The following is a 51968-nucleotide window of genomic DNA, read 5'->3' on the forward strand; positions in this document are numbered from 1 at the left end:
AAGGAACCGTGCAAATATACTGAAAATAAAGGGTTCCGCAGCATAAATAGGTATGTTTGTCAGCAGGAATGATTTTTGAAGAATAATCGGAGAATGACTTGCAAAACGCCCTCGGCAGGCAGTAATTTTGGCGAAGAGGCGAGAGGAAAGAAAGGATGATGCCCTTCCCCGGAACCTTCAAACAATCATTTTAATAAAAATACTTATGAAGAAAAAACTGATGACTTTACAGCAACACCGACTCTTGAAGGAAGCGGGACAACTGATAGCCTTTTCCGAAAGGCTGAAACACGTACAAAAAGAAACGACCGACCGAAACCGGGAGGAGCGGGAAGAAAAGTGCCGCCGGAGCGCGAAAGCCGCAAGCACCGTGACTGCACTGAGCGGTGACATCGAGGAGTTCTTCACTTCGCGCTACGACTTTCGCTATAATCTGCTGACGGATGAAACCGAGTTCCGCCCCGCCGGACAACGCTCTGCCGCCTTCACCCCCGTGGGCAAGCGCGAGTTGAACACTTTCTGCATCGAAGCCCATGCCGAAGGTATTCCTTGCTGGGACAAGGACTTGAACCGATATGTCTATTCCACTTACATCCCTGCCTACCATCCCTTCCTGCTCTACATGGACGAACTGCCCGATTGGGACGGCAAGGACCGGCTGACTGCGCTTGCCTGCCGCGTCTCTTCTCGGCCTCACTGGGTGCGGGGATTCCATACCTGGATGCTGGGACTTGCCTCGCAATGGATGGGCGTGTCTGGACTGCATGCCAACAGCGTGGCTCCCGTTCTCGTCAGCCGCGAGCAGGGACGACGGAAATCCAGCTTCTGCCGTGCCTTGATGCCCGATGTGCTGGCACGCTACTACACCGACAACCTGAAACTGACCTCGCAGGGACAAGCCGAAAGGATGCTGGCGGAAATGGGGCTGCTCAATATGGACGAGTTCGACAAGTATGCCGACAACAAAATGCCCTTACTGAAAAATTTGATGCAGATGTCGGTGCTCAACATCCGCAAGGCCTATCAGCAGAACTTCAGGCAACTGCCCCGTATCGCCTCGTTCATCGGAACCAGCAACCGGTTCGACCTGCTGACCGACCCTACCGGGAGCCGGCGCTTCCTCTGCATAGAGGTGAAGCACAACATTGACTGCATGGGCATAGAGCACGACCAGATTTTTGCCCAACTGAAAGCGGAACTCATTGCCGGGCGGCGCAGCTGGTTCACCAAGTCGGAGGAGGAGGAATTGCAACGGCACAACGAGGCTTTCTATCGTGTCAGCCTTGCCGAGGAGGCGGTTCGCAGCTTGTTCCGTGCCCCGCTTTCGGCAGAGAAGAGCCTCGACCTGACTGCCGCCGACATCTTTGACGAGTTGCAAAAAACGCATCCCGCCCTGATGCGTGGCAGCAATCCCATGCAGTTCGGTTCGGTGCTGCTGCGGGCGGGACTGAAACGCCGGCATACGAAGTACGGCAATGTGTACGAGGTGGTGAGAAAGAAAAAAGAAGTTTCACCGGAAAGGGTTGAACGATAGGGAAATAATGCGAAAGGTGAAGGGGTGAAGGAAGAGAAAGCCGGTTTATAATCTCATTACGGATTGACATAGATTCCTATTAATTCAGGTTGTAGATGCCGATGGGATAAATATTTTCGCTCATAATGACTGTATATTTTATAGATTTCTACAAAAGTAACTTCTTTATAAGAACAAAACAAGCGAAAGTTGCGATTTTCACTACTCCTTGTCAGATAAAAAACTTATCTTTGCGATTGAAACAATCTCTTGTTAATGATATGAAATACACATCATACTCTTATCCTTCGGGCAGGGCGGAAGTGGCTGCATTTGTTGTAACCGGCGGAGTGACGGAATACCATGTGATGATACATGCCACCGACCCGAAACAGACCTATCGCGAGCAGATGAATGCCGTGCTGGATGCGTATGCCGCTTTACTGAAAAACGAACTGTCTGGAGCCGTGGCGGTTTTTAAAAGATACTTCCTGAGTGATGCCGCCAACCAGGCGGAACTGTTGCTTGCCGCTACGGCGGAAAGCTCCGATTGCGCGCTGTCTGTGGTGGAACAGCCTCCGCTGGATGGTACCAAGATTGCTTTGTGGGCCTATCTGCAGACCGATGTGCAGACACGAGTGCTGCCCAACGGACTGTATGAAGTGAAACACGGTGCTTACCGCCAGCTCTGGATGGGAGGCAGTTTCAACCGTGCCGCCAATTCGGAATACCAGATGCGTCTTTTGCTCAACGACTATGCCATGCAACTGATGGAAGAGGGGTGTACCTTGGCCGACAATTGCCTGCGTACCTGGATATTTGTGCAGAATGTGGATTGCAATTATGCCGGTGTAGTCAAGGCACGTAATGAGATGTTCGTCACCCAGAACCTGACGGAGCATACGCACTACATTGCCAGTACCGGCATCGGCGGGCGTCATGCCGACCCCAAGGCACTGGTGATGCTTGACGCTTTTGCCGTAGCGGGATTAAAGCCCGGACAAATCAAATATCTCTATGCCCGCACACACCTGAACCCCACTTATGAGTATGGAGTCAGTTTCGAACGGGGAACGGCGGTGGATTACGACGACCGCCGGCAAGTACTCATTTCCGGTACGGCGAGTATCAATAACCGGGGGGAAGTGCTGTATGCCGGAGATGTACGTCGTCAGACAGAACGGATGTGGGAGAATGTGGAAGCTCTGCTGAAAGAGGCTGACTGCGGCTTTGGAGATGTGGGGCATATCATTGTCTATCTGCGTGATATGGCGGACTATACCGTAGTAAAGGAAATGTTTGACGAACGCTTTCCCGATACGCCGAGAGTGATTACGCTGGCTCCTGTCTGTCGTCCGGGGTGGCTGGTGGAAATGGAGTGTATGGCGGTAAGGAAACTCTAATCTGTATAAGGATGAAAACACGTATCTTGTTTTTCTGTATCAGTTGCCTTCTTTGGGCAAGTTGCGAAAATTCCGGACAGAATTATGTGATTGAAGGAACGTTGCCGTCGTTGAAATACGACGGGGAATGGATATACCTCGTGCCGATGGAGAATGCGCCGGGGCGGGTGGATTCTGTAAAGATAACCAATGCCTCTTTTTCTTTTTCCGGACAAGGGGAGGAGATGAGGGTGTTGCGTCTGCGCCATCTGCTGCGTATCTACATCCAGGAACTGCTGGTGGTGACGGAGCCGGGAACCATACATGTGAAGGCCGACTCTGTCGGCTCGGTAACGGGCACTCCGCAAAATGATGCCCTTCAGAAATGGAAAGAGGGGAGGGAAAAGAAGCAAGAGGCTTACCATTTCATCCGGACGGGACTGCGGAATGCCACCGGAAAAGATTCACTGCATCTGATACGGATACGTGACAGTCTGAGGATGCAGGAGCAGGAAACAAACTTTCTGTTTTTGAAAGAGCAGGGAAACAATACGTTGGGAATATTCATGCGGAAGATGCTGCGTGGCTCCTTGACGGAAGAACAACAAAAACTGTTGGATGAAAGCTTGCAGAAGGAAATACATTGAATGGGGAGCGGCAGGAATCGGTGCTTTGGCGTTGTTCCTTTTTTTCTTCCGGATATTGCCCTATCATCTGTTCCATCGGGAGCAGACGCAGCTCTTTTTGCTTGCCACCGAACCATTGGCAGGGTATCTGCGGCATCCGGCGGCTCTGGCACGTCTGTCGGGAGATTTCCTCACTCAATTCTTTTATTACGAAGGGGGTGGTCCGGCCATAATGGCTGTCGTGCTGTTGCTTTGGGGAGTGGTGGTGTTTCGTTTGTTGGTTCCGTACATGGGACGTTGGGCGTGGGTTCCTACGGTGTTGGCGGTGGCTTGGGAGGCAGGAAGGCAATGCGGATTGAGTTATCCGCTTTCCGGCACAATCGCTTTAACCGGTATCGGAGGTGTTTTGTTGTTGTGTCGTAGCTGCATGCGACGTTCGTGGAAGTCGGGCTTACCGGTAAGCATATTGGCGGTATTGTCCGGCTATTGGCTGTTTGGCTGTGGCGATTGGTCGTCACGATGGTACAATATGCCCGATTTAGGGCGGGAATATCTTTTGGCCTTGGATTCGGAAATGTATTTCGGCCGTTCGGAAAAAGTACGGCAACTGTTGGCGGAGGGTGAATACCGCTCTCCGTTCACTGCCTATTATTATAATTTGCTGAATGCGCAGCAGAACCGGCTTCCCGACCGGCTGATGGATGGTTATCAACCGGCTTCGCAAGGGCTGTTTCTGCCCGTGGCTCCCCATTCTACCTACCTCACTATTTATGCAGCCAATGAAGTCTGGTTTGCGTTGGGAGATATGACGATGGCTGAACATGCCGCCATGCTGGGAATGATTTTTTCTCCGCATCACACCGGAGCAAGAGCTGTCAAGCGTTTGGCGGAAATCAACCTGGTGAACGGTGATGAGGCGGCGGCCATGAAATATCTTCGTCTCCTGCAAAAGACAATGTGTTACCGTGATTGGGCAGAACGACGTATTCCCGGAAAACAGACGGCCGAAGTCTGCCAATGGCTGGAACGGAAGCGGTTGTTGTTGCCTGCAACGGATACTTTGCGTTCTTCTGCCGACATTCCGCTTTCACTTCGTCATCTGTTGCGTAACAATCCTGATAATACGTTGGTATGCGATTACCTTCTCTGCTTTGATTTGCTGAATAAGGATATTGGGGCTTTCGCCGGAGATTATCGGGAGTTTGCTGCAAAGAAGTTTCCTTCCAGATTGTATGCCGAAGGTTTACTTATCTATCTTGCCGGGAAAAAGGCTTCGTTGGATGAAGTGGAAAAATGGAATATACCGCCTCAAGTATTGGATGAATTTGGCGATTATACCCGACTGTACGAGGCGAATGGTGGTAATGGTGCCCCTTTGCAAGCCAAATACGGAAAAACATATTGGTTTTATTTCCACTATGCTACGATGAAAAAGGGGAAGTGATTTATGATGAACATAGATATGAAATATATACAAGTTGTTGTGGGGCTGTTACTGTGCTGCTGCCTATATGGTTGTAATCCCCGTCCGGAGTCTGTACAGCCTGCAGACCGGCTACTGGTGCTCTATCCGGAATATCAGGATGTAACTATTCCCTACAATGTGGCTCCTCTGAATTTCCTTGTGCGGAATGAAGGGGTGGATGCGGTGTGCGTGAGTGTAAAGGGAGCATCGGACAGCTTGCAGATAAACGCGCGCGGGAACAAGGCGATATTCCCCTTGAAAGCTTGGCGTGCATTGCTTGAAGCGGAGAAGGAACATACTTTGGAAGTAACTGTTACTGCCCGTACCGACGGCCGCTGGCTGCGCTATCCTTCCTTTACGTGGCAGGTGGTGGCGGACAAGCTTGACGCTTATGTCAGTTACCGCCTGATAGAGCCCGGCTATGAGGTATGGAATGCTTTGCAGATACGTGAACGTTGCATCGAGAATTTCGAGGAGCGCATTTTGGCGGATAACAGCCGGACAGAGGGCAAGTGCATGAACTGTCATGTGCACGGAGGAAATAGTGGCAACCTTTCGATGTTCCATCTTCGTGGTGAGGGAGGGGGGACTGTCCTGAACCGTGACGGCAAGCTCCGTAAGCTTGCCTTGAAGAATGAACAGATGGTATCTGCTGCTGTCTACGGGGATTTCCATCCTGACGGGCGGTATGGTGTGTTCTCGTCTAATGTGATTATTCCCATGTTCTATACGGAAAGTAACCGCCGTCTGGAAGTTTACGATACTGTCTCCGATTTGGCTGTCGCCGATTTTGACGGAAACCGGATGATTCTATCTCCGCTTACGGCGGATTCCACCGTATTGGAAACTTTTCCCACATTCTCTGCCGATGGGAAATGGATATATTACTGCTCAGCTCCGACTGTGCCATTGCCGGACAGCGTACAGCAATTACGCTATTCGCTTTGCCGCATTGCGTTCGATGCCGATCACGGCACCTGGGGCGACCGCGTGGATACCCTTTGGAATGCCCGGCTGGAGAAAGGATCCGTGTGTCATCCGAAAGCCTCACCGGACGGACGCTACCTGCTCTATACCGTTGCCGATTATGGAACATTCCCCATTTGGCACCGGGAGACGGAGTTGCAGCTGATGGATTTGCGGACGGGTGCTGTAGACTCCCTGCCAATGGTCAACTCCAACCGTTCGGACACTTATCACAGTTGGTCGTCAGGCAGCCGTTGGTTTGCCTTTGCCAGCAAGCGGGGCGACGGGCAGTACGGGCGGGTTTATTTTGCCTATCTGGATGCCGAGGGGAAGGCGCACAAGCCTTTTGTGCTACCCCAGTCGGACCCGGAAAAAGACGATCTGACATTGAAATCCTACAATATCCCCGATTTGTCGGCCACTCCCGTTCCTTTTGATGCTTCTTCCATCAAGCGGATAAACCGGCAACTGAAGGCAGAGGAATTCAAATGACAAAATATTCAATGTGACAAATGGTAAATTGTAAAATAGTAAATGATTCTATGTATATATTTCTGAAAAAGACTTGGAAGATAGGGGTGTCGATACTTTTCGGTATAGTGGTGCTTCTCTTTTGGGGAAACGTATATCCGGCCCATCTCTCCTATCAGGAACAGTTTCAGCTTTTCTTGTTCGATGCTGATTACTTTTGGGAACGGATGGCTGTTCCGGGCGGACTGGCTGATTATGTAGCCGAATATCTGACACAGTTTTATTATCACGTGTGGGCAGGTGCCTGTATCCTGGCTTTTTTGTACGTGTTGTTGCAACGGTTGGTTTGGAAACTGGCGAAGGAGCAGGGTGCGGCTGATGTGTATTATCCGCTGAGTTTTCTGCCCATCATTGTCTTGTGGCATTTCATGGGTGATGAAAATGCGATGCTGTCATTGGCGGTGGCTCTACTGCTGGTATTGTCAGCATCCTGCTGGTATGCGGATTTGAAGGGGAAGTGGCAGCGTGTCGCGTACATTCTGATTGTCTTTCCGCTGCTTTACTGGACGGCGGGTGCGGCACACTTCATCTTTATGGGCTGGGTGATTGTACGTGAGTTCCGGTTGAATCTTAAAGGTAAGAATTTCTGGGGTGGTGTCGGAGTGTTCTGGGGTGTAGGATTGTGGGGTATCGGCTGTCCGCTATTGGCAAGCATGTGGGTGCAATTCCCCATTTACCGTCTGATGGGCGGTATAGGATATTACCGTTTCCCGGCAGTGATTCCTTGGATAGAGATAGGGCTTGCCGTATTGCTGGTTGTCCTTCCCTTCCTGCTGGCAGCTTTGCCCGTTTTGAAGAAGAAGCCGGTGTTTTATGGAGTTCTGCAAGTGGTGGCGGTAACATTGTTCGGCTATTACTACGTGGCGGCCGGTTGCGATATGGATAAAGAGGAGGTGATGGAGTATGACCGGTTGGTACGTAATAAGCAATGGCAGGAGATTATAGGAAAAGCGGAAAAGAAGTCACCCACGTCACCCTTCAGCGTGACTTGCCTGAATCTTGCTTTGGGAAAGACCGGACAGATGGGCGACCGCATGTTCGAGTTTTATCAGAACGGGACGGAAGGGCTGCTACCGGAATTCCGGCGTGACTTTACTTCGCCGTTGCCCACCAGCGAGGCATATTATCATCTGGGAATGATAAATACGGCACAACGCTTCACTTTCGAAGCGATGGAGTCGATTCCCAACTTCAATAAAAGCAGTCGCTGCTTCAAACGGCTGGCCGAAACCAATTTGATTAACGGGCAATATGAGGTGGCCGCCAAATACCTGCGGGCACTGAGAAAGACCCTTTTCTATAAGGATTGGGCGGAGGAGGCTATGACTTATCTGTATGATGAAGAAAAAATAAATGCCCATAAAGAATGGGGCTGGCTGAGGCAGATACGTTATACGGAGGATTTTTTGTTCAGCGACCGGGAGATGGACATCATGCTGGGGTTACTGTATCAACATGACCACCGGAACCGGATGGCATTCGAGTATATGCTGGCATACGTCTTGCAACAGCGTGATTTGGAACGTTTCATGAAGTATTATCCGCTGGGCAAGCATGCCGGTTACGACCATATTCCCCGCAGCTATCAGGAGGCGTTGGTATATGTATGGACACAGACGCACAAGAACTTCCAGGGTATGCCGTGGAGTATTTCGCCCCAAGTGGTGCGGGAGGTAACGGAATTTGCGCGGATATATACCTCGCAGCAGAATGCCCGACAGGTGTTGCCGGCGCGTTTCGGCAGTACATACTGGAATTATTTGCTACTAAGAAAGTAAGATGAAAAAGATGAAGAATATAGCTGTTTGCATTATGGCTGCATGGTGGTTTGCCGCTTGTAGCAATCCGGTGACTTCTCCGGAGAAGGTGGATGAATGGCCGGATATCTATCCCGACTATATCGGTGTGACCATTCCTGCAACCATTGCTCCCATGAATTTCAACTGTATCGGTGGAGCGTATGAACGCGTGGATGTGACTGTGACCGGAGGAAAGTCCGGAGAAATGCATGTTAATGATAAAATAGTATCATTCCCGCAAAAGGAATGGCGGAAACTTTTGGAAGAAAACAAGGGAGACAGCCTTTTGTTTACGGTGTGTGTCCGGAAAGACGGCGAGTGGAAACAGTACCGCTCTTTTCCCATGTATGTCAGTCCGTATCCGATAGACTATGGGGTGGTATACCGCAAGCTGGCCCCCGGATATGAAGTTTATAGCAAGATGGGCATTTATGAGCGTGACCTTTCTTCATTCGAGGAGCGTCCCTTGCTGGAGAATACCATGGTGCCGGGCATGTGCCTGAATTGTCATGCTTTCAACAAAACCGACCCGGACTATCTGAGCCTGCATATCCGTGGAAAGAACGGAGGGACCTTGATGCAGATAGACGGGAAACGCGAAATGCTGGATACGAAAACGGATTCCACTCTCTCTGCGGGGGTGTACCCTTATTGGCATCCAAACGGCAAATATATTGCCTATTCTGTCAACAATACGCGCCAGTCTTTCCATGCGGTGAAGGATGAGCGTGTGGAGGTGCTCGACCTGGAATCGGATGTGTTGGTTTACCATCCCGAAACACATGAATTGTTGCTCTCTCCCTTGCTTCAGAAGAAGGAGGTCTTCGAGACTTTTCCCGTATTCTCACCGGACGGGCGCAAACTGTACTTCTGTGCTGCAGAAGCCAGGCCGATACCGGCGGAGTATAAGGAAATACGTTACAGTTTGTGCAGTATGGATTTCAATCCGGAAGAGGGAACATTCGGCGAAAAGATAGATACGCTGGTCAATGCGGCAGCTATGAAGAAAAGCATCTCCTTCCCGAGACCCTCGTACGACGGCAGGTATATCATGTTTACATTGTCCGATTATGGTAACTTCTCAATCTGGCACAAGGAAGCCGATTTGTGGTTGCTCGATTTGCATGATGGCGGTATGCGCCCTATAAATGAGGTGAACAGCGATGATACGGAAAGTTTCCATAACTGGAGCAGTAACTCCCGATGGTTTGTGTTCAGTAGCCGCAGGGGAGATGGGCTTTATACCCGTTTGTATCTGGCCGGTTTGGATGAGAATGGGGTGGTGGGCAAGCCTTTCCTGCTTCCTCAGGAAAATCCGTGGGAGTATTACGACCGCCTGGTTTACTCGTACAATGTTCCCGATTTTACAAACGAACCGGTGAAACTGGAACGTCGGAAAGTGGAACGGGGAATTGCCTCGAAGAAGCGTGTCCCGGTTAAAGTCAGATGATGTGTTTTTTCATATTCTGCTTTTTAATACAGTAAAGGGATAAAATTGTATCATTTTCCCTTGGTGCAATCGGCTATCTTTGTACCGCAAATCAATGTATACTGATAATACTGGATTGAAAAACATGGATATGAAAAAACAGAAATTTGTTATGATGATTCTGGCGGCAAGTCTGTTGACCGCCTGCGGTTCTTCCAGAAAAGAACAGAGTGTGAATGAAGTGACTGCTGCTGCACGTACGCAGGAAACGGAGAACTTGCTGGCTAACCTGAAGAAAATTCCTTCCGGAGGTATCATGTTCGGCCATCATGATGATACGGTATATGGTATCGGCTGGGAAGGTGAGGAAGGGCGTTCGGATGTGAAGAGCGTGTGTGGCGACTATCCGGCTGTCATCAGCTTTGATTTGGGGGAGCTGGAACTTGGAAATGCAGCCAATCTGGATAAGGTTCCTTTCGATAAAATCAGAAAAGAGATAATCAATCAGTATCAGCGGGGCGGGATGGTTTCGCTCAGCTGGCATGCGCGTAATCCCAAGACGGGTGGTGATGCCTGGGACGTATCGGATACGACGGTGGTGAAGTCCATCCTGCCCGGAGGTGAGAACCACCGGAAGTTTGCCGGTTGGTTGGGGGGAGTTGCCGACTTCCTTCATTCGCTGAAGACGGCGGACGGCGTGAAGATACCCGTACTTTTCCGTCCCTGGCACGAACACAGCGGCAGCTGGTTCTGGTGGGGTGAGAAGCTGTGTACCCCTGAGGAGTATAAGGCATTGTGGCACATGACGGTGGACAGCCTGCAGGCCAAAGGAGTGGATAATGTGCTTTATGCTTACTCTCCGGGTACGGAACCTAAAGATACCACGGAATACCTGAAGAAATATCCGGGTGACGGGTTGATAGACGTTATCGGTTTCGATACCTATCAGTTCGACCGGAATCACTATCTTGCCGGAATGGACAGGGCGCTTTCCATTATAGACAGTATAGGAAAAGCACATGATAAAGTGATTGCCGTGACCGAAACCGGTTACGAAGGAATTCCCGATGCAAAATGGTGGACTGGTACTTTGCTGCCTGTGCTGGAGAAGTATCCGCTTGCCTATGTGCTGGTGTGGCGCAATGCCCGTGAAAAGGTGACCCATTACTATGCCCCCTATCCGGGACAGGCATCTGCGGGAGATTTTGTGGAGTTTTATAACAATCCCAAGGCCCTGTTTGCTGCCGATGTAAATCTGTATCAATAAACAAACAACCTAATATAACAGACATGGAAGCTTTTAAAGAAAAGGTAGAGGGACTCTTTCGGAAACACGAAGAGTTGATAACGAGAAAGAATGTGGCTGTAGAAGACGGCAATGGCATATTCACACGCTATAAATATCCGGTAGTGACGGCAGCTCATACACCCGTATTCTGGCGGTATGATTTGGATGAGAAGTCCAATCCGTACCTAATGGAACGTATCAGTATGAATGCGGCCATGAACTCGGGTGCCATCAAATGGAACGGCAAGTACCTGTTGGTGGTGCGTGTGGAGGGCGCTGACCGCAAGTCGTTCTTTGCTATAGCCGAGAGCCCCAACGGCATTGATAATTTCCGTTTCTGGGATTATCCTGTCACCATGCCCGAAGACATGATTCCGGCAACGAATATATACGACATGCGCCTCACGGCTCATGAGGACGGATGGATTTACGGTATCTTCTGTGCCGAACGCCACGACGACAATGCGCCTGCCGGCGATTTGTCTTCGGCTACGGCTACGGCTGCCATTGCCCGTACCAAGGATTTGAAGAACTGGGAACGTCTGCCCGACCTGAAAACCAAGAGTCAGCAACGCAACGTGGTGCTGCACCCTGAGTTTGTAGACGGTAAGTATGCCCTTTATACTCGCCCGCAGGACGGCTTTATTGATGCCGGGAGCGGGGGCGGTATCGGCTGGGCATTGGTAGACGACATAACCCGTGCTGAAGTGAAGGAAGAGAAAATCATAGACCGGCGTTACTATCACACCATCAAGGAGGTGAAGAACGGTGAAGGTCCGCATCCCATCAAGACTCCGAAAGGCTGGTTGCATCTGGCTCACGGTGTCCGCGGTTGTGCCGCCGGGTTGCGTTATGTGCTCTATATGTACATGACTTCCTTGGAAGACCCGACGAAGCTGATAGCCAGCCCCGGTGGTGCCTTTATGGTGCCCGAAGGTGAGGAGCGTATAGGTGACGTAAGCAATGTGCTTTTCACCAACGGCTGGATTGCCGACGAAGACGGAACGGTGTTCATCTATTACGCTTCTTCCGACACGCGGATGCATGTAGCCACTTCTACCATTGACAAGCTGGTGGACTATTGCATGAATACGCCTGCTGACGGCTTGTCTTCATCAGCTTCGGTAGAAACGCTGAAGAAGCTGATAGACAAGAACCTGAAGATAATGAAAAAATAAAAATACAACATACTATGGCAACACTGAAAGAGAAAATCGGTTATGGTTTCGGGGATATGTCTTCCTCTATGTTCTGGAAAATATTCTCCTATTATCTGCCGTTCTTCTATTCGAATATTTTTGGTCTGAGCTTGGCTGATGCGGGATTGCTGATGCTGGTGACACGTATTTGGGATGCTGTGTCCGACCCGATGATGGGAGTCATTGCAGACCGTACTCATACGCGTTGGGGTAAGTATCGTCCTTATCTGCTGTGGATTGCAGCTCCTTTTGCCATCGCCGGGATGTTACTTTTTACAACGCCCGACATGGGGACGACGGGTAAGCTGATATGGGCTTATGTCACTTATATCCTGATGATGACGGTATATACGGCAATCAATGTTCCGTATGGTGCTATGTTGGGGGTGATGACTGATGATTCGAACACAAAAACGGTTTTCTCTTCCTACCGTATGTTCTTTGCATACGGGGGTAGTTTTATTGCTTTGGGAGCATGGGAGCCATTGTGCAATTGGTTTAAATCAATGGACTATGGCAATGCTTCCAGTTGGCAATATGCCATGGTATGCATTGCCACGCTCTGCTTTCTGGGCTTTCTGGTTTGTTTTGGCATGACGCGCGAGCATGTCAAGAGTGTGGCGTCCGAATCCATCGGCAAGGATGTGAAGTCGCTGGTGCGCAACTCGCCCTGGTGGATATTAAACGGTGCGGCATTGTTGTCGAATTTCTTCAATACGGTGCGTGGAGCTACTGCCGCCTATTTCTTCAAGGACTATATCAGTGCCAATGCATTCCTCGATTTTGGCCTCTTCAATCTCGTGTTGTATGCCGGCCTGTTCCTGATGGTAGGTGAAGTGTGCAACATGGCCGGTGTGGCATTGGCTGTGCCTCTGTCCGTGAAGTTCGGAAAGAAGTCCACCTATATCATTTCGCTCGTGTGCCTGGTAGTGTTCAGTGTGCTCTTCTTTTTTGTGCCGAATAACGGACTGGGATGGTGGCTGATGATGATTTTCCAGGTGCTTATCTCCATTTGTACCGGTATCGTGTCTCCGCTTATTTGGAGTATGTATGCCGATGTGGCAGACTATGCCGAGCAGAAAGACGGTACGTCCTCTACAGGGCTGATATTTTCTTCCGGCTCTATGGCGCAGAAGTTTGGCGGTGCATTTGCAGGCTGGGCAGTAATGGCGCTGCTGGCATGCTTCGGTTACAACACCGCTGAGAATGCTGTGCAGACGCCCGAAGCGCTGGATGGTTTGAAGTATCTGATGAGCTTTATTCCTGCTGCGATAGCCGCACTTTCCATCGTTGTCGTATTCATCTATCCATTGAATAAGACGCGTATGGCAGCCATCAATGCAGACCTGAAAGAGCGCCGTGAGAACCTTCAGCAGAATAACTCATAACTTATAACTCATAACTCAAAAACTTGTGGATATCAAGAAGATGAAACAGGAGATGGAGGAGGAGCTGGTCTCCAATATCCTCCCCTTCTGGATAAACAAAATGACGGATGAAGTGAACGGCGGTTTCTACGGCCGTATCACGGGCCGGGAGGAGGTGAAGCCCGAAGCCGAAAAGGGAGCCATCCTGAACGCCCGCATCTTGTGGACTTTCTCGGCTGCATACCGCTTGCTGAAGAGGCCGGAGTATCTGGAAACGGCTACGCGTGCCAAACGTACTCTTGTCGACCGTTTCTATGACAATGAATTTGGCGGAGTTTACTGGTCTCTCGACTATAAAGGCAATCCGCTCGATACCAAGAAGCAGATTTATGCTTTGGGGTTCGCCATCTACGGGCTGAGTGAATATGCCCGCGCCACGGGCGATGATGAAGCGCTGGCATATGCCATCCGCTTGTTCGAGACTATTGAAGAACATAGTTTCGACCCCGTGAAGAACGGTTATTGCGAAGCCTTGACCCGCGAATGGGGAGAAATAGCCGACATGCGCCTTAGCGCCAAAGATGAGAACGAGCGCAAGACGATGAATACCCATCTGCATATTCTGGAACCTTATACCAATCTTTTCCGGATATGGAAGGATGCCCGTCTGGAGAAGCAGCTCCGCAATTTGACAGCTCTTTTCACTGAACGGATTCTGAATATCAAAACCGGTCATCTGGAGCTGTTCTTCAATGATGATTGGGTAAGCAAGTACCGTATTGTCTCCTACGGTCACGACATTGAAGCTTCCTGGTTGATACACGAGGCGGCTCTGGTCTTGGGAGATAAGGACCTCCTCGAGAAAGTGGAACCGCTCGTAGAGTACATTGCCGCTGCTGCCGATGAAGGTTTGACGCCCGACGGAAGCATGATATACGAGGCTTTTCCGGATAAGGGAGAGACTGATACCGACCGCCACTGGTGGGTGCAGGCTGAGAACGTTGTGGGGCATGTCAACCTCTACCAGCACTTTGATGACGAAGTAGCCATGCAGAAGGCTCTCCGATGCTGGGACTTCATCAAGCAGCATCTGGTAGACTACGAGCACGGAGAATGGCATTGGAGTGTGCGTGCCGACGGCACGGTGAACACTGATGATGACAAGGCGGGGTTCTGGAAATGTCCGTATCACAACGGACGCATGTGCATGGAGATTATTGAACGTTTTTCATAGTTTTTTATTAGAAAGGAAATGAATAGATTAATGGTTTGGGGGATTCTTGTCTGGATGGGGATTGCGTTGAATGCGCAATCCCTTTATCCGGACTTCAGCAAGCTGAACTTCGGGTGCGACGGAAACAGCATCACCGCAGGTGAGCAATGGTCTAAGACTGTAGTGGATAAGCTCGGATTCGCCACACATCATAACGTGGCGGTCGGTTCTGCCACATGGGCATGCCACCCCGACACTCAGGATTATGGCTGCGAAGGCTTTGCCGGCATCTCCGGCGGTTGGCAGGCAACAGAGGATAGGCATGAGTTGCAGATGCGGCACAACAACGTATCGAAGGTACATATCCAGAAGTTCATAGCTGAGGTGGAAAGTGGCGCTTACCCTGCGCCCGATGTCTTTGTGTTCTCTATGGGAACGAACGACCGTAACCTGGGTAGTGCTGAAGAGGCCCTTAAGGGGAAGACACTCGACGAAGTGGATGTCAGTACTATGGCGGGCGGTGCCCGTTGGGCCATTCAGACCATTTTGGAGCATTATCCTCAGTGCCGTGTATTTGTGTGCACGCCGATTCAGACCGGCAACCCCGAACACAATACACTGAATCTGCAGAAGATTGCCATTCTGCGTGAGTTGTGCCGGGCGCTTTCCGTGCAGTTGATAGATTGTTACTCCAATTGCGGCATTACCGAGAAGTTTGAGCAGTCTTCCGGTAGTGGACGCTATCTGCGCGACGGATTGCATCCCGACAAGCCGGGGCAGGAGTTGATGGGCCGTTACATAGCAAAGGAGATACGGAATAACTTCTTTTAGTCTTGTTCTGCATTCCAGTTGGAACAACTTATCATTAAGGGGATGTCAAAACACCAAAAATATGAAAATCACCTCTGTCGCAGATATTAAGAAACCTAAGTCACCAGTGTCCCGTTAAACTTTCGTTTATGTCATTTTTGAGAAAATAAAAATCAGAACTCTTTGATATTGAAGAAAGCACAATTTCTATGAGATGAGTATTTTTAACGGAACACTAGTGAACATAAGGTGATTGAATAAGAGAGGGGTGAATCATAAATGTCATATTATGATACACTTTCATCAATCGGTAGTAAGATATTATCCTGAAATCAATACTCTACCTTGTAATCTTTAGGAAGATTTTCCCCTTTCCATGCCTTCTTGGTAGTCCAGTCGGCAGGTACATCTGTCCAGAAAGGATTGTCAGCGGGCAAGCCTAATGGTAAGAAACTTAAGGTAGCCATATAGAGGCTTCCGGTAGAGGTGTATCCGTCAGCGGCTTCCGGCTGATGTCCGTTGAAACCGAGAACCAGCCAACCGTTTTTGTCAAAATTCTGGTTTCCTTCGTACATATTGCGATGTACGGCGGTCAGCGCACAACGTACTTGTGCGGGAGTGACATGTGTCGGCAGTTTTTCACGCAATGCAACATCAGCTAAGGACTGGAAAGCGGCGGTGCGGTAAGTTACGGAACGGCCGAAAGCCGGATAAGTTCCGTCCGGTCCTATGATACGTTCACAAAATTCGGAGTGGCGGATCATGCGTTGAAGTGCTTCATCCACCTCCTTCTGAGTGGCTCTCTTCTTGGCAGCCAATGTCTCCAGCATGGCTACATACATGGGATTCAATACGTAAGCATTGTAATAGTCCATGCTGAATTTGGGTCCGTCGCTGTACCATCCGTCACCCACGTACCATTCCCTTATCTTGTTTTTGGCTATTTTCAGGCGGAAAGGATCACATTCACCTCCTGCCCAGTTGATGAATGATTCGTTCAGGCCGGTAAAAATCAGCCAGTTGTTGTATGCACCCGTCCGGTTGCGTAGGGCTTTCAATGATTCTATATAGCGTTGTTTGGTTGTGTTGTCCAGCGGTTCCCATAGGGCTTTTGGGGCACGCAGAAAAGCATGCACCAAGTAGGCGGCATCCACAATGGGCTGCGGCTGCTTGGTGAAGTTCAGTTTGTCGGGAGAAGTTGGGTCAACTGCATTCTTCAGCCCTTTCAGTACTTCCTCACGCATTTGTTTACGGAGCTTTCCTTCTTCTGTGTCATCATCGGGTAGTGCTAACCATGGAGCTACACCGGCCAATGTACGGCCTACAGCTTCCAAGTGGGTCACTTCATCATAACCTCTCGGATTTCCGCTCCGGGATTCTATCGGCATATTCTGGCGCAAAGTCCCCTCTGCCAGGTTATGGATGACGGGGTAGGATATTTTCCACATCAACTTTACCCATGTGGCACGGTCTTCGGCACCGGTGGTTACCTGATGCTCTTTGGTTGCTTTGTCTTTCTTGCTTTTGGCCTGCAAGGAAGAGGTGGGCAATGTCATTACTGCTATTAATAGTAAAATGAAATAATGTAATCGTTGCATGTTTTCTTTATTATAATGGTTAATGTATCATTAGGACATTCAAAATTAGAAGAAATCTTTTATATGAAATCTATATACTCCCACCAATCTCTTGTTAATGTCATATCTTTTATGGAAGAGAGAATGGTGGGAGTAGGGGAAAAAAATGATTTAGATTGCTGAGATTAGATTAGAATAGTGGTTCGTTGTTCAATATTTTGTTGTAGCGATGCAGAGCTTCTATGAAATAATAGTCCGCATACGTCAGGGGTACGTCAAGTTCACTACCGTGAGGAATGGCACCTGTACTGTGCATCAGGATGAAGTTGGCATTCTCGCCCAACTTGGCACGATAGGCGGTGCTGCCCAAGGAGTGTAGAATCTGCTTGGCACCTTCCAAATACTTCTTGCTCTTGGCACCCTTCACGTAAGTACTCAACTCCAGCAGTGCAGAGGCTGTGCAGGCTGCGGCAGAAGCGTCGCGATAAAGAATGGGTGTAATGCTTGCTCTGGAACGTACACCGGGCACATAGCCCTCTTCCCAAGCATTGAAGTCCCACCATGCTACCTTGTCGCTGGGCAGATTAGGATGGTTCAGGTAGTAGTCAGCCATGCCTTGGGCGGTTTTTAGGAAACGCTTGTCGCCCGTCTCACGGTAACACAAAGTGAATCCGTAGATACCCCATGACTGGCCTCTGGACCAGCAAGAGTTGTCGGAATAGCCCTGCGAGGTCTCGCCCTTGATGGGAGCACCCGTTTCTTTGTCGTAATAGATGATGTGGAAGTGACTGTAGTCTTTGCGTATCTGGTTCTTCATCACCTTTTCGGCGTGCGAGATAGCTATGTTCTTGTATTCGTCGTCACCGGTCACCTTGCTGGCATGGAACAGCAGTTCCAGATTCATCATGTTGTCGATAATGACGGGAAAATCATATACCTTGTCGCCATGCCAGGAACGGAAGCCGTTCCAAGACTGGATGACACCTGCTTTGGGACGGAAGCGGGTACAGAGAGACTTGGCCGATTCGGTCAGAATATCCTCGTAACCCTCTTTCGGTGCGAAGCGGTTGGCGTTGCCATAACTGCAATACATCATGAAGCCGATATCATGATTGTCAGTGAATGTCTTGCAAGGTTCCATATACTTGGTATAAACCAGTGCGGAGTCTTGCAGAGCCTTGTCGCCAAGAAAATCGGAGATGTACCATAAAGTGCCGGGGAAGAATCCGGCAGTCCACAGATAGATGCTGCCTTTGGATACTGTACCGTCCTTGCGCATACTGTGGGGCATGATTCCCTTGTTTTCTTTGCCTTGTGCAGGAGTCTTCATCATCAGGTGATACTGCTTGGCGGCAAATTCCATGTTTTCTTGAATGAATGACTTCTCGGCTTCTGTTTTCTGGCTGAAAGCCGGAAAACAAAGAAGCAGAGAGAGAGAGGTTGTAATAAGTTTACTTTTCATAAATGAATTATCGATAAATAAAGTTTTATGGTCAGGATATAAACATTTGCTAAATCTATCTCAAGAGGTTACCAACCGGGGTTCTGTTCGCCCAACTCAGAATTGCGTTCGAACTCCACAGCCGGAATGGGGAACAGATAATCACGGTCAACGAATTCACGCTTAAAGATGAATTTACCCAAAATATCGTCATATTCGTAATTCAGTTTCTCCTTGGCAAGTCCCCAACGTCTAAGGTCGCTGAAACGATGGCCTTCGCAAGCCAGTTCTATAGCTCTCTCGTGCATGATGCGCTCAAACACTTCTTCCTTGCTGTGAGCTTCTAGCCAAGCGGCACCGCTGTTCAAGGCAGGCATGTTGGTGGACGGGCGTTGGCGTACCTGATTAATCAGGGCAACAGCCTCATCTTGCTGGTCGACCGCGTTGTAGCACTCGGCAAGCATCAGCAATACATCAGCATAGCGGATAAGCGGGAAGTCCACCGGTGAACTGCTACGCTCAAGTAAAATGCCGTCCATATCACCTTCCGGCACAAACTTGCGCCAATAATAATTATTGTGGTTTTGATTGTCGCGCAAGAAACCGTTGGCTTCGTTCACACCTGTAGCCAGCACATATTCCATCTCCTTAGGAGTAAATCCGTTGCAACCCAAGAAGTGAGCATATGGAGTAATCAATGTCTGTTCCATACGTGGGTCGCGGTTCTTGTAGATGGTGCGGATTTTGTCCCTGTCTGCCGGATAAGATTCAACGCTCTTCTTGTCTGTGCTCAACTTCGCCTCAAAGATGCTCTTTTGCAATGCTCTGTCACCATAGAAACCCGGATAAATCTCATCCCAGCTGAAGGGGCGGCCGTCTTTGTATTCGTACATATCGGCTAAGATGTCGGTAGGCATATTGTTGTTCCAGCAACCGCCGAAAGCGGCACGACTGCCCAAGCGGAGGCAGTAAGCCAAACCATATTCATTGTCGGCACCATTCACACATTGAATGCTGAAAATCATTTCGGCAGACTGGTCGGCTTCCAGCGTAAAGAGGTCGGGATAGCTATCGTTCAGGCGATAGCCGTAGTCACGTCCTTGAGGATCTTTTACGATTTCCTCAAAGTCAGCCTTGGCACCGGCAAAGTCCTTCGTATAAAGTTTCACCTTACCGCGCAGAGCCACGGCAGCACCACGCGTGGCGCGTCCATAGTCAGAGCTTCCCCATTTCACGGGCAATACATTCACTGCCTCATCCAAATCGTCCAAGATGAATTTCTTGGTCTCTTCGGCTGTAGTACGGGGCTTCTTCATATTCATAAACTCCTGATCTACCACAGTTGTCTCGTCATAAAGGGGCACACCACCGTAGAAGTCGAGCAAATGGAAGTAGTGGAGAGCGCGCATAAACTTGGCCTCAGCCTTATAGAGCGCTTTCTTCTCATCGCTGGTATTTACCTTGTCAATATTCTGCAACAGTAAATTGGCACGGAAAATTCCATTATAAGAACTTTGCCATTTGCTTGTGATATAGGCGGTACGGTCATTATGAGTTCCTTTGATAATGGCAGGCATCTGCCAGTTGTTGTAATCCATGGCAATTTCGCCCAGTGCATCCAAGTTGTAGTAAGCGCCGAAAGTATTTTCGTTCCGTAAGGTTTCGTACATAGCCACCATACCTTGGTATGCGTGTTCTTCGGTTTGCCAAAAGGTTCCGGAACTCGTTTTGTCATGCGGAAATTGATCCAAGTCGTAGCAGCTGCTCATCAGCCCGGCTGCTGCCAGAAGTAATATATATTTTTTCATGATGTTATTGTTGTTTGTTTAGAATGAAACGTTAAGTCCGAAGGAAGCCTGACGGATGGCAGGATAAGTCAAACCGCTTGTCTCGGGGTCCATACCTACATAATTGCTGAAAGTGAAGAAGTTCTCTAAGCTACAGAACAGACGTACACGGTTCATCGCAGCTGCGTTTGTCCACTTCTTTGGCAAGGTATATCCCATCTGGATATTCTTTATCTTCAAGTAAGATTTGTCTGTTTCCCACATATCGCTGGCACGGGTGTTACGACTGTCGTTAATAAGAAAACGGGGATACTTGGCAGGCGTGTTACGTCCTTCATACCAACGTCCGTCCGCCACTTCCTTACCGATTTGGTAAGCACTGGCCGGAAGATTGGAGGAGTGCATAGATTGGTATTGCACTTTATAGCTGCCTGTACCGGACATCAGCATAGAGAAGTCGAATCCTTTGTATTCGAAGCCCAAATTGATACCGAAGTACAGGCGGGGCTTGTTTCCGTGACCTCTTACTACGCGATCATTATCGTCGAAAACACCGTCATGGTTGGTATCTTTATAGAGTACGTCACCCAATTCCGGACGTTTGTATTGGGTGAAAGGATTTACTTTATTTCCATCTTTATCTACTGAATTAGTGGCAAGCCATTCTACATAATCCAAGTCATTCTGAGTTTCGATGATGCGGTCAATCAGCAGTACGTATTCCGACCAGATGGGTAATCCTTCCTTTAGGATAGTGTTTCCGTTATAACTCGGTTCGTTACCTTTGTACTTGGTCACTTTGTTCTCAACGAAAGTAAAGTTCGTACCAATGTTGTAGTGGAAATCATTGATTTGGTCGTTCCAGTTCAGCGTCAATTCGAAGCCGTTGTTACGCACCTTGGCACTGTTCTGACGGGGAACTTTGGCATTACCGTGTACCAACGGAGCGGGCAAGTCAATCAAGATGTCCTTGGTGTTCTTGATGAAATATTCCACGCTACCGGACAAGCGGTTGTTCAGTGTGGCAAAGTCAACGGCAAAGTTGGTAACGGCTGTACTTTCCCAAGTCAGGGCAGCATTGGCAATGGAGCTGATATAGAGCCCCGTTTGAGCTACATTGCCCAAAGCATACTTTAAGTCGTTGTAGTTGGAGATAGACATATAGTTGGCAGAATAAGGGTCATCTCCCAAATAGTTGTTGCCCAGTTCACCGTAAGACATACGGAACTTCAAGGCATCCAGCCAGCTACGGGTTTTCTCCATAAACTTTTCCTGGTCGATGCGCCATGCAGCCGAGAAGGAGGGGAAGTAACCCCAGCGGTTACCTTTCAAGAAACGTGAAGAACCGTCGGCGCGTATATTCATCTCCAACAGATATTTGTTGTCCCAACCCAAGTTGATGCGGCCGAAGTAGGAACGCATGGTCCATTCATTCTGATTTCCGGATGTGTTCGGATCAGATGTGGCACCGTCGATTACATCAACGTTTCCATTTATCGGGTCTTTTCTGCTGGCATTTATCTTGCGGTCACGAGACATCTCCTGGCTGGCACCTACCATCACATTCAAATCCAGATGCTTGTCGAAGAACTTGTTATCGTAACGGACAACCCCATCCATGAACATACGTTCTTCCTTGCGGTTATAGTTGTTGATGGAGTGTCTGGTGGCATCTGCTCTGACTATGTTATCCTGGGCAAAGTTCCAAAGGTTGATGGGCTGGGTTCTCCATGAATTGAACTTGTCGGTAAATTCGTATGAGTAAGAGCCTTGGAGAGTCAAACCTTTAACGGGAGTCAAAGTTGCATTGAATGCGCTACGGAAGTTGCGCACCTCTTTGTTGCCTTTGTTGCGATAGAGATACATAAAAGGATTGTTGACCTGAATGTCCTCACCCAGAGCCTGTGCACCTCCGAAGCGACCGTCGGGATGGCGGAGCACTACTCCCGGTGAACTGGCGTCACTATAAGTAAAGATGTCTTTTATGTTGTCGGAAGCGATGTCGTTGTTGGAGAGATAACCGTTAAGCTTGGCACCCAACGTCAACCAGCTGGCCACTTTGGCCTCTACATTGGAACGGAAGCTGTACTTCTCGTAACCGGCATTGTCAATGATACCCGGATTCTTGAGATAACCGAATGAAGTGAAGAAGGAAATCTTGTCTGTGCCACCGCTCAACGAAAGGTTGTGATTGGTGGCCACGGCTGTCTGGAACACTTCGTCCGTCCAGTCCGTATTGGGATAAAGCAGAGGATTGCGGCCTTTGTCATTTCTCCAGGCATCAATGGTTTCTTGGTTGAACTGGGCATATTCTCCTCCACCGGAATTACGATGAGCCTCGTTTCTCAGTTCCATGTAATCGGCATAGTTGGTTACAGCCTCCACTGTCTTTCCGATGGATTCCAAAGAGACGTAACCAGTATAATCTACGGAAATCTTACCCTGCTTACCCTTCTTGGTAGTAATCAGGATTACACCGTTGGCAGCACGGCTACCGTAAATGGAAGCCGAAGCGGCGTCTTTCAGCACGGTCATGCTCTCCACGTCTTGCGGAGACACGGTATTGATGTTACTCTCCACACCGTCGATGATGATGAGCGGGGCCGAGTTGTTCAGCGAGCCTTGTCCGCGCACTAGGATACTGGCGTTGTCGTTGCCTGGTACGTTGCTGCTGGATGTCACGGAAACACCTGCCGCCATACCGGCCAAACCGGAAGATAAGTTGGTGACGGGGCGCTTCTCAGCAATATCCGCCATGTTTACGGAAGATACGGATCCCGTCAGGTTTACTTTCTTCTGCGAAGCATAACCCACTACCACAACTTCATCAATCAATTCGCTGTCTTCTTGCAGCGTGATGTTGAGATTGCTTTGCGCGCCTACCTTGACAGCTTGTTCCTTGTAACCGACAAAGCTGATGACCAGCGTTGCGCCTTCGGGCACATTGTTTAATGTAAACTGACCGTCGATATTGGTAATGGAACCGTTGGTTGTTCCTTTTACCATTACATTAGCGCCAATGATGGTTTCTCCTTTATCGTCTATCACTATACCTGTAACGGTACGTCCTTGTTGTTGCACGATAAGTGAAGAGTTCACTGCATAAGAGTCGGAATGGTTTCTTCCGGTAGCATACACCGGACTTGTTGCCAATAAAAAGGCACCTCCAACTAAAAGTTTGGATAAGTTAGCATGAAACATACATCTGTCTTTTTTGTTTTGACACATAGTTTACTGTAATTTTAAGGTTTTTCATCGTTGCAAAAATAAAATCGTGAGGAATCACAGACGGACTACATTCGTTTCTTTAAGGGGAGAAAACAAACATATTCATACATTTAACACTTATTGCAAACGGGTGTATTTTGTATAGAGATGGGGTAGATTCGTACATGTATTAATGGTTAAAAAGTGTATAAACAATTGATTGCTAAGTGCCTTGCAAATTTCTATTCCACATATCCCAGCCTCCCTGTAGCACTGATATATCGTAATGTGGAAAGTGGTATGAGGGATATTATGGATAATCATTTAGGCCTGTTTAAGTGTGAATTTCGACAGGTAGTACGAAAATGTACCTAAAATTGGACGATACTTCTCTTGATTAATCTAATTTTAGGCTTCTTTTGTTCAAAGAAACTTTATTAGAATTAATCGCCATGAACAAATTTATTTTCTTGAAACTCCAAATGAACAGAAGCACAATGCTTTTATTTATGCTATTGTGGACTTGTATTGCATGGGGACAACAACCATGGTTGCAGAGTCATCCCCGCTTGTTGTTTACCGGAGCCGAGACCCCGAAAGTGAAGCAATTGATAAAAAATGACCCGCTGGCCGGAGAGCTGGCTTCCTTCCTGAAAGCGGAGGCTGACTCTGTTGCCGGATTGAAACAGCTTCCTTACGAAATGGATAAATATGGAAACATGCTCTATACGTCGAGGGGATACCTATTCAGGCTGGGTACATTGTCGCTGGCCTACCGGATGTATGGAGAGCGGAAATACCTGGACGCTGCTAACCGGGCACTTTTATGGGTGTGCGGCTATCCCGACTGGAATCCCAGACACTATCTGGACACAGCGGAAATGACTGCTGCCGTGGCCATCGCATACGACTGGCTCTATGACGAACTGCCTCGTGCCACCAAGCAATTAGTGAAAGCCTGCATCTACAAGAACGCTTTGCACCGTGTGCTGGCGGAGTATGAAAAAGGAGGGCCGGGCAGTTGGGCCAAGCGCGAGACCAACTGGAACGTGGTGTGCAACACCGGCATGGTGCTGGGAGCACTGGCCGTGGCCGAGGATTATCCGGAAGAGACCCACGCCATTCTGGAGAACGCTGCCAAGTATATGCCCAATTGCTTGAAATTGTTCGCACCGGACGGGGTGTGCTACGAAGGCCCGGCCTACTGGGGATATACCAACCGTTACCTTGCCATGTACTTGAAAGCTGTGACGGACAACGGAGGTGACAAGGGGAAGATTGCGGAATTGCCGGGCATTCCCCGCACGGCGCTTTACCAGATACGCACCCTTACGCCCTCGGGACATCCGTTCTATTTCGGAAACGCGGGTATCGGACATGAATCTTTCGGCGGTCCTGCCTATTTCCTTTACAGCAAAATGTTTCACCAACCCGAAGTGGCTGCATGGAACCGGAACGAGGTGAGCAAAGCACTGTATGGCACCCGGATGTTCGATCAGGTATTTTTCCTCTCCTTGCCATGGTTCGACACCGCTTCTGTGGAGGAAGTAAGCACTGTGCCTGCTCTGGAGGTCTATCACAACAAGATAAACGACATAGTGGTGTTCAACGGAGACCATAGAAAGAAAGGTTCCGTATATCTGGCTGCCAAAGGCGGATTGCCCAACCAGGCACATCAGCAGATGGACTGCGGCACGTTCATCGTGGAGAGCGACGGTGTGCTCTGGACGGAAGACCTCGGAGCGGACGATTACGACCTGCCCGGATTCTGGGATGGGAAGCCCGGTGGAGAGCGTTGGAAGTATTTCCGTAACAACAACTTCTCGCACAATGTCATCAACATAGACCATAGCTTGCAATATGCCAACGGACACGCTTTTGTTTGCGAGGAGCAACCGGAAGTCAAGCAGCCTTTCGCCACATTGAACCTGTGTGAGGTGTATCGGGAAAAGGCAAAGAGCGCATACCGCAAATTCACGTTGATTGACGACCGCACCATGGAAGTGGAGGATGAAGTCGAACTGCTTGATGCCTCTTCCAGAGTGACATGGGTGGCCGGTACAAAAGCTGAGGTAAAAGCAAACGGCAACAAGGCTGTCTTCGTGCGCAACGGCAAACGCTTCTACATGCAGATAGTGGCTCCGGCAGGAGCGGTGTTCAAGACTTATCCCGCCAAGAACACATACAAAGGTGAGAAGCCCATCAAGGGCATTACGATGCTGGAGGCGGAATGTATGTTCAAAGGAACTTCCGGTAAGGTGATTGTACGCATGAGCAGCCGGAAGCTTTAACGGAATGGCAGGTTTCAAACAACTTTTTAAAACCTTCCCCCAAAAACAGAAAAACAATGATGAAGAAACTGATTTCACTCTTCCATGTGCGTGTCGAGAAGGACACGATAGGTGGTATCAATGACCCGCGCCATGCTGAGTTTGCCGACCAATATGAGAAAGAAAAGACGATAGAGCGCAAAAAGATAAAGGATATCCGGGTGGAGCGAGGCAGAAGCGTGACCAAATTGGACAGTTTCCGATTCAAGTCCAAACAGGATGGATGCCATTTCTTGGTCTATACTATTTAAAAAATAAAATTCACTTTAAAAAACAAAATCAGTATGAAGAAATTCTTGTTATCTATTCTCATGGGGTGCTCTCTCTTGGAGGCAGCTGCCCAAACCGCATTCACCGTAAACCATGGCCCTTATCTGCAAGAAGTGACGCAGGACGGAGCTACCATCGTGTTCACCACTTCCCGGAAGGCATTCTCCTGGGTGGAGCTGAAACAGCATGATGCACCGGAAGCTGAGGCCGTGAAGCATTTCAACTCGAAAGACGGGCTGAAAGAGGCCTGGAACACCTTCAGTTTGGTGCGCGTGGAGCATCTGAAACCGGGCACAAGCTACGACTATCGCATTATCTCCAAGGAGATGCGCTCGTTTCAGCCCTACAAGGTGGTATATGGTGACAGTATTGCCACGAAGTGGCATACCTTCTCTACCATAGACCCACAGAAGAGGGGAGGTTCTTTTTTTATCACCAGCGACATGCACTTCGATGCCGCTAAACTGGAGAAACTGCTTCATGCGGCAGACTACCGGACATGCGATGCTTTCTTCTATGCTGGTGACATGACCAGCTACATAGATAAGTTCGAAATTCCGTTCACTTCGTTCATCGACACCAGCGTCAAGCTGTTCGCATCGTCCGTCCCGTTTGAGGTGGTGAGGGGCAACCACGAGACACGCGGCAACCTGGCACGCACCTATTCTTCTTATTTCCCGAAGAAGAACGGGAAGATTTACGGTTCCTGCCTGCTGGGCGACGTGATGGTGGTGATGCTGGACAGCGGTGAGGACAAGGCGGAGAACCATTGGGTATATGCCGGGCTGAACGACTATGATGCCTATCGCACGGAACAGGCCGAATGGCTGAAGGAACTGATGAATACCAAGGAGTATAAAAAGGCCAAATACCGCATTGTCATTTCCCACTTCCCCATGGTGATGAGCCAACAATGGAAGGACGAGAAAGAATGGGTAGGCTGGGAAGACGCTATACGCAAGTTTTTGCCTGTCTTGAACAAGGGGAACGTGGATCTCTTGGTGTCGGGACATACTCACCGGTATTTTTTCCATGAACAGAATGTGGACGGAAATAATTTCCCCGTGCTGGAGCAGGGTGAAAGCTCTGCCGTGCGTTTGGAACTGCACGGAGGCAAGGTGCAGTTTCAAGTTATAGGGGTGGATGGAAAGATACTGATGGAGAAAACCATAAGCAAGAAGTAAGTCTGTCATTCCACAATTTTCATCCGGTTCACCCCATTTGAATCCTCAGGAATATAGCGCCCGGCAAGAGTATGGTTGTCTATCTGTTTGACTACTTTCAGATAGGTGCCATTCTACATGATTTGGATATCCTTATTCAGTTGCTCTCTAAGGGTGATAAGGAACTTCCCTTTATATTTGCCCAGGATTTGTTGCATTCTTCAGAAAATAGCCTTCCGGCTTTTGTGGAATCTGCTTCCGGTAGTTCCTAACCGTTTTATCGTCTTTGGTTCCGATGTATATGCGGAAATCGGCCTTAGGGAATTCTCCCGGCATTAATGAACGGAGCAGGGACAACGTGTTTTCGGTACTCAGGGAGTTACCGGACAGCAGTTGGTATTACAGGGAAATGTTGATGGAGTCATCTTGGGAAATATATTTGGGGGAGTGGATTGTATTCGGAATTCCTGTGCATGGATGGTTGCAGTTGCCAATAAACAGAAAGTGCCGAGTAGCAGTAGTTTCTTTTTCATAATGGATAAATTTGTAAATATGGAGAGAATAATGTGAATATGCCATATACATTCTTTATTTTTTAGCAGCCTCTGTACTCTTGGGGTGTCTGGTTGAAGTGAGCTTTAAAACAATGCCTGAAATAGCGTAGCGAGTTGAATCCTGTCTGGTAGGCTATTTCTGTTATTTGTAGCTCCGGACTGCTTTTCAGCAGTTCCGCGGCAAGCTTCAGACGGTTGTTCAAAATAAATTCATTGGGTGTCATGCAGCTTAAAGCTCTTAGTTTGTTGTAGAGTGAACTGCGGCTTACAGCCAATTCTTTGGCTAGCATATTGACATCAAAAGCCGGGTCGGCCAGATGCTTCTTTACTATATCTTCCAGTTTAGTCAGGAATTTGGCGTCAATGGGATTTAAAGCTAATGCCTGTATTTCTGTTTCTGCCGGGATGCCGGCAGAGATATCCTTTCCGAATTTCTGTTTCAGAAGTTTCCGGTTGCGTATGATATTGGCTATATGTCCCAGTAGCATTTTGCTATTGAAAGGTTTCTCGATGTAGTCATCAGCGCCGCACTGCAGACCTTCCATTTTTTTGTTGTCGGAAGTCAAGGCCGTCAGCAGTACAACGGGGATATGGCATAGTTCAAAATTGTTTTTGATTTTGGAACACATTTCGATGCCGGACATTTCAGGCATCATGATGTCGCTCAGGATAAGTTCCGGACGTTCTTCCATCGCTTTTTGCAGTCCTTCTTTGCCGTTCATGGCGATGGATACCCGGTATAGCGGTGATAATAAAGAAGTTAGTACCTGCAATAGCTCTTCGTTGTCTTCCACTACTAATATGCAATCTTTGTCTGTGGGATTCTCTTGCGTTCCGGATTCTTCTTCTGTCTTTTCCATACAGTTTTCCTTCCCGGTGTTTTCTTCGTAAGGGACGGCATAGTCATAACCGGATGTTTCTTGGGTGGTAAACGTTACATAGTTGTCTTCTTGGAAGAGATTGTCTTTGGGTAAAGTAACGGTGAAGATGGTTCCGTATTGAAGGGCGCTTTGTACGCTGATTTTACCATGGTGGAGTGCCACCACTCCCTTTGACAGGGCCAGCCCTATGCCGCTGCCCGGAGAGGAGACAGCGGTATCTACTTGATAGAAACGGTCGAAAATGTATGGTAGCGCTTCTTGTGGAATGCCTTCACCCGTATCTATTACTTTGATTTCGACTGTTGTTTCCTTTTCGTGAATCTGCAACTCTATCTTACCTTTTTCAGGAGTATGCTTGAAGGCGTTTGACAGTAGGTTGGAGAATACTTTTCTCAGTTGTCGTCCGTCGCACCAGCACATCAGACTTTCTGTATCTGTCTGAAAATCAAAATGTATGTTCTGCAGCAGTGCTTGGTCGGTAAAGTCCAGATGGATTTGCTTTAGATAAGCTACAATGTCAAGCTGGCATACGTGTAGTTGCAACTTGCCTTGTTCCATTTTTCTGAAGTCAAGCAATTCGGATATCAGTTCCCTGAACTGAAAGGTATTTTTATAGATTTTCTGCAGGCGCGCCCGTAAGAACGGGGAATGGTTGCCGGACTGTAGCAGGGCTTCTATTTGTGAAATAATCAATGTCAAAGGGGTACGGAACTCATGTGAGATGTTGGCAAAGAATTGGAGTTTGGCCTGTATGAGCTCTTCATTTTTTTCTTTTTCAAGCTTTTCCTGTGCCAGCGAGGCGCGCAGCTGCATTCTGGTTTGCCAGTTGCTCAAGAGGATATAGACCATGGCTGCTATGATGCTTATATAGATAAGGTATGCCAGCCAGGTGGCCCACCAAGGAGAGTGGATCACAATGGATAATTCGATGGAGTGTACGTCGTCAAGTGAACCTTGCTGCTTTTCGCGTACGACAAGTTTGTATTTGCCTGGATTTAAATTGGTATATACAATCGTGTGGTTATAACTGGTACTCCACTCTTTGCTGAAACCTTCCAGCCGATATTCGTAGATTTTTCTGTCGGTGTTGTTTATATAGCTGTTGGAAGCAACAGTGATTAAAATGTTGTTTTCATTGTATTTTAGGTTTATCCGGTTGGCAAAAGGCAGCGCAGTGTCCAATATGTGGTTGGGCGTTTCGCATGAAATTAATCTGTCATTGACCGCCAAGGATGAAAAATACAGGTTGTATTGAGGTAATGGCGTAAGGAGGGAGGTGTTCATGAAGGAGGTCATGCCCGAAGCGCCTCCGACGAATGTTTCTCCATTACGGCAGACCAATAAACCGCATCCGTCGTTGATTGCTGATAAATGCAATTGGCTCTCGGCATCGATCATCCTCATTTCCCGGGTCTCGGGATGATAGATGAGCAAGCCCTTTTCATTGGAAATGGCTAGATAGCCGTGTGGAGTTACTGACAGGTTATAGCAGTAGTGGATATTGGAAACGGTGCACTGTTCAAAACAGTTTTCCTTGGAATTGAACTTATACAGGCCTGTGCCGTAGGTTCCCAAGTATAGAGTACCGTCGGGATATTCCGCCATTTCCAATACCTGAAATTTTCCTAAACCTTTTTCTCCATACTTATAGATGTATTTTTCCTTGGGGTTTTGCATATTGATTCTAACAATTTGCTTATGTTGGGCAATCCAGATGTTTTTTTTTGAATCAATCAGGAAAGAAGATCCTTCTCCGTGCGTTTCTTGAATGGATGGATATAGATAGTCGGTAGTTCCGGTCTGCAAGTTTTTTACAAGCATTCCTTTGCTGGAGAGTATGTAAAGGCTGTCTCCCCGCAAGGTTATTTTAGAAAGGGATGTCCCGGCGTCTTCCATATGATATTTTATTTTTCTTGTGGGAATGTCAAAACAAAAAAAGCCTTGTTTATGGGTTCCTACATAGAGACAATCGCGAAGCTTGTCATATTCTATACATTTTAAATTGTTGAAAGATAGTTCTTTAGTTTTAAGTTCTGTAAAATAGTGAGTAAATAGCCTTGTCTTCCTGTTTAAATAATTTAATCCTCCTCCTTCTGTACAAATCCAGATGTCTCCCCTTTTATCTTCTACCATATTGCCTACAAAAAAGAAACTGAGGCAATCTGCTCTGTTAGCATTTTCGGAATAATGTCTGAAGAAATTCATTTGGGGATTGAAGTACTGTACACCCCCATAATAGGTGCCTGCCCAAATGGTACCCTGCGAGTCTTTATAGAGTGAGAATATGGAGGAGTGTTTCAGGTTGCCGGGTTGCGTATCCTTTTTATAATATGACACGTTTCCTGCTGTGTCTATCTTGTTCAAACCATTGAAAGTTCCTATCCAGATGGAACCTTCATTGTCCTCTACAAAGCACCGTACATCATTGTTGGACAATGCAAAATCCTTCTCTATGACAAATTTCTGGCTGATTCCGTTTTCTATCTTGTACATGCCTTGGCGGAATGCCGCTATCCACATTCTGCCTTTTGTATCCCTATAAAGTGAATGGACATTGACTTCGGCAATGACACATACCGGCGTAGGGTTAATTAGGTTGTCTATACGATACAGTCCGCTTGAAGTACCGAGCCATAGACAATCGTTGGTATCTGAATAAAGGCTGGTTATATATTGGTTTGGTTTGAGACGATAGACAAAGGAGAACTGTTCTTTGACCGGATTCCACTTAAAGACGGAATCTTGTGTTGCTGCCCACACGGTATGGCCTTGTACATGGAGGCAGTTGACTTTCCGTTGCAAAGGGGAGAACTGCTCTTTGTGAAGGTCATAATGGAAGAGTACATTGTCTGAAGTAAAGAAGATATTTCCTTGTTTGTCACTTACAAGATTATGGATTTCATTCCCCAAAAAAAATCTAGTGGGCTCTGGCGATGGTTTATAGACAGTCATAGAGTTGCCGTCATAGCAGCCTAGTCCTTCTAAGGTACCAAACCACATTCTCCCTAATTCATCCTGGCAAATGGACATCACTGAAATTTGGGGCAATCCGTCTGTCTTGCCTATATGTTTGAAATAGACATTTCCTTGAAGCATAAGGGATACGACTAGAAACAGGTATAACAGTAAACCTTTTTTCATAACATTAAGGGCATTTTACTTTTAGGTTGAATATTTGAAAGGGCAAAAATAATGTTTTCGTTATAACAATAGTTCGTTAAACTTTAAATTAACAAATAGAAAATAATATTGTGTTCCTGCTGTGTTCCCATGAATTCAAAATAAAAAAAGACCGCCAAGAGTGGAAGCCTCCTAACAGTCTAAATCTTCTTTGTAGCGGGACCCGGGATTGAACCGGGGACCTCATGATTATGAATCATGCGCTCTAACCAGCTGAGCTATCCCGCCATTATTTCTCGATTGCGGGTGCAAAGATATAGCTTTTATTTAAATTGCCAAAACTTTTATGGATATTTTCTGCTTTTTCTTTTGATGATATAGTACTGAAGTGGTTGGTAGTGCTTTTTGTTGAAAGCATTTGTGTCACATTGTCAATGAATTAGAGGCGTGTGAAAAGGAAGATATAAATAATTTTGATGATTTGTATTCTGTAATTAGAAAAAAGTATTTATCTTGGCGGGCGCAATAAAAAGAAGAATAGACTATGGAAAGAAAGAAAATACATTTGGAATATCTCTTGAATGCAACTTCTAAAAGTATTCTTTGGGCAGCGATAAGTACTCCTACAGGTTTAGAGGGTTGGTTTGCTGATAGGGTTCAGTCAGACGATAGAATAGTGACCTTTTTTTGGGGAAAAACAGAAAAACGTGATGCCGAGATTATTGCCGTGCGGGCGTATTCATTCATTCGCTTTCGTTGGCTGGATGATGGGAACGGGCGTGAATACTTTGAACTGAAAATGACAAACAATGAACTGACCAATGATTTCGTGTTGGAAATAACAGATTTTGCTGATGCGAATGAAGTGGGGGATTTGCGTGAATTATGGGAATCACAAGTGGATACTTTGCGAAGAACTTGTGGTTTTTAGTTAACTTTAGATTAAAAATTTCCCGTACTCCCTTTTTTGTACTACTTTTGTGCTCTCATTGCATGAAACGAGTAAAATGCTGCGCATAAAAAAGTTAGATATATTTGTTCTGAAGAGCTTTTGCATGCTCTTTATGGGTACTTTTTTCATCTGCCTCTTCATCTTTATGATGCAGTTTTTATGGAGGTATGTGGATGAAATGGTAGGAAAAGGATTGGAGATGACTGTCCTTGCACAGTTTTTCTTTTATTCTGCGCTTTCGTTGGTACCTGCGTCGTTGCCGCTGGCTATTCTGCTGGCTGCCCTTATCACCTTTGGAAATTTCGGAGAACGTTTTGAATTGCTTGCCATGAAGGCGGCCGGTATTTCTTTGTTGAAAATCGTGCGGCCACTGATTATCTTTATTTGCTTCATTTGTTGTGTCTCTTTCTATTTCCAAAATGTCGTAGGGCCAAAAGCCCAAACAAAATTATGGACTTTGCTTATTTCCATGAAGCAGAAATCTCCCGAAGTGGATATTCCTGAAGGTGTGTTCTACGATGAAATAGATGGTTATAATCTGTATGTGAAGCATAAGAACCGCAAAACTGGTATGCTGTATGACGTACTGATATATAATTTTGAGAAAGGTTTTGAGAATGCTCAAGTTATCAAGTCTGATTCGGGACGTCTGGAGATGACGGCTGACAAACAGCATTTATATTTGCATTTATACAATGGTGAGCAGTTTGAGAATCTGAAATCGCAGAATATGAACCAGAGGAATGTGCCTTACCGGCGTGAGACATTCCGCGAAAAACATGCAATCATTGAGTTTGATTCGGATTTCAATATGGTGGATGCAGGCATCATGAGTAATCAGTCCAACAGTAAGGATATGAGAATGCTGCAGGCAGACATTGACTCCATGAAATTGCAGAATGACAGTGTGGGGCGTAGTTATTATAAAGAAGCTATGGCAGGAACTTATAAGGTAACAGCCAGCTTGTCTAAAGAGGATACATTGAAGATTGAAAAGGCTTATTTAGGTGAGTATAATGTAGACAGCCTCTACAATGTGGCTACTTTGATGCAGAAACAGAAGGTTATATCCACAGCCGTTAGCCGTGCAGAGAGTGCGGGGAGTGACTGGAGTTTTAAGAGCTTTAATATATCGCAGACCGAAAGCAGTCTTCGACGACACATGACTTCTTGGCATGAGAAACTGACTCTTTCTCTGGCATGTCTCATCTTCTTCTTTATTGGTGCACCACTCGGAGGAATTATCCGTAAAGGGGGCTTGGGAATGCCGGTGGTGGTTTCTGTATTGATTTTTATTATCTATTACATCATTAACAATACAGGGTATAAAATGGCCCGTGACGGACAGTGGGTGGTCTGGATGGGTATGTGGACCAGTACTGCTGTCTTAGCCCCATTGGGTGCATTCCTGACATATAAATCCAACAATGATTCAGTGGTATTGAATGCCGATGCCTATATAAATTGGTTCAAGAAGGTTGTGGGCATTCGTAGCGTACGGCATCTGTTCCGTAAGGAAGTTATCATTCACGACCCTGACTATGCACGCATTCCGGAAGAATTGAAGGCTTTGTCAGCCGACTGCCGTGAATATGCCGATAAGAAAGGTCTGAAACGTGCTCCAAATTATTTTAGATTGTGGATGACTGATAACCAGGATGAGGCAATGGAGGGTATTAACGAACGTCTGGAAAACCTGATAGATGAATTGTCTAACACAAAGTCTGTCACTCTGTTGACTGCACTGAACACTTATCCAGTCATTCCGGTCCGTGCGCATGTCCGCCCGTTCCGCAATTATTGGCCGAACCTGCTTTGCGGAGTTGTTCTCCCGATAGGCTTGTTCTTTTATTTCCGTATATGGGCATTCCGTATCCGTTTGAATAAGGATATGGAGCGGATTATCAAGACGAATGAAGATGTGATTGGAATCATAGAAAGAGATCAGAATAAATAAAAACAAAATAGATTATGGAAAATGTAAAGTTGAATACGATAGAAGAGGCCATTGAAGACTTCAAAGCCGGTGAATTTGTGATTGTTGTGGATGATGAGGACCGTGAGAATGAGGGTGATTTGATAATTGCAGCTGAAAAGATTACACCGGAGAAAGTAAACTTTATGTTGAAACATGCCCGTGGCGTACTCTGTGCACCTGTTACCGTTTCGCGTTGCCGTGAGTTGGATTTACCGCATCAGGTATCGGATAACACTTCTGTACTGGGTACTCCTTTCACGGTGACCATTGACAAGCTGGAAGGTTGTAGTACAGGTGTTTCTGCGGCAGATCGTGCTGCTACTATCCAGGCGTTGGCCGATCCGGCTTCTACTCCGGCAACTTTCGGACGTCCCGGTCACATTAATCCGTTGTATGCCCAAGAGAAAGGTGTGTTGCGTCGTGCAGGACATACGGAAGCGACTATTGATATGGCTCGTCTGGCTGGGCTTTATCCGGCCGGTGCTCTTATGGAGATAATGAATGACGACGGGACAATGGCACGCTTGCCCGAGTTGCGACGGATGGCGGATGAATTTGGATTGAAGTTGATTTCTATCCGTGACCTGATTGCCTACCGTTTGAAGCAGGAATCTATTGTGGAAAAAGGTGTGGAAGTAGATATGCCTACAGACCACGGTCATTTCCGTTTGATTCCTTTCTGCCAGAAATCGAACGGCTTGGAACATGTTGCCTTGTTTAAAGGTACGTGGGAACAGGATGAACCGATTCTGGTACGTGTACACTCTTCGTGTGCAACGGGAGATATTTTTGGTTCCAAGCGTTGCGATTGCGGCGAGCAGTTGCATAAGGCAATGGAAATGATAGAGAAAGCAGGTAAGGGAGTAATCGTGTATCTGAATCAGGAAGGTCGCGGCATTGGCTTGATGGAAAAAATGAAAGCCTATAAATTGCAGGAAGAAGGCATGGATACTGTAGAAGCTAATATTTGCTTGGGACATCTGGTGGATGAACGTGATTATGGTGTAGGTGCCCAGATTCTTCGTGAGATAGGAGTACACAAAATGCGGCTGATGACCAATAATCCCGTGAAACGCGTGGGCTTGGAGGCTTACGGTTTGGAAATAACGGAGAACGTTGCTATCGAGATTACTCCGAATCCATACAACGAGCGTTACCTCCGTACCAAGAAGGAACGTATGGGACATACACTCCATTTCAATAAGTAACTGTCTTTTTGTTTTCTTATATCAAAGAAAATCGCTTATTTTGCAACCGGATTTGCGTAACAATCATTAAATAGTAACAAAATGAATCAATTATCAGATCGTTTAAACAGTTTGTCGCCTTCTGCGACACTGGCTATGTCTCAAAAGAGCGCAGAGCTGAAGGCTCAAGGCGTAGACGTAATTAACCTGAGTGTGGGAGAACCGGACTTCAATACTCCCGACCACATTAAAGAGGCTGCGAAAAAGGCGATAGACGATAACTTTTCTCGCTATTCTCCGGTGCCGGGTTATCCTGCCTTGCGTAATGCAATTGTAGAGAAGTTGAAGAAGGAAAACGGTCTGGAATATACCGCCGCACAAATTTCTTGCGCCAATGGTGCCAAGCAGTCGGTTTGCAATGCAATTCTGGTATTGGTGAATCCGGGTGACGAAGTAATTGTACCTGCTCCCTATTGGGTCAGTTATCCGGAAATGGTAAAATTGGCCGAGGGTACACCGGTTATCGTACCAGCAGGTATCGACCAGGACTTTAAGATAACACCTGCACAACTGGAGGCTGCCATCAGCCCGAAGACAAAGGTGCTGATTCTTTGTTCTCCTTCTAATCCTACGGGTTCGGTGTACAGCAAGGAGGAGTTGGCAGGCCTGGCCGCAGTATTGGCAAAGTATCCTCAGGTTGTTGTGATTGCTGATGAGATTTACGAACACATCAATTATATCGGCGAGCATCAGAGTATAGCGCAATTCCCCGAAATGAAAGAGCGTACGGTCATTGTGAATGGTGTTTCCAAAGCATATGCAATGACCGGTTGGCGTATCGGTTTCATTGCAGGTCCGGAATGGCTTGTGAAGGCTTGCAATAAATTGCAGGGACAGTATACTTCCGGTCCTTGTTCTGTATCTCAGAAGGCTGCTGAGGCTGCTTATGCGGGTACACAAGCTCCGGTGGAAAAAATGCGTAAGGCTTTCGAGCGTCGTCGTGATTTGATTGTAAAGTTGGCTAAGGAAGTTCCTGGTTTTGAGGTGAATGTACCGGAAGGCGCTTTCTATCTGTTCCCTAAATGTGATTCATTCTTTGGCAAATCTGCCGGTGAACGTAAAATCAATGATTCGGATGATTTGGCCATGTATCTGTTGGAAGTAGCTCATGTGGCTTGTGTAGGTGGTGCCTCTTTCGGAGCTCCCGAATGCATTCGGATGAGTTATGCAACCAGCGATGAAAATATAGTTGAAGCTATTCGTCGTATAAAAGAAGCACTGGCTAATCTGAAGTGATTCTAGCTTCTTCTACAAACTTATTTTAGCAAGACATCTGTCATGCTGTCACGAACAGTTCGTTTCATCAAAGCGAACTGTTCGTTTTGTTATGGCGAACACTCAGTTTCATTTAAGTAAACATTTTGTTTCATGTCGTATAAACACCTTGTTCCATACTGCACGAACATTTTATTTTCTACTGATGGAACAAAGTGTTCATATCTGTGAACTAACGTATTATCCGTATGTAGAAAATAACTATGAGGGGGGAGACTACTGAATCCTACGTGGGGATATAAAAAAAGCGCAGGCAATTTATCTGCCCACGCTTTTGTTTTTGATACTGGGATTGTATTATTCTCCCGGATGAATTGCTTCAGAAGGACAAACATCTGCACAAGTACCACACTCTGTGCAAGTCTCGGGGTCGATATGATAGATATCACCTTCAGAGATAGCGCCAACCGGACACTCGTCGATACAAGTTCCGCAAGCAATACAATCATCACTAATTACGTAAGCCATTTTCTTTTAGATTTAAATTATTATTAGTACTAATTCGTTCGGCAAAAATAGTGGTTTTCTTTATTAGTTGCTATCAATCTTGACTAAAAAACGTATAATTTGTATATCGTCTAAATAAGAATTCAAGAAAGCGGCATAGTATACCGCAGAGACTGAAAAATGTTTGTTTTTGAACTTTTTGTAAATGGATTGTTCTGATATTATTGGATTTAGCTGGAACTTAAACCGGTTTTCAGCTTTTAAGAAAGAGTAGGATAGGTAAAAGTAATCACTGCGATTTCTCTTTCTTCGGCATTTTCGGTTTGACAGATACCTTTGAAAGCTTTTGTCGATAGATCAATCTGAGTGGCAAGGGAGGCAGACCAGTCAGTTCAAAAGCCTTATTCAAGTAGCTGATTCCTTCCTGATATAGATTTCCAATTTTGGGATACCGGCTGGAGAAGCAAGATATATACGTAGCAGGTTCTCTTATTCAACTTTTCAAAACGTTGGAAAATATTGGCTTGCTTGTCTTTGGGAATGTGGCAACCGGTATCTGTTACCGTGAATAGTACGGTGTTGTCCGTTTCTTTTTCCAGCTTTAGTACAATGTTGCCTTGCAGGGTGAATTTGGTAGCATTTATCAGTAGGTTAATCTGGATTTGCTGTAGACGTGACCGTCAGCCTCTGTCTCAATAGCTCCATATAACCGTTCTCAAAATGCTTGTTTGCCTCTTTTGTTTATTGCCTGCGAAAATAAATATAAACGAGTAAAAAAATAGATGGATGTTTTATTCTTTATAATCAATTTGTTAGCAACTTTATGAGACGATTGGAAGGGATTAGTACAGTTCCAACCCAAACTCCTCTTTTAGTTGTAACAGGGCGCTATTCTTTTGTGCCATCATCTGGAATTTTTCAACGCGCCCATAGGCACGTACCTTTTCAGCAGGAGCACTAATCCGGACAATCATGGTGATTTTGCGGTTCTTTAGCCGGGTACGTAGGTAATTTTGCAGAGTGGGTATCATGCTGGTAAATTCCTTGGCAACGATTTCATTGTCTACCACGGCTTCAAAAGTTGTGTCATTTATTAACGTGATGCGCATGTTTTGCATGCGTTTGGCTATGGCTACTTGCTCCTTGGGCATACGTCCGGCATACTCCTGCCAGTAATAATTCAAATCTCTTTCATTGAAGATGTAGTCTTCTTCCGGTTGTGCTGCTTGGTGGGCGGCAGTAGAGTTAGATGAAGGGGTTTTTTGTTCTTCTTCTATATGGGGGCGTTTGATGGACACCCCTAATCCGGACATTTTCATGACCGGGATTTTTTTCTCTTCTCTCCCTTGCGCCATTAATACGGCAGTAGGTGTAGTATGTGGAGTTGTTGCATTACCCTGCTGTGTAGCAGCAGGTTGGGTAGTGCTGCTTGTTTGTACTGCCGGCTGTGCGGTTTGTTGGGGCATGGCAGTAGTGGCCTGTGGCTGCTGAGCGACGGCAGGCTGCGTGAATATAGGTTTTATAACTTGCTTAGGGCTGCGCCCATTGGCATCGTCTTCCCCCTCGACGGTCAGTTGTGTCACTTGTATCAGAGTGAGCTCTACTAGTAGCCGTTTGTTTTTACTGGCACGGTAGTTCAGGTCACAATCGTTGCAGAGCTTCATGGCACGGTAAAGAAAGGGGAGGGGACATTGCTGTGCCTGTGCCTGATAACGTTCGCGTATGCTTGCGCCCACTTCAAGCAGTGGCAGTGTCGCCGGGTCTTTGCTGACAAGCAAGTCACGTAGGTGGGATGAAAGTCCGGTGATGAAGTGGCTGCCGTCGAAGCCTTTGTTGAGCACATCGTTCAGTAATAGCAACGCGTTACTGATTTTGTTCTCGAGAAAGAATCCGGTTAGTTTGAAGTAGTATTCATAGTCCAGTACATTGAGGTTTTCAATCACACTTTTATAGGTGATATGTCCTCCGGTGAAGCTTACCACTTGGTCGAAGATGGATAGTGCGTCGCGCATACCGCCGTCTGCTTTGAGGGCTATTACATTCAATGCTTCCGGCTCAGCAGTGATGCCTTCTTTGGAGGCGACGTATGCGAGGTGTGCTACAGTATCTTCCACGCCAATCCGGCTGAAATCATATATTTGGCAGCGTGAAAGGATGGTGGGCAGTATCTTGTGTTTCTCGGTAGTGGCAAGGATGAATATGGCATGGCGTGGAGGCTCTTCCAGTGTTTTAAGGAAAGCATTGAAAGCCGAGGCGGACAACATATGTACCTCATCAATAATATATACTTTGTATTTACCTATCTGAGGTGGTATGCGTACCTGCTCCACCAATTGGCGGATGTCATCGACAGAGTTGTTTGAGGCGGCATCCAGCTCATGGATATTGTAGGAGCGCTGCTCATTGAAAGCAGTACAGGATTCACACTGGTTGCATGCCTCACCGTCTGCTGTGGGACTCATGCAGTTGATTGTTTTAGCAAAGATACGGGCGCAAGTTGTTTTTCCCACGCCTCTCGGGCCGCAAAAAAGATAGGCATGCGCCAGTTTTCCGGTGGAAATGGCATTCTTCAAGGTAGTGGTCAGTGCACGTTGGCCTACTACAGACTCAAAGGTCGAGGGACGATATTTCCGTGCAGATACAATATAGTTTTCCATATTCGGGATATTCTTTGCTTTTTGTGCAAATGTACACAAAAAAAAGAAATCTTTCGGTTATTCCTCTTATCTTTGTGACGTGAAGTTATATGATGGGAAGCTCCATCATGAATGATAAATTGCTAAATAGTAGATGACGAGATGGATAAACTTGCTTCTCTTTGGTCTTTTGTCCGCAAGCATAAATATCTGATTACGCTTGCGTTGTTTGCTGTAATTATCGGGTTTCTGGACGAGAATAGCGTGGTACGCCGTCTGGGTTATGCCCGGGAAGAAAGCCGCCTGCGCGATGAAATAGAAAAGTACCGTAAGGAATATGAAGAGAATACCGAACGACTCAATGAGCTTGCCGTTGACTCCGGTGCCATCGAACAGATTGCCCGTGAGAAGTATCTGATGAAAAAGCCCAATGAGGATATTTATGTATTTGAAGAAGATTTAGAAAAATGAAACAACTGATATCCGCCCTTTTTGCAGTAGGGGCCGTGATGCTCTTGGCAGGAGCTACCGTTTATATCACGGGATGGCCTCTTTCACCTTATATATATACTATCGGTGCTACGATGGTTGCTTTGGCCCAAATCAATTCTCCGTCCAAGTGCAGAAGTTCCATAGTCAAACGTTTGCGCCGGCAGCAAATATTCGGTGCGCTTTTGCTGGTACTTACGGGGGCGTTCATGCTCTTTACAAGGGGCAATGAATGGATTGTGTCTCTGACGATAGCTGCTCTTCTTGAACTTTATACCTCGGTGCGCATTCCGCAGGAAGAAGCGAAGGAAGGGTTGGATTAATCCAAAGCCATATATTCAGCATAAGCAAGAGGGGCTGAACTCTTTTATAGAGCCAGCCCTTTTTCTGCTATTCTTCAGCGTTATTCGTCTATCTTTCTACCTTTTCTACTGTCAAAACTGCTGAAGAGACACCTGCCGTTACGTCAACTGTGAACCGGTAAGTGACACCGTTTTCCAAGCTTTTGCCTTCTACAAGGCCCAAGTTGCCGGCATCACGTCCATTGGCACCGTCACCTATAAATACAAGGTCACTGGTGGTGGACAAGGCGTCATTCTTATATTCACCTCCCCAACCTTGTTGGTGGAAGAATTTGAAGTTGATGTTATCAGATTTGATCTGCTCTCCCGCTACTACTGTTACTTGATACTTCTTCGCTTCAATCTGTGACATGCAGAGCCCTTTTTCTGTAGTCCAACCTACGGCATTGGTTGTTACGGAGGGTTTACCGATACCGTCACCAATAATCCAGAGGGCACCAGTTCCGTCACCGTTCAGAGAGTCGGTGCTTGTTCCGTTCATTTTCAATACTTCCAGATAATTTAGGGCCAGGTTGGCAATGACGCGATAAGTTCCATCAATGGACAGGAACTTTAGCGAACCGTCTTCATCTTTTTCGAAAAAGTCGGGGTCTATCCAGTATTGGTCGAAGTTGGGAATGTTTGTAGTGATATTGTCTCCTTGCTTCAGATTGAGATCGATGCTGTAATGGTCATCATCCACCATCTCCATTTCAGAACCGTTCAGCAGTAGCTTTACAAAAGGAGCGGCTGCATAAGTCAACGTATTGAAGGATATGGAATATTCTCCAGCTGACAGGTTGGAGAAGGTAATTTCACTGGAGGTACCTTGTGCAATGGCGCCGTTGCTCCATCCGAAGTTGATTTCATTCCCGTTGGCGCCTACTTTAGGAGCTTTGATGTAACCTTTCACTTTTTGTGCAAATTCACCGGTCACGCTATACTGATTGGCTGCGACTTTTTCCATGCGGTATTCCTGGTCTCCTGAAACTAGAGTCAGGTAAGGGAAGTCTGGACGGCTCAGCGCCACATCATAACTTTTCTCTGTAATTGTGAAATTGGTGTTCTGCAGAATGAACTTCAGTGTGGCCGTTCCGTTGGGAATATTTGTCAGGTAGGGAACAAAGATTTTTCCGGTATAGTCTTGACCGTTCACTTTTGTACGGATTACAGTCTCTGACACCATTTCGTCGCTGAAGTATAACCGCGCTTTTAACGTGGAAAGAGGTACATCTGCGTCCGATGCCTTGATTGTAAAAGGCAGGCTGTCTCCGAACAAGGCTGAAGAAGGTTCTGCTTGAAAGTTCATTGTCGGGTTGCCGGGAACCGGATTGTCATCGCTGCAAGCATTCAGCATGGTTATGCCTACCATTGCCATTAGATAGTATTTTAAGCTTTTCATTATAATCTTCTATTTAAATTATTAGTTTTATTTTTTCCAACGGTAAGAAATGATTGCTTTGGCCGGAACTTCGTAGGAGAAGTAGTGTGTGCCGTCGCTTACGGTGATTCGTTTGTCCTCTGCATTGTTGTTGGCTAATACGAATGCATAGGTACCATCCGTATTCTCGAAGGCGGAGTAGGTGATGCCGTTGGCTGTGTAACCAGTTGTTCCGATACGTACAGCGCCCGGTTTTACAACTGAAGACATGTGACCGATAAGGTAGTAGTGGGAGTTGCGGACAATTTTGGAATAGTTTGTATTGTCAATATCCACTGCACCATAGCAGGTCTTGCAAGAGCCGTTTGAAGGACTTACCGGTCCCAGGTCGCTGTCCAGTACCAGATTCCACACAATGGCACCGCGGCACCAGTTGTTGGCTGTTCCCAATGTAATTTCTTCCATATCATTAAGCAGGCGTGTTTCCAAATCGCGGCCAGAGTTCCAAGTACCGATGGAGGTTTCCGTAAAAAGCAGCTCCTTGTTGGGGTAGAGTTTATGGATATTCAGCAGCTCGGAACGGTTACCGCCATAATTATGGTAGGCAGCGCCCGCAATATATTGTGAGGCTTCTGCATCGTCATAAATTTTGGTGGGGTAACTCTTTTGGTCGGTCAGATTGTCGTAGTTGTAGTTATGGTCGAAAACATAAATCTTTGCGGCAACTCCGGCTTCTTTGAAGGCAGGACCCAGGCCGGTCTTGATGAAGTCACGGGCTTCTTCCCATCCCATAAACAGGGATGCCGAGTTACCGTGATTCAGCGGTTCGTTCTGCGGAGTCACAGCGTGAATTTTGATTCCTTCCTTTTCGAAAGCTTGTATCCATTTTACGAAGTAGTCGCCATATGTTCTGTAATATTCGGGGTTCAACTGTCCGCTGGTCCATGAGTCAAAAGGTATACGTTCTTCCAAGCTTTTCACTTTCATCCACTTTGGACATGTCCAAGGAGCGGCAATCACTTTGACGGCAGGATTGATTGCCAGAATTTCCTTCAATATAGGAATTACATATTTGGTGTCTTCCATCGGTAGGGCAAAGTGCTCAAGTCCCTTTTCGTCACAGCAAGTGAATTCACTGAATGAGAAGTCGGAACAACCGATGGCAATACGTACATAGCTGAATCCGTAACCTTCTTTGTCCGAGAAGGTTTCTGTCAGGAACTTCGTGCGGTTCTCTTGTGTCATCTGCATCAGGTTGTAGCCGGTGGAGCCGGTGATGGCTGCACCGAAACCGTCCATTTCCTGATAGCGGGTGGCAGGGTTGAGTGTCACGGTAGAAGGTGACATGTTGCTTCCGGTGCCGAAGGTCAACCCGGACTTTGTCAAATCATAAGTACGGCTGGTGTTCGTTACGTAAAGGGTAACATCCTTTGCCTCTTCCGTGGGTTGGTCCGGCTTGGGTTCGGGTGTAGGGGTGATGTTATTGTCATTGTCATTGCCACAGGCTGCCAGTATGGTGAAGCTGCCTAATGCGGTAGTGAATATATTTCTTAAATTCATATTTGATTGATTTTTATATTACTCATTAATATTAATACCCCGGGTTCTGTATCAAGTTCCCGTTTTGGTCGATGGCACCCTGAGGGATAGCCAGCAGATAAGAATTTTCATTGAATAGATTTTCTTGTGCATGGCGACCATTGTCTTTGGCATAAACAGCGTTCATCACTTCTTCAACTTTGTTGAGACGGCAAAGGTCGTACCAGCGTTGTCCCTCAAAGGCTAGTTCCATACGGCGTTCGTCCATATAAGCTTGGAGCAATGCTTCTTTACTATTGCGGGTGCTTGGTGGAAGTTTGCCCAGTCCGGCACGATTGCGGATGAGGTCGATAATGTCGGCTGCACCGTTCAGGTCGGGAGTTTCTCCCATAATCTTGGCTTCAGCCTTAAGAAGTAAGATGTCGGCGTATCTCAGATAAATGATGTTGTTGAACGCAGAGCGGCATTTGTACATGAAGGCATAATGGTCTGCCGGATAATAGTTGCTCCATCCGCAGTCGTACCATACAACTGATTCATTGTAACGTTTCGTGTCTCCTTGTTCCTCATAAAGGCGGATAAGGTCACGGGAAGGGGTAATCCATTTGGCCCAGGTGAAACTTTCATCCCAGTTGCTCAAGTTGCGGCCGAACATCCAAGTACACCAGTTACCGGAACCGGGAGGAAAATGAGCTTCGAGAATTGCCTCCTTGGTATTGCGTACCCGGCAGTCTTTTTTTTCTGTATCATAAGCCCAAAGGTCGCTGAAGTCTTCCACAAGGTCAAAACCGTCGGCAGCCAGTTCATTAGCGTACTTGATAACCTTTGCATAATCGCGTAGAGGTTTTTCTGCATAGACTTTGGCTAGCATGGCACGTGCCACCGATTTGGTAAGTATGCTTTTGTCGGATGCATCGTTTGTCGGGGTGTTGGGGTTTTCCACTGCTTCAGTCAAGTCTTTCTCTATTTGGGTGTAAGCTTCTTCTGCTGTGTTCTGTGGAGGGAAGTAGGTCGGATACATCTCTTCTACGTTGTCTTCGGTGATGTCACCGCCCACAGTAGTGATAACCGGGAAGTTGCCCCATAAGCGTACCATATCGAACATGACCATGGCACGGAATATTTTGGCTTGTGACTGATATTTACCGCGTTCGCTTTCACTGAGGGCCTTGAGCTGATTACAACCTATGATGATGCGGTTGGCTGTGGCAATATCACCCAGAAAACGGTCCCAGTCACGTTTTAGTACGGAATTGGATCCTTCAATGGAATTGGTTTCGTAAGGTACTACTTCTGCACCCGTTGTTCCGGCATATGCATTGTCGGAATGGGCATCACCGATAAGCAGTTTGTCGACATACCAGTGTTCCTGCTGGTCGCGGAATTTTTTGTGAAGGGTTACCATTGAGGTTTCCACATCTTGTACACTGTTGAAAATAGGTTTTTCATCTGCTTTGTCCACTCCTTCCGTTACATCCGAGTAGGTGTCTACCGGATTGTAGTCCAAGTCACACGAGGTTGCGGTCATTGCCAACAATATACCGCAAGCTATACTTTTATATATATGCTTTAATTTCATAAGTTATTTCTCCCTTTTTTAAAATTCAACATTGATACCGAAAACGAATGATTTGCTCTGCGGGTAAGTTCCATAGTCGATGCCCTGTACAGAACCGCTGTTGCCATATTGGTTCACTTCGGGGTCCATGCCTGAATAGCTAGTCCAGGTCAGCAAATTGCTGGCGGTAAAGTAAGGCTGTACGCGGCTGATACCCCATTTCTTGAATTGGCGGCAACGGATGTTGTAAGAGAGTGAAATGTCTTTGACACGCAGGTAGCTGCCGTCTTCTACAAAATAAGTGGAGTTCTTGATGTTGAAGTTGGCTTTTGGGACATTCGTAATCTGTCCGGGTATTCTCCAGCGTTTCAATACTTCCGTTGACTGGTTTTTACCGTCATACATACCCTCAGTTTCCATACGGGACACATTGAAGATGTCGTTTCCATAGCTTCCTTGGATAAAGATGCTCAGGCTGAGGTCTTTCCACGTAAAGGTATTTGTCAATCCGTAGATGAAGTCAGGATTCGGGTCACCGATATAGGTACGGTCGGAAGTGGAAATCTTACCGTCTTCGTTAAGGTCGCGATAAATCAAGTTACCAGTTTCAGGGTCTACGCCGTCGCTGATGTAACCGTAGAAACCACCCAAAGGACGTCCGGGTTCATTGCGTACGATATTCTCTTTCACCACCTCGGCACTGCTTGCTGCTGTATAGATTTTCTGCAACGAGAGCTTGGTCAGCTTGTTCTTATTGAAAGAAATGTTGAAGTCTGTATCCCAGGAGAACTCGCCGGTAAGGTTGTGGGAGTTTATGGAGAATTCAAATCCTTTGTTGGTCATCTCGCCTTCGTTACGGGTGATGCTGGTGGTTGCTGCTGCACCTGCAGGCAGACTTACATTCATTAACATGTCTGTTGTCTTTTTGTAATAATAATCCATGCTGAAGGTCAGTCTATTGTTCAGTACAGTTAAGTCAAGACCGATGTTGGTTTGGTTGGTGGTTTCCCATTTCAGGTCACTTGTTCTTAGGTTGGCTTGGCTGATACCGGGAACTGCATGGTCGTTGCCTTCTTCAAACCATGGTATGCGGTTGATGTTATAACGTTGCAGATACGAGTAATCACCTATGCCGCTTTGGTTACCGGTCTGTCCCCAGCCGCCGCGGAGCTTCAAGTCATCAATCCAAGTAATGTCTTTCATGAATTTTTCTGATGAAATGCGCCAAGCAGCTGAAAAGGACGGGAAAATGCCCCAACGATGGTCGGGATGCAGTTTGGATGAACCGTCGGCACGCATGTTCATGGTAAGCATGTACTTGCTGTCATAATTGTAGGACACGCGGGCGAAATAGGAAGAGATAGCCCACTGTGAAGCTCCTGTTCCGGTACCGTCCCATGAAATTTTATTGGCGGCATTCAGAGTCTGTATTTTATCGTTTCGAAAGTGTGAGCCGTTTATCCAGCTGTTGGTATAGTCCGATTGGGTATAGGAAGAACCAGCCATTATATCAATGCCGTGCTTCTTGATATTGGTGTTGTAAGTCAGTATATTATCGAAAACCAATACGGTATTCATATTCCGGTTGTCAGAGGCTGTACCGAAGCTGTTGCGCCCGTCGGTGGTCGATATTGGATCGAGGAATGTGGTGTTTACCCCGTTGCGACGGTCTAGGGTTACAGATGATTTCAACTTTAGGTTGGGCAGAAAGCTGACGGTAGCAGATCCGGATGCAATGAGGCGGTTCTCCTTGTTCTTGTTGTTTTTCTGGCGGGCCAGGTTTTCCATCGGATTCATGATATTTACCCCATAGAAGTTCTTATTGTATTGATTCGGCTTTTCAAGGTCCCAAATAGGAGCATAGGTCGGTGTGTTGATAACTGAGAGGACTACACCGCCACGGTTGGCACCCGTACCAGAAATGATGCCGGTGTTTCCGATATTGTCGGAGTAGGAGATATTGGCACTTACATTCAGCCAGCTGCGTATTTGGTTGTCGATATTGGCACGGAAGCTATATCGTTTGAAGTATGTACCTTCTAGAATACCTCTTTCATTCAGATAACCAGCAGAGAGAAAGTATTTCATCTTTTCGTTTCCATTAGATACAGCTACTTGGTAGTTTTGGGTCTGTCCGGTTTTGTAAACTTCATCAAACCAATCTGTCTGGTCTGTTAAACCTTCAAGAGCCGTGGGGTTGACAGCCCCGATTTCTTCCTGTAACTCACGGTACTGTTCTGTATTCAGGGCATCCATGCTTTTGGCTACTTTTGTCATACCATATTGTACGTTCAGTGCCACTTTGGCATTGCCTTCTGTTCCGGTTTTGGTCGTAATTAGTACCACACCGTTGGCTGCACGTGAACCATAGATGGCTGCCGATGAGGCATCCTTTAGGATAGAGAGACTTTCAATGTCGTTGGGAGAGAGAAAGTTGATGTTGTCCACGGGCACACCATCCACTACGTAGAGTGGGTCGTTACTACCGTTGAATGAGGTGGTACCACGTACGCGGATACTCATGCCTCCGCCCGGTTCACCGCTGGGTTGCATAACCGACACACCGGCTGCTTTACCTTGCAGGGCTTGGGCTGCCGACACTATGGGCCGTTGGTCCAAATCTTTTGTAGAAACCGTGGATACGGCAGTGGTTACATCTTTACGCTTCACACTCCCATAACCGATGACTACCACTTCGTCAAGCAGTTCGTTGTCTTCCTGCAATGTGATATTCATGTTGGTGGCTGCTTTTACCTCTATCGTTTTGTAGCCGATGAAGGATATTACCAGTGTGGCATTCTGTCCTACACTCAGGGAAAACTCCCCATCCAGATTGGTAACAACACCGTTGGTTGTTCCCTTTTCCAATACAGATGCGCCAATGACCTCCAGGCCTGCGGCATCTACTACTTTACCCGTAGCTGTCAATCGTTGGGCAAATGCATTTGTTGACATTAGCAGTACGAGTAATGTCAGAAGGAGCTTGTAACTCCGCGTAAGAAGATTTCTTGTAATCATTCTCATAGTACTTTAATTAAAAGATTTAATTTATTTTAGAAAAGTATGTTCTAATAGAGATTGGATGTTTTCCATAGTACACTTTTCTTTCTCTGTTGCAAAGATAGTGGACAACCTTATTCGTCCGATAGGCGGGTAATATGGAGAAGTAAGTGTGAGTGAAATGTAAATATCACATATATAGTGAGTTATATCCTTATGGATTGCTGTATAAAGTAAAGGTCAGCTACTATGGAAGGAGGTCTGTATATGCTGTTTTATCGCTGTAAATGGTCGAAATACCTCTTAACTTTCATGTACTTTTTAGGGTAGAAGTAGCTTATGTTTAGATAGATTAATTTATCTTTGTGCTCTCAGCCTTATATGAATAATAGAAATGAAAAGAAAAATCATAGCTTTACTATTTTTACTGATGGGGTGTACCTTTCTGAATGCGGCACCTTACAGTGAAAAGATAAAAGAACTGCTGGTGCGCCTTGACTCTCTGATTGCGCAAAAAACCACGTTTGCTATGCTTAAAGAGGCGAAGATTGCCCAGTTGCACAAGCTGCAAAAGGATGTGCGTACTTTGGAAGAGAGATATTGGCTGAATAAAAATCTTTATGATGAGTATTGCGTCTATAACGCCGATTCTGCAATGAATTATGTGGTAGACAATTTGGATATAGTTTATAAGCAGAATGATAAATACCGGCAGATGGAGTGGAAGATAAAAAAGTCTTTTCTGTTGGCTGCCACCGGTTTGTTGAAAGAAGCTCAGGATGAATTGCGCGGAGTTTCAGGCGGTTCGCTCCCCAAAGAATTGTTAGTGGACTATTACGGGCAAATGCTGTATCTGTATTCGCATTTCAATCAGTATGCCGGTAGTGAAATGGGTACTTTGCATGAACATTATGCACAGTTGGAGCGTGTTTACAAGGACTCTTTGAATATGGTTCTTACCCCTGAAGACCCCTTGTTCTTGTGGTATAAAGGGCAGGTAGTACAAGGTACGGACAGTATGTATGTTTTTAAAGAACGTTTGCAGAAGGGAATTCTTAATTCTGCATTCGACACTCGGCGCGATGCCATGAATGCTTACGTGCTGGCCTGCTTTTATCGCGAGTCCGATGAGCAGGAAAATTATCTGACTTACCTGATATATTCTGCTATGGCCGATGTACGTATCTCCAATAAAGATATTGCTTCGTTGGAAGAGCTGGCGGGGGTACTTTTTAGTTTGGGTGATATTGACCATGCCTATGTCTACATGAGTTACTGTTTGCAGAATGCCTTGGCATATCGGAACCGGGTGAGGGTAGTGGGCATCTCTGCAGTGCAGGACACCATTCATCAGATCTATCAGGAACGTAATCAGAGGCAAGAAGCGCGGTTACGTATGTATTTGGTACTGGTCAGTGTCTTGTCCTTGATATCCTTGTTTGCCTTCCTGTATATATATAAGCAGATGAAGCGATTGAAGCAGTCGCGCCAACAGCTGAATGAGGCAAACAACCGCCTGAATAAGCATGTGGAAGAACTTTCGAAAATGCACGGACAAGTGGCAGAAACGAATGTACAGCTTACTTCTTTGAATGAACAGTTGAGGGATACCAATAATCAGCTTCGTGAATCCAACTATGTGAAGGAGGAATACATAGGTTATGTCTTTTCCATTTGTTCCAATTATATCAGTAAGCTGGATGAGTATCGGAAAAATATCAATCGTAAGCTTAAGGCAAACCAGTTGGAGGATGTGAAAGCATTGACCGATACTCATTCTATGGCACAGAATGAGTTGAAAGAGTTCTATCATAACTTTGATGCTATCTTCTTGCACATTTATCCGGATTTCGTAAGTGACTTCAATGCCTTGCTCCATCCTGACGAGCAGATTGTGCTAAAAGATGGTGAGCTGCTGAATACGGAATTGCGCATTTATGCTTTGGTGCGTTTAGGTATCACTGATAGTGTGAAGATTGCCGAATTCTTGCATTATTCACCTCAGACCGTTTATAATAATCGTTTGAAGACACGTAATAAGGCTATCATTCCTCGGGAAGAGTTTGCTGCTGCTGTGCGTTCTTTGGGTAGGGCACAGAAGTGGACTTGATAAAGGCTTTTACTGATGATTGTCGGCTGTATGACGCGTCGATTATACCTAAGAGTTAAAATAAAAACTGTAATGTACTCTTTGTTCTATCCCGATTTTTGATTATCCCGATTTGTATTAGAGCCTGTTTAAATTTTCTTCAGCATTCTTTTAAGAGTTCTTTTTGAGGATGTTTTTCTGTTCTAATGAAGAGCATAGCGGGCTATGTGACGAATAGAAACAGAAAAACAGACCGGAAAGAAGCTTGGGAAGAAGCTGAAAAAACTTTTGAAGAAAATTTAAACAGGCTCTTAATCCTTTCTTTATTGTGTTAATTAATTCCCCTTGTCGGTTTTGACAGTGATTTTTTTTTTGTAGTTGTTTTCCTTGTTTTGTGGTTATTGGCTGTCTCATGCTGTCCTGTCCTCTTCACCCGCGTTCGTTCAGAGTCTTCCCGTCCGTTTCTCGTCGTCAGGGGTATCTGTTCGTCTGGGTATTTGCATTGATTTGTCGGTTCCTGGGTTATTCTCCGACGTGTTTCCTTGTTTTTTGTATTCATGTCAATGGTTGATTGTTCGGTATTATCTCGCTCGTATATATATAATGTGTTCCTTACTTTTCTGTATTCTTTTTCCTTCAAGGATTATGCTTTAAAACATATCTGGCAGTCAGTATTTTATGGAAAAGTTTTCAAAAATCCTCAAAAAAAGCTTGTATATATTTTGCAGATGTCCTTAAAAGCTCTACTTTTGCATCCGCTTTCGGGAACGAGGGCGGCGATAGTTTGACATTCTGACAGCAAAACGGAGCTATAATCTATCATTTTTCTTCTCTTTGCCATAGGTTTCTTTCGGAGCTTGGGTCTTGGAAAAGAAAAAAGAAAAAAAACTTCCGAAAAAATTTGGAAGTTATGCTTTAAAGTTCTTACCTTTGCACCCGCTTTTGAAAACGAAAGCAGCGCGAGTTGACATTCTTTTTTTAGAGACGGTGCACGGCAGTTCTTCTTTCTTTTATTTCTTTTTGCCTCCCTTTCGACAAGAGAGACGACGGGGAAAGAGAAAAGGAAAGAAAAAAAACTTCCGGAAAAATTTGGAAGTTATGCTTTGAAGTTCTTACCT

At 46.5% G+C, this 51968-nt stretch carries 34 protein-coding genes, 1 tRNA gene and 1 pseudogene; 23 read left to right on the forward strand and 13 right to left on the reverse strand.

What is annotated here, in order from left to right; translation table 11 throughout:
• Window positions 1–205: 205 nt before the first annotated feature.
• The 12 genes from E5355_RS06700 to E5355_RS06755 all read left to right on the forward strand — a co-directional run bounded on the left by E5355_RS06700 (window position 206) and on the right by E5355_RS06755 (window position 15609).
• Window positions 206–1534 (forward strand): VapE domain-containing protein, encoded by a 1329-nt coding sequence (locus E5355_RS06700; protein ID WP_136009687.1) that lies wholly within the window; start codon window positions 206–208, stop codon window positions 1532–1534.
• Window positions 1535–1794: 260 nt separating this feature from the next.
• Window positions 1795–2916 carry a Rid family hydrolase gene (locus E5355_RS06705; RefSeq protein ID WP_136009688.1) on the forward strand — a complete coding sequence of 374 codons (1122 nt, stop codon included), beginning with the start codon at window positions 1795–1797 and terminating at the stop codon, window positions 2914–2916.
• A gap of 11 nt (window positions 2917–2927) precedes the next feature.
• Entirely contained in the window at window positions 2928–3542 is a 615-nt protein-coding gene (locus E5355_RS06710; protein ID WP_136009689.1) for a DUF4369 domain-containing protein, read from the forward strand.
• Window positions 3514–4965 (forward strand): DUF6057 family protein, encoded by a 1452-nt coding sequence (locus tag E5355_RS06715; RefSeq protein ID WP_136009690.1) that lies wholly within the window; start codon window positions 3514–3516, stop codon window positions 4963–4965. Before E5355_RS06710 ends, E5355_RS06715 begins: the two co-directional genes overlap by 29 nt.
• Before the next feature lie 3 nt (window positions 4966–4968).
• Complete coding sequence (locus tag E5355_RS06720) at window positions 4969–6444, forward strand: TolB family protein (protein WP_136009691.1); 1476 nt, start codon at window positions 4969–4971, stop codon at window positions 6442–6444.
• Between the two features lie 50 nt (window positions 6445–6494).
• A complete protein-coding gene (locus E5355_RS06725; protein WP_136009692.1) occupies window positions 6495–8261 on the forward strand; it encodes a DUF6057 family protein in 1767 nt (588 codons plus the stop codon).
• A 10-nt stretch (window positions 8262–8271) separates the two neighbouring features.
• Window positions 8272–9732, forward strand: a complete 1461-nt coding sequence (locus E5355_RS06730) for a TolB family protein (RefSeq protein WP_370282110.1) — start codon at window positions 8272–8274, stop codon at window positions 9730–9732.
• A 130-nt stretch (window positions 9733–9862) separates the two neighbouring features.
• The gene (locus tag E5355_RS06735; protein WP_136009693.1) at window positions 9863–10978 is read left to right on the forward strand and encodes a glycoside hydrolase family 26 protein; all 1116 of its coding nucleotides are present in this window, start codon (window positions 9863–9865) and stop codon (window positions 10976–10978) included.
• 23 nt (window positions 10979–11001) lie between these two features.
• Window positions 11002–12177: a glycosidase gene (locus E5355_RS06740; RefSeq protein ID WP_136009694.1), complete on the forward strand. Its 1176-nt coding sequence runs from the start codon at window positions 11002–11004 to the stop codon at window positions 12175–12177.
• A 14-nt stretch (window positions 12178–12191) separates the two neighbouring features.
• Window positions 12192–13586 carry an MFS transporter gene (locus E5355_RS06745; RefSeq protein WP_016273957.1) on the forward strand — a complete coding sequence of 465 codons (1395 nt, stop codon included), beginning with the start codon at window positions 12192–12194 and terminating at the stop codon, window positions 13584–13586.
• A gap of 25 nt (window positions 13587–13611) precedes the next feature.
• On the forward strand, window positions 13612–14799 hold the full coding sequence (locus E5355_RS06750; RefSeq protein WP_136009695.1) for an AGE family epimerase/isomerase: 1188 nt from the start codon (window positions 13612–13614) through the stop codon (window positions 14797–14799).
• Between the two features lie 18 nt (window positions 14800–14817).
• A complete protein-coding gene (locus tag E5355_RS06755; RefSeq protein ID WP_136009696.1) occupies window positions 14818–15609 on the forward strand; it encodes an SGNH/GDSL hydrolase family protein in 792 nt (263 codons plus the stop codon).
• 311 nt (window positions 15610–15920) lie between these two features.
• On the opposite strand, the gene E5355_RS06760 is transcribed toward E5355_RS06755, so the two are convergent.
• The 4 genes from E5355_RS06760 to E5355_RS06775 all read right to left on the reverse strand — a co-directional run bounded on the left by E5355_RS06760 (window position 15921) and on the right by E5355_RS06775 (window position 23594).
• Window positions 15921–17186, reverse strand: a complete 1266-nt coding sequence (locus tag E5355_RS06760) for a DUF2264 domain-containing protein (protein WP_136009697.1) — start codon at window positions 17184–17186, stop codon at window positions 15921–15923.
• Between the two features lie 169 nt (window positions 17187–17355).
• Window positions 17356–18627, reverse strand: a complete 1272-nt coding sequence (locus E5355_RS06765; protein WP_136009698.1) for a glycoside hydrolase family 88 protein — start codon at window positions 18625–18627, stop codon at window positions 17356–17358.
• Window positions 18628–18695: 68 nt separating this feature from the next.
• A complete protein-coding gene (locus E5355_RS06770) occupies window positions 18696–20414 on the reverse strand; it encodes a RagB/SusD family nutrient uptake outer membrane protein (RefSeq protein WP_136009699.1) in 1719 nt (572 codons plus the stop codon).
• Between the two features lie 18 nt (window positions 20415–20432).
• Window positions 20433–23594 (reverse strand): SusC/RagA family TonB-linked outer membrane protein, encoded by a 3162-nt coding sequence (locus E5355_RS06775; RefSeq protein ID WP_246866897.1) that lies wholly within the window; start codon window positions 23592–23594, stop codon window positions 20433–20435.
• A gap of 458 nt (window positions 23595–24052) precedes the next feature.
• On the opposite strand from E5355_RS06775, the gene E5355_RS06780 reads away from it, so the two are divergent.
• The 3 genes from E5355_RS06780 to E5355_RS06790 are packed head-to-tail and all read left to right on the forward strand — an operon-like array spanning window position 24053 to window position 27384.
• Entirely contained in the window at window positions 24053–25891 is a 1839-nt protein-coding gene (locus tag E5355_RS06780; RefSeq protein WP_136009701.1) for a heparinase II/III domain-containing protein, read from the forward strand.
• Between the two features lie 56 nt (window positions 25892–25947).
• Window positions 25948–26181, forward strand: coding sequence for a hypothetical protein (locus tag E5355_RS06785; protein ID WP_136009702.1), 234 nt, complete (start codon window positions 25948–25950; stop codon window positions 26179–26181).
• Window positions 26182–26214: 33 nt separating this feature from the next.
• On the forward strand, window positions 26215–27384 hold the full coding sequence (locus E5355_RS06790; protein WP_136009703.1) for a metallophosphoesterase family protein: 1170 nt from the start codon (window positions 26215–26217) through the stop codon (window positions 27382–27384).
• A 574-nt stretch (window positions 27385–27958) separates the two neighbouring features.
• Here E5355_RS06790 and E5355_RS06795 read toward each other — a convergent pair.
• Together E5355_RS06795 and E5355_RS06800 are read right to left on the reverse strand one after the other, a co-directional pair.
• Window positions 27959–31939: a two-component regulator propeller domain-containing protein gene (locus E5355_RS06795; RefSeq protein ID WP_136009704.1), complete on the reverse strand. Its 3981-nt coding sequence runs from the start codon at window positions 31937–31939 to the stop codon at window positions 27959–27961.
• A gap of 193 nt (window positions 31940–32132) precedes the next feature.
• Window positions 32133–32206, reverse strand: a tRNA-Met gene (locus tag E5355_RS06800).
• Window positions 32207–32462: 256 nt separating this feature from the next.
• Here E5355_RS06800 and E5355_RS06805 point away from each other — a divergent pair.
• From E5355_RS06805 to E5355_RS06820, 4 genes are all read left to right on the forward strand, one after another.
• A complete protein-coding gene (locus E5355_RS06805) occupies window positions 32463–32849 on the forward strand; it encodes an START-like domain-containing protein (protein WP_136009705.1) in 387 nt (128 codons plus the stop codon).
• A gap of 76 nt (window positions 32850–32925) precedes the next feature.
• Complete coding sequence (locus E5355_RS06810; RefSeq protein WP_136009706.1) at window positions 32926–34827, forward strand: LptF/LptG family permease; 1902 nt, start codon at window positions 32926–32928, stop codon at window positions 34825–34827.
• A 14-nt stretch (window positions 34828–34841) separates the two neighbouring features.
• The gene (locus tag E5355_RS06815) at window positions 34842–36056 is read left to right on the forward strand and encodes a bifunctional 3,4-dihydroxy-2-butanone-4-phosphate synthase/GTP cyclohydrolase II (protein ID WP_136009707.1); all 1215 of its coding nucleotides are present in this window, start codon (window positions 34842–34844) and stop codon (window positions 36054–36056) included.
• Window positions 36057–36137: 81 nt separating this feature from the next.
• Window positions 36138–37331, forward strand: coding sequence for a pyridoxal phosphate-dependent aminotransferase (locus E5355_RS06820; RefSeq protein WP_136009708.1), 1194 nt, complete (start codon window positions 36138–36140; stop codon window positions 37329–37331).
• A gap of 336 nt (window positions 37332–37667) precedes the next feature.
• On the opposite strand, the gene E5355_RS06825 is transcribed toward E5355_RS06820, so the two are convergent.
• The 3 genes and pseudogenes from E5355_RS06825 to E5355_RS06835 form a co-directional block, all read right to left on the reverse strand.
• A complete protein-coding gene (locus tag E5355_RS06825; RefSeq protein WP_005834872.1) occupies window positions 37668–37838 on the reverse strand; it encodes a DUF362 domain-containing protein in 171 nt (56 codons plus the stop codon).
• Between the two features lie 467 nt (window positions 37839–38305).
• Window positions 38306–38494: pseudogene (locus E5355_RS06830) on the reverse strand (ATP-binding protein); the annotation flags it as partial.
• A gap of 165 nt (window positions 38495–38659) precedes the next feature.
• Entirely contained in the window at window positions 38660–40474 is a 1815-nt protein-coding gene (locus tag E5355_RS06835) for a DNA polymerase III subunit gamma/tau (protein WP_136009709.1), read from the reverse strand.
• A 141-nt stretch (window positions 40475–40615) separates the two neighbouring features.
• On the opposite strand from E5355_RS06835, the gene E5355_RS06840 reads away from it, so the two are divergent.
• Together E5355_RS06840 and E5355_RS06845 are read left to right on the forward strand one after the other, a co-directional pair.
• Window positions 40616–40924: an FtsB family cell division protein gene (locus E5355_RS06840; protein ID WP_136009710.1), complete on the forward strand. Its 309-nt coding sequence runs from the start codon at window positions 40616–40618 to the stop codon at window positions 40922–40924.
• On the forward strand, window positions 40921–41265 hold the full coding sequence (locus tag E5355_RS06845) for a hypothetical protein (RefSeq protein ID WP_136009711.1): 345 nt from the start codon (window positions 40921–40923) through the stop codon (window positions 41263–41265). Before E5355_RS06840 ends, E5355_RS06845 begins: the two co-directional genes overlap by 4 nt.
• A gap of 88 nt (window positions 41266–41353) precedes the next feature.
• Here the strand turns inward: E5355_RS06845 and E5355_RS06850 are convergent, their stop codons facing one another.
• Genes E5355_RS06850 through E5355_RS06865 form a run of 4 tightly spaced genes read right to left on the reverse strand, consistent with a single transcriptional unit; the run spans window position 41354 to window position 48716 of the window.
• A complete protein-coding gene (locus E5355_RS06850; protein ID WP_136009712.1) occupies window positions 41354–42685 on the reverse strand; it encodes a DUF5125 domain-containing protein in 1332 nt (443 codons plus the stop codon).
• 27 nt (window positions 42686–42712) lie between these two features.
• Window positions 42713–44224, reverse strand: a complete 1512-nt coding sequence (locus tag E5355_RS06855; RefSeq protein ID WP_136009713.1) for a glycoside hydrolase family 30 protein — start codon at window positions 44222–44224, stop codon at window positions 42713–42715.
• Window positions 44225–44255: 31 nt separating this feature from the next.
• Window positions 44256–45782, reverse strand: a complete 1527-nt coding sequence (locus tag E5355_RS06860) for a RagB/SusD family nutrient uptake outer membrane protein (RefSeq protein WP_136009714.1) — start codon at window positions 45780–45782, stop codon at window positions 44256–44258.
• A gap of 18 nt (window positions 45783–45800) precedes the next feature.
• Window positions 45801–48716, reverse strand: coding sequence for a SusC/RagA family TonB-linked outer membrane protein (locus E5355_RS06865; RefSeq protein ID WP_370282109.1), 2916 nt, complete (start codon window positions 48714–48716; stop codon window positions 45801–45803).
• A 439-nt stretch (window positions 48717–49155) separates the two neighbouring features.
• Between E5355_RS06865 and E5355_RS06870 the strand changes: the two genes are divergently transcribed.
• Entirely contained in the window at window positions 49156–50871 is a 1716-nt protein-coding gene (locus E5355_RS06870; protein ID WP_136009716.1) for a DUF6377 domain-containing protein, read from the forward strand.
• An 843-nt stretch (window positions 50872–51714) separates the two neighbouring features.
• Window positions 51715–51957: a hypothetical protein gene (locus E5355_RS06880; RefSeq protein WP_136009717.1), complete on the forward strand. Its 243-nt coding sequence runs from the start codon at window positions 51715–51717 to the stop codon at window positions 51955–51957.
• Window positions 51958–51968: the final 11 nt, after the last annotated feature.

This window comes from Bacteroides muris (ex Afrizal et al. 2022) (genome assembly GCF_004793475.1).
GTDB lineage: Bacteria > Bacteroidota > Bacteroidia > Bacteroidales > Bacteroidaceae > Bacteroides > Bacteroides muris.

Bases quoted from the DNA above. Each gene is read 5' to 3' on its own strand.
- E5355_RS06700 (WP_136009687.1), top strand. From the start codon at position 206: ATGAAGAAAAAACTGATGACTTTACAGCAACACCGACTCTTGAAGGAA.
- E5355_RS06705 (WP_136009688.1), top strand. From the start codon at position 1,795: ATGAAATACACATCATACTCTTATCCTTCGGGCAGGGCGGAAGTGGCT.
- E5355_RS06710 (WP_136009689.1), top strand. From the start codon at position 2,928: ATGAAAACACGTATCTTGTTTTTCTGTATCAGTTGCCTTCTTTGGGCA.
- E5355_RS06715 (WP_136009690.1), top strand. From the start codon at position 3,514: ATGAAAGCTTGCAGAAGGAAATACATTGAATGGGGAGCGGCAGGAATC.
- E5355_RS06720 (WP_136009691.1), top strand. From the start codon at position 4,969: ATGATGAACATAGATATGAAATATATACAAGTTGTTGTGGGGCTGTTA.
- E5355_RS06725 (WP_136009692.1), top strand. From the start codon at position 6,495: ATGTATATATTTCTGAAAAAGACTTGGAAGATAGGGGTGTCGATACTT.
- E5355_RS06730 (WP_370282110.1), top strand. From the start codon at position 8,272: ATGAAGAATATAGCTGTTTGCATTATGGCTGCATGGTGGTTTGCCGCT.
- E5355_RS06735 (WP_136009693.1), top strand. From the start codon at position 9,863: ATGAAAAAACAGAAATTTGTTATGATGATTCTGGCGGCAAGTCTGTTG.
- E5355_RS06740 (WP_136009694.1), top strand. From the start codon at position 11,002: ATGGAAGCTTTTAAAGAAAAGGTAGAGGGACTCTTTCGGAAACACGAA.
- E5355_RS06745 (WP_016273957.1), top strand. From the start codon at position 12,192: ATGGCAACACTGAAAGAGAAAATCGGTTATGGTTTCGGGGATATGTCT.
- E5355_RS06755 (WP_136009696.1), top strand. From the start codon at position 14,818: ATGAATAGATTAATGGTTTGGGGGATTCTTGTCTGGATGGGGATTGCG.
- E5355_RS06760 (WP_136009697.1), bottom strand. From the start codon at position 17,186: ATGCAACGATTACATTATTTCATTTTACTATTAATAGCAGTAATGACA.
- E5355_RS06765 (WP_136009698.1), bottom strand. From the start codon at position 18,627: ATGAAAAGTAAACTTATTACAACCTCTCTCTCTCTGCTTCTTTGTTTT.
- E5355_RS06770 (WP_136009699.1), bottom strand. From the start codon at position 20,414: ATGAAAAAATATATATTACTTCTGGCAGCAGCCGGGCTGATGAGCAGC.
- E5355_RS06775 (WP_246866897.1), bottom strand. From the start codon at position 23,594: ATGTTTCATGCTAACTTATCCAAACTTTTAGTTGGAGGTGCCTTTTTA.
- E5355_RS06780 (WP_136009701.1), top strand. From the start codon at position 24,053: ATGAACAAATTTATTTTCTTGAAACTCCAAATGAACAGAAGCACAATG.
- E5355_RS06785 (WP_136009702.1), top strand. From the start codon at position 25,948: ATGATGAAGAAACTGATTTCACTCTTCCATGTGCGTGTCGAGAAGGAC.
- E5355_RS06790 (WP_136009703.1), top strand. From the start codon at position 26,215: ATGAAGAAATTCTTGTTATCTATTCTCATGGGGTGCTCTCTCTTGGAG.
- E5355_RS06795 (WP_136009704.1), bottom strand. From the start codon at position 31,939: ATGAAAAAAGGTTTACTGTTATACCTGTTTCTAGTCGTATCCCTTATG.
- E5355_RS06805 (WP_136009705.1), top strand. From the start codon at position 32,463: ATGGAAAGAAAGAAAATACATTTGGAATATCTCTTGAATGCAACTTCT.
- E5355_RS06810 (WP_136009706.1), top strand. From the start codon at position 32,926: ATGCTGCGCATAAAAAAGTTAGATATATTTGTTCTGAAGAGCTTTTGC.
- E5355_RS06815 (WP_136009707.1), top strand. From the start codon at position 34,842: ATGGAAAATGTAAAGTTGAATACGATAGAAGAGGCCATTGAAGACTTC.
- E5355_RS06820 (WP_136009708.1), top strand. From the start codon at position 36,138: ATGAATCAATTATCAGATCGTTTAAACAGTTTGTCGCCTTCTGCGACA.
- E5355_RS06825 (WP_005834872.1), bottom strand. From the start codon at position 37,838: ATGGCTTACGTAATTAGTGATGATTGTATTGCTTGCGGAACTTGTATC.
- E5355_RS06835 (WP_136009709.1), bottom strand. From the start codon at position 40,474: ATGGAAAACTATATTGTATCTGCACGGAAATATCGTCCCTCGACCTTT.
- E5355_RS06840 (WP_136009710.1), top strand. From the start codon at position 40,616: ATGGATAAACTTGCTTCTCTTTGGTCTTTTGTCCGCAAGCATAAATAT.
- E5355_RS06845 (WP_136009711.1), top strand. From the start codon at position 40,921: ATGAAACAACTGATATCCGCCCTTTTTGCAGTAGGGGCCGTGATGCTC.
- E5355_RS06850 (WP_136009712.1), bottom strand. From the start codon at position 42,685: ATGAAAAGCTTAAAATACTATCTAATGGCAATGGTAGGCATAACCATG.
- E5355_RS06855 (WP_136009713.1), bottom strand. From the start codon at position 44,224: ATGAATTTAAGAAATATATTCACTACCGCATTAGGCAGCTTCACCATA.
- E5355_RS06860 (WP_136009714.1), bottom strand. From the start codon at position 45,782: ATGAAATTAAAGCATATATATAAAAGTATAGCTTGCGGTATATTGTTG.
- E5355_RS06865 (WP_370282109.1), bottom strand. From the start codon at position 48,716: ATGTCAACAAATGCATTTGCCCAACGATTGACAGCTACGGGTAAAGTA.
- E5355_RS06870 (WP_136009716.1), top strand. From the start codon at position 49,156: ATGAAAAGAAAAATCATAGCTTTACTATTTTTACTGATGGGGTGTACC.